The following is a 57671-nucleotide window of genomic DNA, read 5'->3' as shown; positions in this document are numbered from 1 at the left end:
CATGTAGCCAAATTGGTATTGAAACATATATACAACGTTGTCTAAAAATGATGGTTTCTCTACATCAAACCATGATTGAGCATTTTCTTTTAAGAAATTATGGTAATCTTCGTAATCCACGCGACCTTGAGCTACAGCCATTTTAAAGTCGCTTACCATTTTATTAATTTGCTGTAGTTGTCGGCTAGCTTGCTCACTAGCAATGTCTTCTGGGTAACCAGCGCTCATATAACTTCTTTGAATGTCTGAACCTAATGAAGGTTTAACTTTAAAATCAATTAAACCCGTAAACATCATGTAGTTTTCGGCATGTTCCGTACTCCACATTCTAGGCATAATAGCGGCATGCTCAGAGTTGTAATTTTGTTTGGCTTTTTCCCAATCGTTAATAATTTCGTATTTCCCAGTTTCTTCGTTTCTTTCATAATTCTTTTTATCATCTACAAAAGGCTCGTCTTCATCTTGGCCAGAGTACAATTCTGTAAACTGTGGTCCATAAAACAAATGGGTTTCAGGATATTGCTCTAAGTTGTAATATGCTAAAAGTTCGCGTGCATCCGACGGGTCATTTTCATTAATAATGACATGAGCATTTGCTCTTATTGGTAGCATCATCCAAGATGAAAATCCTATAAAAATAAAGAGCAAGCAAAGTGTTAATGTATTGGCGTGTATATATCCTTTATTACGAGTATACTTTAAACCGAAATAAAAAGCAGCAATAATCATTATGCCTGCTATAATTGTACCAGAGTGAAAAGGTAAACCTAAGCCATTAACAATATTAACTTCCATCCATCCAAAAAAGCGTAGTGCGTTTGGCAACAACAGTTTGAATATGAATAAAAGGATAGCTGCAGAAATAACATTAGCTAAAATGAAATTTTGAACAGTAACTGTTTTATAATTTTTAAAGAAATAAATGAGTCCTATTGCAGGAATCGTTAGTAATCCCATAAAATGAACTCCAAAAGAAAGTCCAATAACAAACGCTATTAAAATAAGCCAGCGATTGCCTCTTGGTGTATGCATCTCTGCTTCCCAGCGTAATGCTAGATAAAACATTATGGCCATGATTAGTGTTGCCATGGCATATACTTCAGTTTCTACCGCATTAAACCAAAAAGAATCTGTAAAAGTAAAAGCTAAACTACCAACAAGTGCGCTACCTAAAATTGCTAATCCTTTGCTTGTTGTATCTTTTTTAGCATCATATTTTACCATTTTACGTAACAAAATGGTGACAGTCCAAAACATAAATAATATGGTAAAAGCACTAGAAACAGCACTCATCATATTTAAAAGTGCTCCAATTTGAGATGGTTCTAAAGCAAACCACGAAAAAAATGCACCAAGCATTTGAAATAAGGGTGCTCCAGGAGGATGACCAACTTGTAGTTTGGATGAGGTTAAAATATATTCGCCTGCGTCCCAGTAGCTTACTGTTGGTTCTATAGTTAGGGCATATGTAACTGCGGCAATTGCAAATACAAACCATCCTATAATGGTATTCCACTTTTTAAAGTTAAAATTGGTCATAAAAATCAACACTTTTAATGCAGGCGAATTTAGTAATAATTACAACATAGCCTTCTATTTTTAAGCAAACGTTAAGTATTTTAAAATATTTTGAAAGTTTTTTTTGTTCAAATAAAAGTTTGTGTTAAATTTGCACCCTCAATTGAGAGAGTGGCCCATGGTGTAACTGGCAACACGTCTGGTTTTGGTCCAGAAGAGTCTAGGTTCGAGCCCTAGTGGGCCAACAAGATTTAAAAATCCTTATTCATTAATTGAGTAAGGATTTTTACTTTTTAAGTGGTTTTTAATTACAAAGTAGAGCTTTAGCTCTCAAATATATGTTGTTACAGAGTAGATACGTCTTGCAAAACTCAATAAATATCGTATATTTGCACCACTGAAAAAGGAATGAAGAATATGAGGGGACGAAAAGTCCCCTCTTTTTATACTAATATGTTAAAGCAAAAGGCAGAAGAATTACTACAAACAGCACTTAATGAGCGTGTAGATTTATTTTTAATAAATATGACGGTTGGTAGTGATAACGCTATAAAAGTTGTAATTGATGGCGATAATGGTGTTTTAGTAGAAGATTGCATGTTTATAAGTCGTGCTATTGAACACAACTTAGACAGAGAGGAAGAAGATTTTTCTTTAGAAGTACTCTCGGCAGGTGCAACATCACCACTTACAATGCCTCGTCAGTATAAAAAAAATATTGGGCGTACATTAGAAGTAATTACTAATGAGGGTCAAAAAACAGAAGGTAAACTGGAAGATGCAACCGAAGATTCTATTTTATTAAAATGGAAAGCTCGCGAGCCAAAGCCAGTAGGAAAAGGTAAAGTAACCGTAACCAAAGAGGCTACGATTGCTTTAGAAGATATTAAAGAAGCAAAAGTTATAATAAAATTTTAAGTCCTGTTAATATGGAAAATTTAGCGTTAATTGAATCATTTTCAGATTTTAAAGATGATAAATTAATAGATAGAGTTACGCTAATGGCGATTCTAGAAGATGTACTGCGTAGTGCATTGAAAAAGAAGTATGGCGATGATGATAACTTCGATATTATTATAAACCCTGATAAAGGAGATTTAGAAATTTGGAGAAATAGAATTGTCGTTGCCGATGGCGAAGTAGAAGATCCAAATCAAGAAATTGAATTATCTGAAGCTCAAAAAATTGAACCAGATTTTGAAGTTGGAGAAGATGTTGCAGAAGAAGTAAAACTTCATCAGCTAGGGAGACGTTCTATTTTAGCCTTAAAACAAAATTTGATTTCAAAAATTCACGAGCACGACAATACAAACATCTATAAGCAATTTAAAGAGCTTGAAGGTGAAATCTATTCTGCTGAAGTTCACCACATTCGTCATAGAGCAATAATCTTATTAGACGATGAAGGAAACGAAATTATTTTACCAAAAGACAAGCAAATACCTTCAGATTTTTTCCGTAAAGGAGAGAATGTTAGAGGTGTTATAGAAAGTGTAGAGCTTAAAGGAAGCAAACCGGCAATTATAATGTCAAGAACGTCACCTTTATTCTTAGAAAAGTTATTTGAACAAGAAATTCCTGAAGTTTTTGACGGTTTAATTACAGTTAGAAGTGTCGTTCGTATTCCAGGTGAAAAAGCAAAAGTAGCGGTAGATTCTTACGATGATAGAGTTGACCCAGTTGGTGCTTGCGTTGGTGTAAAAGGTTCAAGAATTCATGGTATTGTTCGTGAACTTGGTAATGAAAATATTGATGTAATTAATTACACTAATAATATTCAATTATTTATAACACGTGCATTAAGTCCCGCAAGAGTTACATCGTTGAAGTTAGACGAAGAAAACATGCGTGCAGAAGTATTGTTAAAACCAGAAGAAGTATCTAAGGCTATTGGTCGTGGAGGTCATAACATTAGATTAGCTGGTAAATTAACAGGCTACGAAATAGACGTATTCCGAGAAGGTGCTGAGGAAGATGTAGAATTACGAGAATTCTCAGATGAAATCGACGAATGGATCATTCAAGAGTTTAGCAAAGCAGGTTTAGATACTGCAAAAAGCATCTTGGAGCAAGATATTAATGATCTTGTAAAACGTACAGATTTAGAAGAAGAAACAATTTCAGAAGTTATTCGAATTTTAAAAGAAGAATTCGAAGACTAACCACCAATTTTTGGAAATTAATTGGTAAACTATATATTTAGGATTATATAAAAGCATTTATGGCTCAAATTAGAATTAATAAAGTACTTAGGGAATTAAATATTTCTTTAGATCGTGCTGTGGATTTCTTAGATTCCAAAGGCATTGAGATAGAGAAAAGCCCTAATACTAAAATCTCTCAAGAGGTTTATGATACGTTGGCTGATGAATTTCAGACCGATGCATCAAAACGTCAAAAATCTCAAGAAGTTAGTGAAGCTAAGTTAAAAGAGAAAGAAGCTCTGAGGGTAAAACGCGAGCAGGAGCTCGAGGAAAAAGCAAAACAAGACGCAGAAAAAGAAACTGTACTTAAAGCCAAGGCAGAGCTTTCTGGCCCAAAACAAGTTGGTAAAATCGACTTAGAAACTGGTAAGCCAAAAGTAGAAGAGCCAAAAGTAGAAGCTCCAAAAGAGGAAACTCCAAAAAAAGAAACTTCAACAAAAAAGAAGACTAAGGAGGTTACTGCTGAAAAGAAAACTGCTTCTAAGAAAAAAGCAGACGCTAAAACCGAAAAGCTAAAAGTTGAAGCGCCTAAAAAAGAAACAGCTAAAAAACCGACTGAAGAAAATAATACTGAAACTGCATCTGAGCCAGCAGAGGAAGTATTAGAAACGAAGTACAAAAAGCTAAGCGGTCCTAATATTACTGGTGAAAAAATTGATTTATCCCAGTTTAAAAAACCGAAGAAGAAAAAAGACGAAAAGTCTAAAACTAGTGATAGTTCTAATAAGCGAAAAAGACGTCGTATAAGTAAGCCAGGAGAAACACCTCGCCAAAATAACGACAATAGAAGAGGAAACTTTAAAGGGCGTGGAAACCGACCAAAAGTCGTTAAAGAAGAGCCAAGTGAAGAAGATGTTAAAAAGCAAGTAAGAGAAACTCTTGAAAAACTTCAAGGTAAATCTAGTAAAGGTAAAGGCGCAAAATACAGAAGAGATAAAAGAGATCAACGTAGAGAGCAAACAGAAATTGATGCTCAAATAGAAGAGGCAGAAAGCAAAGTACTTAAAGTAACAGAATTTGTTACAGTAAGTGAGGTTGCAACTATGATGGATGTTGGTGTAACCCAGGTTATTTCCGCATGTATGTCACTAGGAATGATGGTTACAATGAATCAGCGTTTAGACGCAGAAACATTATCTATCGTCGCAGATGAATTTGGATTCTCAGTAGAATTTGTGACTGCTGATATCGAGGAATCGATTGAAGAAGTAGAAGATAAACCAGAAGATTTAGTAGAACGCGCACCTATCGTTACAGTAATGGGTCACGTTGATCACGGTAAAACATCTCTTTTAGATTATATCCGCAAAGAAAACGTAATCGCAGGTGAGTCTGGTGGAATCACGCAACATATTGGTGCTTACGGAGTTCAGTTAGATAACGGACAAAAAATAGCATTTTTAGATACTCCGGGTCACGAAGCCTTTACGGCGATGCGTGCTCGTGGTGCTCAAGTAACAGATATTGCAATTATTGTTGCAGCTGCAGATGATGATATTATGCCACAAACTAAAGAGGCAATTTCTCACGCTCAAGCTGCTGGCGTTCCGATAGTTTTTGCTATTAATAAAATTGATAAGCCAGATGCTAATCCAGAAAAAGTAAAAGAAGGTTTAGCTCAAATGAACTTATTAGTTGAAGATTGGGGCGGAAAAATTCAGTCTCATGATATTTCAGCAAAATTTGGTACCGGAGTAAAAGAATTATTAGAAAAAGTATTGTTAGAAGCGGAGTTATTAGAACTTAAAGCAAATCCAAATAAAGCAGCTCAAGGTACCGTAGTTGAAGCATTCTTAGATAAAGGACGTGGATATGTTTCTACAATTTTAGTCCAAGCAGGTACATTAAGAGTTGGTGACTATGTCTTAGCAGGTAAGCATTCTGGAAAGGTTAAAGCTATGCAAGATGAGCGCGGAAAAGATATTGAAGCTGCTGGTCCATCAACACCAGTATCTATTTTAGGATTAGATGGCGCACCACAAGCAGGTGATAAGTTTAATGTATTTGAAGATGAACGCGAAGCAAAACAAATTGCAACTAAGCGTACGCAATTACAACGTGAGCAATCTGTAAGAACACAACGCCATATTACACTTGATGAAATTGGAAGACGTATCGCGCTCGGAGATTTCCAAGAGTTGAATATAATTCTTAAAGGTGATGTGGATGGTTCTGTAGAGGCATTAACAGATTCATTCCAAAAGCTTTCTACAGAAGAAATTCAAGTAAATATTATTCATAAAGGTGTTGGAGCAATCACAGAAAGTGATGTGTTGTTAGCAACAGCGTCTGATGCAATTATTGTAGGATTTAACGTAAGACCAGTCGGTAATGCACGAATGATTGCAGATAAAGAGGAAATCGATATCCGCACTTATTCTATTATCTATTCAGCAATTAATGATCTTAAAGACGCTATGGAAGGTATGTTATCTCCAGAAGTGAAAGAAGAAGTTGTTGGTACTGCTGAAATTAGAGAAATTTTCAAAGTTTCTAAAATTGGAAACATTGCGGGTTGTATGGTTATGAGCGGTAAAATTTTACGAAACGAAGGCATCCGAATCATTAGAGATGGTGTAGTAGTACACACAGGAAGTTTAGAAGCTTTAAGACGTTTTAAAGACGACGTTAAAGAAGTAGCTAAAGGTTATGACTGTGGTATGCAAATTAAAGGATATAATGACATTGCAATAGGTGATATTGTTGAATCATTCCAAGAAGTAGAAGTAAAAAAGAAGCTAAAATAGAGCTTCAATAAATAAATTATGAAAAGCGTTCCTTGTAAAAGGAGCGCTTTTTGTTTAAATTTAAAAAATACTAATAATAAAAAATTCAAATCTATTGATTATGAAAAAAATTACATTTTTATTTTTAACAGTACTTTTATGTTCTTTAAGTACATCTAATGCTCAAGATGCCTATTTAGGAGATATTAAGCTTACAGCTGTAAATTTTGAACAGCAAGGTTGGATGAACTGCGACGGGCGCTTACTACCAATTGCTCAGTATCAGGCATTATATGCATTGTTAGGAACTACTTATGGTGGTGATGGGCAAACAACATTTGCTTTACCTGACCTTCGTGGGAGAGTACCTGTAGGTGTAGGTACAGGCGCAGGCTTGCCTCTTGTTAACTTGGGAGAAACTGGAGGAACAAATTCAAATACACTTTCAGTAGCTCAGTTGCCAGCCCATAGTCATTCTGTAACAGCTGTGGCAGAAGATGGTACATCGTCTTCTCCTGCAAATAATTATCCGGCTCAAACAAAAACTCTTGACCCAGAATATTCTACTGGTGGTACTGCAACCACAATGAATTCGAACATGATTGGGAATACAGGTAATGGTCAGCCTATAGAAAATAGACAGCCATATCTTGGTTTAAGATACGTGATTTGCATACAAGGTATTTTTCCTTCTCCAAACTAGTAAGCTATGAAACACAGTAATTATTTTATAATAGTTTTGTCGTTGGTTATATCTAGTTCATTATGTTTTTCACAACAAATTACATTGAATGGATGTAACTCACTAATTGATAGTGGAGATTATTTATTTGAACAAGATAATTTTGCTAACGACAGGAATAGTTTTGTAACAGTTTCTGACCCTATGTTGGGTTCTCGCGACTGTAGTGGCGTAGGATTTTGTAAATTAAAAATTGAGTGGAACGCAGCAAATATGCGTTGGGAAATTTTAGCCGATGACGGAAATGATAATTTTACTAACACTTACTTGTTGTATTACAATAGTGAGGCATCGCTCCCTAATCCTCCAAGTTTATCTCTTGGTACATGGATTGAAGCATCAGCAACGACACAATCGTTATGTGGTCAAATAGTTAGTTTAGAAGGTGCTGTTCAGAATTCTGTATTGGGTATTGATGAATTTAGTCTGGATGGTAGATTATCGGTGTTTCCAAATCCTGTAAGTCAAATCTTGTATTTAGAAGGTCTTAATCTAAATACAGATTATTCCTTGACACTATACGATTTAACAGGGAAACAAATGGTTTACTTTAAAAACAAACAATCTTTGGATGTTTCAGAATTTAGACCTGGTGTATATTTTTTAAAAGTTAATACAGCTTCAACAGAAATAAGCAAGAAAATTTTAATACAATAAAAAATGCGGGATTTACAAATCCCGCATTTTTTTTACAACTTTAATTCCTTAATCTTTTTTTGGCTTAAAAATAAAAGCATTCATGTAGTTTTTTTTAATTCTTAGTAGCGCACGGTCAGCTTCCAAACGATTTCTAAAATTACCAACCCAAATTTTATAGTTCGGTGTGTTAAAAACCATCTCAATTGGCCATTCGCCGAAGGAAGACATGAATTTAGATTTTGCATTTTCAGCACCAGATGCACTATCTCCGCTGTAAATCTGAATTTTATAAGTTTCTACTGTTTTTATATCTTTTTTGTACTCTAATAACTGGTCAATCGCTTTAGGTTGCTCTATATTTACTGTGCCTTCTTGAGCGCTTAGATTAAAGCTTGCGGTTGCAAAAATTATGAGGCCAAGTGTTTTTAATTGTAATGTCTTCATTATTAAATCTATTTATATTGCAAAGTTATGTTTTCTTAACGTATCTAGGCTGTTTATTCTTATTTAGAATGTTTATAAATTATATATTAAGGGTTCTGTAACATTTCTAAAATCGACTTTATAACTTATTTTTGCAAGAGTTTTTAAAACTGTGATTTTTCATACAAAACCATGAAAAAATCATACCAAAATTAGAAGATAATTCAATTACAAATATGAAACACGTTATCTACCGTAATCTAACCTCAAGCATTCTTCGTTTAGGTTTTATATTATTACTTACGTTTTCAACTACCATTTTGGCCCAAGAGGGTGACCCAGTTAATGGAAAAAGTTTATTTAATTCTCAATGTGCGGCATGTCACAAATTAGATAAAAAAATGACTGGACCTGCGCTTCGTAATGTTGAAGCGAGACTTTATGAGGAAGAAGGTTTAGATCGCGAGTGGTTAAATAAGTGGATTAGAAATAGTTCTGCTTTAATTAAGTCTGGAGATACTTATGCCAATAAAATTTGGAATGAGTACAACCAAACGGCAATGAACGCGTTTCCGCAATTAACGGATCAAAACATTTCTGATATTTTAGCTTATACAGCTCAACCAAAACCTGAGCCTGTTGTGCCACCTATATCAGGTCCAGGAGAACAAGTAGGGCAAACAGGTGGTGGCTCAAACACATTAATTCTTGCAGCATTAGCATTATTGTTTGCATTATTAGCAGCAGCACTATTTTTAGTTAATAGAACTTTAAATCGTTTTGCTGACGAAAAAGGAATTGATAAAGAAGAGAAGCCAAAAAGCACACCAATCTGGAAAGCTTTTGTGCAAAATCAATTCTTGGTTTTAGTAACTTCAATTATTTTCTTGTTAGCTAGTGGTTATTTTGTATATGGTTACTTAATGCAAGTTGGTGTTGACCAAGGCTACGAGCCAGTACAGCCAATACACTATTCGCACAGAATACATGCTGGTACAAGCAAGATTGATTGTAAATACTGTCACTCTTCAGCAAGAGTGAGTAAGCATTCAGGTATTCCTTCTTTAAACGTTTGTATGAATTGCCATAAAAACATTGCTGAGGTTTCTGAAGCTACATATGCTGAAGGGCAAGAATACGGCGTAGATTATAATAAAGAAATTAAAAAATTATACAAAGCTGTTGGTTGGGATGAAGCTGAGCAGAAGTATACAGGAGAAACCGAACCAGTAAAATGGATTCGTATCCACAACTTGCCAGACTTTGCATACTTCAATCACTCGCAGCACGTTTCTGTTGCAGGTTTAGAGTGCCAAACTTGTCACGGTCCAGTTGAAGAAATGGAAATTATGTACCAATATTCGCCATTAACAATGGGTTGGTGTATCAATTGCCACAGAGAAACAAATGTAAAAGTTCAAGATAACGAATACTATACGAAAATTCATGAACAACTCTCAAAGAAATATGGTGTTGAGCAGTTAACTGCAGCGCAAATGGGAGGTTTAGAATGTGGTAAGTGTCATTATTAAATTAAGAATTACGATTAACGATTGATGATTATTCGCTTTGTGAAAAATTTAAAATCGTAAATCAAAAATCATAAATCAAGAATATGTCATCAAACAAGAAATACTGGAAAAGTGTTGAAGAGCTAAACGAAAATAGCTCTATTGTTGAGGCGCTGCAACAAAATGAATTTGTAGAACCAATACCTACAGATGAGTTTTTAGGAGATAAAGAAACTTTAGGTTCTTCATCTACTTCGCGTCGTGATTTCTTAAAATATGTTGGTTTTAGTACAGCAGCAGCTTCATTAGCAGCCTGTGAAGGACCAGTAATAAAATCTATACCTTATGTAGTGCAGCCAAAGGAAATTGTTCCTGGTGTTGCAAACTACTACGCAACAACGATTGCAGATGGTTATGATTTTGCTAGTGTTTTAGTGAAAACTAGAGAAGGTCGCCCAATTAAAATTGAGAACAACACTCTAGCAAAAGCCAATGGCCATGCTAATGCAAGAGTAAATGCTTCAATCTTAGGATTGTATGACAACTTGCGCGTGCAAGGACCAATGAAAGCAGGAGAAGCTATTTCTTGGGACACATTTGGAAAAGAAACTAAGGCTATTTTTGAAAATTCAGCGGGGAAAGAAATAGTGTTCTTAACACAAACTTTTGCTAGTCCATCAACCTCTAAATTAGTTGGTGAGTTTTCTGAAAAATATGGCAATGTTCGTCACGTATCTTATGATGCTGTTTCAGAATCTGCAGCATTAGACGCGTTTCAAGCTAAGTATGGTGAAAGAGCTTTAGCAAATTACGATTTCTCTAAAGCAATGACTGTCGTTTCGGTAGGTGCTGATTTTTTAGGTGATTGGCAAGGTGGAGGATTTGATAGTGGTTATTCAAAAATGCGAATTCCAAAAAATGGAAAAATGTCGCGTCACATTCAGTTTGAATCTAACATGTCATTAACTGGTGCAAATGCAGACAAGCGTGTGCCAATGAAACCAAGTGAGCAACGTTTAGCATTAGCTAAATTGTACAGTTATGTAACTGGTAACTCTGTCAGCGGAAATCTTCCAGAAGCTTTAGATAAAGCTGTTAGAGCTGCAGCTTCAGAATTGAAGAAAGCTGGTAGTAACGGTGTCGTTGTAACAGGTATTCAAGATGTAAACGCACAAACGGTTGTTTTAGAATTAAATGAGGCTTTATCAAGTAAAGCATTTGATACAAAAACAAGAGTAAAAATAAGACAAGGTAACGACAAAGCTGTTATGCAGTTAGTTGCTGATATGAAAGCTGGTAAAGTAGGTGCTTTAGTAATGGTTGGTGTTAATCCAATGTATACATTACCAAATGCTGCTGATTTTGCAGAAGGATTAAAGAAGACAAAGTCGATTTCTTTTTCGATGAAGCAAGACGAAACTTCTTCTAATTGTGATTATATCGCTGCAGTACCTCATTCTTTAGAATCTTGGGGTGACCTTGAAATTAAAACAGGTCATTTTGCATTAATGCAACCAACGATTCGCCCTTTATTTGATACAAAACAATTTCAGGAAGCTTTATTAATGTGGACTGATAATACGACATCATATAGCGATTATATAAAAACAACATGGAAAGAGAACGTTTTAAACGGCGCGTCTTATAACCAAGCACTTCATGATGGCGTATTTGTATCTTCAACTATTTCTAACACAGATGAGATTTTAGATACTGATACAGAAGAAGTAGAGACACCAAGCGGAAATGCTGCAAGAGCATTAGCAGCTTCAGCTAAGTCTGGAGCTATGGAATTATCTCTATATACAAAAACAGGTTTAGGTGACGGTAAACAAGCCAACAACCCTTGGTTACAAGAATTTCCTGATCCAATTACAAGAACATCATGGGATAACTATTTAACGATTTCTAAGGCTGATGCAGAGGCAAAAGGCTTAATTAATAAAAATGTTGCTAATGGTGGGCTTAACGGAAGCATTGTAAACGTAACGGTTAATGGTGTTACTGTAAAAAATGTTCCTGTATTAATTCAACCAGGTCAGGCAAAAGGTTCTGTTGGTTTATCATTTGGATATGGTAGAACTGCAGGATTAAAAGAGGAAATGCAAACAGGTGTTAACGCCTATCCTTTATATCAAAACTTTAATAACGTACAAGAAGTTTCTATTTCTAAAGTTGCTGGCGAGCATGAATTTGCTTGTGTACAGTTGCACAATACATTAATGGGTCGTGGTGATATTATTAAAGAAACGACTTTAGAAGTATTCAATACTAAGGATAAGAAATATTGGAATGCTATTCCTGAAGTATCATTAAATCATGTTGAAACTCCTGTAACTTCACCAGAAGTTGATTTATGGGATAGTTTTGACCGTTCAATCGGCCATCATTTCAATCTATCAATAGATTTAAATGCTTGTACGGGTTGTGGCGCGTGTGTTATTGCATGTCATGCAGAAAATAACGTACCTGTTGTTGGTAAGACTGAAATGCGTCGTAGCCGTGATATGCACTGGTTACGTATCGATAGATATTATTCTTCCGAAGATACATTTAGCGATGATTTAGAGAAAAAAGAAAATATCTCTGGACTTGGAAGTTCATTAAGTGAATTTGGTGAGATGGAAGACCCTAACGAGAACCCTCAAGTGGTATTCCAACCAATGATGTGTCAGCACTGTAATCATGCACCTTGTGAAACAGTATGTCCTGTTGCAGCTTCTGCTCACGGACGTCAAGGTCAAAACCACATGACTTATAACCGTTGTGTTGGTACACGTTACTGTGCAAATAACTGTCCATACAAAGTACGTCGTTTCAACTGGTTCTTATACAACCAAAACGATGAGTTCGATTATTTCATGAATGATGATTTAGGTCGTATGGTTCTGAATCCTGATGTAACTGTTCGTTCTCGTGGTGTTATGGAAAAATGTTCTATGTGTATTCAGAAAACACAAAAAACAATTCTTGATGCAAAACGTGATGGACGTGTTATCAAAGATGGCGAATTCCAAACAGCTTGTTCTGCAGCTTGTGGAAATAGTGCAATGGTATTTGGAGATATTAACGACAAGGACAGTAAGATTGCTGAATTAAAAGAAGATGATCGTATGTATAATGTTTTAGAGTACGTTGGTACAAAGCCAAATGTATTTTATCATACGAAAGTTAGAAATACAAAAGCGTAAATTAATTAAAGAAATCAATATATAATTATGGCGTCTCATTACGAAGCACCTATTAGAAGACCTTTAGTAACAGGAGAGAAATCCTATCACGACGTTACTGTCGAGGTTGCTAGACCTGTCGAAGGTAAAGCCAATAAATCATGGTGGATTGTTTTTTCAATTGCTTTGGTTGCTTTCCTTTGGGGAATAGGTTGTATTATTTATACGGTATCTACAGGTATCGGTGTTTGGGGTCTTAATAAGACTGTAAACTGGGCTTGGGATATTACAAACTTTGTTTGGTGGGTTGGTATCGGTCACGCAGGAACGTTAATCTCTGCGGTACTTTTATTATTCCGTCAAAAATGGCGTATGGCAATCAACCGTTCTGCGGAAGCCATGACTATTTTCTCTGTTGTGCAAGCAGGCTTGTTTCCAATCATCCACATGGGTCGTCCATGGTTGGCTTATTGGGTATTACCAATTCCTAACCAGTTTGGTTCGTTATGGGTAAACTTTAACTCGCCATTACTTTGGGATGTATTCGCAATTTCTACATATTTATCAGTATCATTAGTATTCTGGTGGACAGGTTTATTACCAGATTTTGCAATGCTTAGAGATAGAGCTATTAAGCCATTCCAAAAGAAAATTTATTCATTATTAAGTTTTGGTTGGTCTGGTCGCGCTAAAGATTGGCAACGTTTCGAAGAAGTATCTTTAGTACTAGCAGGTTTAGCAACTCCATTAGTACTTTCGGTACACACGATTGTATCTTTTGATTTCGCAACATCGGTTATTCCAGGTTGGCACACCACGATTTTTCCACCTTACTTCGTTGCAGGTGCAATTTTCTCTGGTTTTGCCATGGTAAACACACTTCTTATTATAATGCGCAAAGTATGTAGCTTAGAAGATTATATTACAGTACAACACATCGAATTAATGAACATCGTAATCATGATTACAGGTTCTATTGTTGGTGTGGCATATATAACTGAGTTATTTATCGCTTGGTATTCTGGTGTAGAATATGAGCAATATGCATTCTTAAACAGAGCAACTGGTCCTTACTGGTGGGCATATTGGGCAATGATGTCGTGTAACGTATTCTCTCCGCAGTTTATGTGGTTTAAAAAATTACGTACAAGTATTATGTTCTCATTTGCTATTTCAATTGTTGTAAATATAGGAATGTGGTTTGAGCGTTTCGTAATTATCGTTACATCATTACACAGAGATTATTTGCCATCATCTTGGTCAATGTTCTCTCCAACGTTTGTTGATATCGGAATTTTCATCGGAACCATTGGATTCTTCTTCGTGTTATTCTTATTATACTCGCGTACATTCCCTGTAATAGCACAAGCTGAAGTAAAGACGATTTTGAAATCATCTGGTGAACGTTACAAACGTATAAGAGAAAGTGGTGAGAGTTTAGTTGGTACAGGAGCTGATGAAAGAACTTCGGTTTATAAATTGCCAGAAGAAACAACAGCAATCAAGTCAACCCAAGGTGATGTTGAGAAACTAGGAAATTTACTTGAAGGCGTAGGAAGATTTGATGCAGAAACTCAAACCGCAGATGATTTACAAGTCATCAACGGTATTGGTCCAAAAATGGAAGAAACTTTAAACAATATTGGAATTTATACTTACGCTCAAGTAAGTAAAATGACAAAAAGAGAATATGACTTGTTAGACGAAATCACAGGTTCTTTCCCAGGAAGAGCAGAACGAGATGATTGGTCAGGGCAAGCTAAAAACTTATTAAACAACTAATAGATATGGAAGCAGCTTCAAAAGTAGTACATGCTATCTATAACGATGATGATGTTTTAATGTCAGCCGTAAAAAAGGTAAAGGCAGAAAAAATTCATATCGAAGAAATATATTGTCCATTCCCAGTTCATGGTCTAGACAAACTAATGGGGTTAGCACCAACACGTTTAGCAATTACTGCATTTTTGTACGGATGCGTTGGTATAACAGTGGCTACCGTTATGATGAATTATATAATGATTGAAGATTGGCCACAAGATATTGGTGGTAAACCAAGTTTCAGTTATTTAGAGAATATGCCAGCATTTGTACCTATTATGTTTGAGCTTACGGTATTTTTTGCAGCTCACTTAATGGTTATTACATTTTATTTAAGAAGTAGAATGTGGCCATTTAAAAAAGCAGAAAATCCAGACCCTAGAACAACAGACGATATGTTTTTAATGGAAATAGCCGTCCATGATAACGAATCTGATTTAACAGATTTATTAAAAGAAACAGGTGCTGTAGAAATTAATATTGTACACAAAGACGAAGACGCACATTAATATGAAATCGACTTTAAAAATAACAGTAGTGTTAATTATGCTTATAAGCATAGTGTCTTGTAATAAAAAAACAAGACGAAACTATCAATATATGCCAAATATGTATGAGTCTGTAGGTTATGAAGCTTACCAAGAGTCTGATGCATTTGCAAATGGTGTTGAAGCACAATTACCAGTAGAAGGAACACTTCCAAGAGGTTATTCTTTATACGAAATAGAAGATACAAACGAAGGTTATGAAGAAGCAAAAGCAACTCTAAAAAACCCATTAGATTCTACTCAAGTAGATTACGAAAAGGGTGGACCTTTGTATGGTATTTATTGCGCAATTTGTCACGGTAATAAAGGCGCTGGTCAAGGCCATTTAGTTAAAACCGAGAAAATTTTAGGTGTACCAAGTTATGCGGACGAAGGCAGAGCTATTACTGAAGGAAGCATCTACCACGTTATTTATTACGGTAAAAACAGTATGGGTTCTTATGCTAATTTTATGAGTGAAGAAGAACGTTGGCAAGTAGTGGCTTATGTTGAAAAACTGAAGGCCGACTTAGAAAAAAAATAAAGATTTAGATAAAGATTATATAAATGGAATATAAAATTTCAAATCGATTAAAGATAGGTTCAATCATCCTTATTGTTATTGGTGGATTACTTTGGGGTCTTGGTTACATGAATTCTCATGCTGTTACCGAAGATAACATTTCTGAATACCTAGCAGCAGAACATGGTGACCATGGAGATGCTCACGCAGCAGAAGGTCACGGAGACACGCACTTGGTTGAAACCAATCACGGAAGCAATTCTCATGGTGATGACAACGCAGAAGAAGGTCACATGACTCACGAAGAGCATGCATTGCATCAAATCCATAATAGACCTTATGCAGCATTATATGTCGCCGCATTCTTTTTCTTTATGATATCATTAGGAGTTTTAGCCTTCTACGGAATACAATATGCTGCACAAGCTGGTTGGTCTCCGGTTCTTTTTAGAGTTATGGAAGCCATAACGTATTACGTATTGCCTGGTGGCTTACTAGTTTTAGCAGTCGCAGCTTTTGGTGGGTCTCATATTTTCATATGGATGGACGCGGATGTGGTTGCTCATGATGAAATAATTCAAGCAAAAGAAAGCTGGTTAAATAGACCTTGGTTTTTTGCAAGAGGAATTATCTTTTTAGCAGGTTGGTCATTATACCGTTATTTCTCTCGTAAGTTTTCATTGGCTCAAGATTCAGCCGATATCAATGATAATAGAAACTTTAAAAAGAATTTTAGAATATCAGCAGCATTCTTAGTATTTTATATTTATACAGAATCAATGATGTCTTGGGATTGGATAATGTCTGTTGATCCACACTGGTTCTCTACATTATTTGGTTGGTATGTTTTTGCGAGCATGCTTGTAAGCGGAATTACTGTAATTGCATTAATTACTATTTATTTAAAATCGAAAGGATTATTAGAATTTGTTAACGATAGCCATTTACATGATTTAGCAAAATTCATGTTTGGTATAAGTATTTTCTGGACTTATTTATGGTTTTCTCAATTTATGCTTATCTGGTATTCTAATATACCAGAAGAAGTAGTGTATTTTGTTGCACGTATTGAGGATTATACGCTACCTTTCTTCGGAATGGTTGCAATGAATTTCTTATTCCCGTTATTACTTTTAATGAATAGCGATTATAAACGTATTCCATGGTTTATTGTAATGGCAGGGATTGTAATTCTTTGTGGACATTATTTAGATGTTTTCAATATGATAATGCCAGCTACAGTTAGCGAGAGATGGTTTATTGGAGCACCTGAAATTGGAGCTGTATGTTTCTTTGGAGGATTATTCTTATTACTTGTATTCCATGCATTAAGTAAAACTCCATTATTAGCAAAAGGAAACCCATTTATAAAAGAAAGCGAACACTTTCATTATTAATTAAAAATTTAGAACTGAAACGATAATGACGACATTATTAATACTTATAATAGTACTGTTTGTAGCCATAGCTATATGGCAAATGGTGAAGATTTTTGATTTGTCACAAGCAGGAAAATCGGAATCCGATAATCAAGTAGCAACTGATAAAGACAATAAATTTAACGGTTATATGATGATAGGTTTTCTTATCTTTATATACGTAATAACCATTTTAAGTTTTGCTTATTTAGGTGATTTACCGTTGACTTCTAACTCCGCTTCAGAGCATGGACCAGGAATTGATAATCTTATGATTATTTCAATGATTGTGATTTTCTTTGTGCAGACAGTTACACAGTTTTTATTGCACTATTTCGCTTTTAAATACAGAGGTGAAAAAGGAAGAAAAGCACTTTTCTATGCGGATAATAATAAGTTGGAAGCTATTTGGACAATAATCCCAGTTATTGTATTAGCAGGATTAATTATATACGGTTTATTCACTTGGAATGATATTATGAATATCGACGAGAGCGAAGATCCAATGGTAATAGAGCTTTATGCACAACAGTTTAACTGGAAAGCCCGTTATGGAGGTGAAGACAACGTACTTGGTAAAGCAAATGTTAGATTAATAGATTTAGATAAAGCTAACATTTTAGGAGTTGATGAAGATGACCCTAATGCTCAAGATGATGTTATTGTAACAGAATTACATTTGCCAGTAGGTCAACCAGTACTATTTAAAATGCGTTCTCAGGATGTTTTACATTCTGCATACATGCCACACTTTAGAGCACAAATGAACTGCGTACCTGGTATGGTAACTCAATTTGGTTTTACACCAACGGTTACAACTGAAGACATGAGAGCTAATCCAGATATTCAGGATAAAGTGGCAAACATTAATGCTTTACGTTTAGAACGTAAACAAGAAATTGAAGAAGCTGGTCAAGATTTAAATTATGAATTTGATTATCTTCTATTATGTAATAAAATTTGCGGTAAATCTCACTATAATATGCAAATGAAAATTATAGTAGAAACCCAAGAAGAATTTGATGCTTGGATGGCTGAACAAAAAAAGTTCAAAGAGTCATTGAATTAGTAGTTAAAAAATTGTTTTAAGAAAAAGAAAAAAGATTATGTCAGCAACAGCAGAAACACACGTTCACGACGACCACGACGTACATCACCACAAAGAAACATTTGTGACTAAATATATATTTAGTCAAGATCACAAAATGATTGCAAAGCAGTATTTAATTACTGGTGTAATTATTATGGGTATCATAGGAATAATGATGTCTATGATGATTCGTATGCAAATTGCTTGGCCAGAACAGCCAAATGTCCTTTTTGAAGCATTGCTAGGAAAATGGGCACCAGGCGGAGTTATGGATGCAGATATTTATTTAGCATTGGTAACAATTCACGGTACAATAATGGTATTCTTTGTCCTTACGGCAGGATTAAGCGGTACGTTTAGTAACTTATTAATTCCATTACAAATTGGTGCAAGAGATATGGCATCAGGATTCCTTAATATGGTGTCTTATTGGTTATTTTTCTTGTCTTGCGTAATAATGATTTTATCATTTTTTGTAGAAGCAGGACCAGCTGCTGCAGGTTGGACAATTTATCCTCCTCTTTCTGCTTTACCAATGGCACAAGGTGGTTCTGGAGCAGGTATGACCCTTTGGTTAGTATCAATGGCAATATTCATTGCTTCTTCATTACTTGGTTCACTTAATTATGTTGTTACTGTTTTAAATTTACGTACTAAAGGGATGTCAATGACGAGATTACCTTTAACGATTTGGGCATTTTTTGTAACAGCTGTAATTGGTATAATTTCGTTTCCAGTTCTTTTATCTGCAGCATTATTGCTTATAATGGATAGAAGTTTTGGTACTTCATTCTTTCTATCAGATATTTTTATCCAAGGAGAAGTTTTACACTATCAAGGAGGTTCTCCTGTTTTATTTGAACACCTATTTTGGTTCCTAGGTCACCCTGAAGTTTATATTGTATTATTACCAGCTTTAGGAATTACATCAGAAATTATTGCAACAAATTCACGTAAGCCAATTTTCGGTTATCGTGCAATGGTAGCTTCAATTCTAGCAATCGCATTTTTATCTACGATTGTTTGGGGTCACCATATGTTTATTTCTGGTATGAATCCATTTTTAGGTTCTGTATTTACATTTACGACGTTATTAATTGCAATACCATCTGCTGTAAAAGCATTTAACTATATAACCACTTTATGGAAGGGAAATCTTCAAATGAATCCAGCTATGCTTTTTTCTATAGGTTTGGTTTCAACATTTATTACAGGAGGTTTAACAGGTATAATTTTAGGTGATAGTGCGTTAGATATTAACGTACATGATACTTATTTCGTTGTAGCTCACTTTCACTTGGTAATGGGTATCTCAGCATTATATGGAGTATTTGCTGGAGTTTATCATTGGTTCCCAAAAATGTTTGGTCGTATGATGAACAAAAATCTAGGTTATTTACATTTCTGGATTACTGCAGTTTGTGCATATGGCGTATTTTTCCCAATGCATTTTATCGGTATGGCTGGTTTACCACGTCGCTACTATACAAATTCAAACTTCCCATTATTTGATGATACCACTAACACGCAATCTGTTATTACAATATTTGCTTTAATTGCAGGTGTTGCACAATTGGTTTTCTTATATAACTTTATAAGAAGTATTTTTTATGGCAAAAAAGCAGAACAAAACCCATGGAAATCTAACACATTAGAATGGACAACACCAGTTGAGCACATACATGGAAACTGGCCTGGAGCAATTCCTCATGTTTACAGATGGCCTTACGATTATAGTAAGCCAGGTCATGATGTGGATTTCGTACCTCAAAATGTACCAATGAAAGATGGCGAAGAGGAACTTCATCATTAAATATTCTATTTAAGAAATTACTATAATATCAAAAAGCCTTTCTAATTTAGAAAGGCTTTTTATTTATATTTGCTCTGAGCTGAATTAGTTTGTACTCTTATATTTTTATGAGGAGTATCTTACAAATCGAAGCCCAATTTATCATGAACGAAAACTTAGACCCTACAAACGATAATTTTTCTCCTGAAGAACTTGACGTTGAGAAAAAATTAAGACCATTATCTTTTGAAGATTTTACGGGTCAAGATCAAGTGCTTGAGAATTTAAAAATCTTTACACAAGCAGCAAAATTACGTGATGAAGCCTTAGACCATACATTGTTTCACGGTCCACCAGGTTTGGGCAAAACTACGTTAGCCCATATCTTAGCTAACGAGCTTAGTGTAGGTATAAAAGTAACTTCAGGACCAGTATTAGACAAACCCGGTGATTTAGCCGGTTTATTAACAAATTTAGACGAGCGTGATGTCCTTTTTATCGATGAAATTCACCGATTAAGTCCTATAGTGGAAGAATATTTGTACTCTGCAATGGAAGATTACAAAATCGATATTATGATTGAGTCTGGCCCAAATGCTAGAACGGTTCAAATCAATTTAGCACCTTTTACATTAGTTGGCGCAACTACTCGCTCAGGCTTATTAACTGCACCAATGCGCGCACGTTTTGGGATTAGTAGTAGATTACAATATTACAATACAGAATTACTGACGACTATTGTTCAACGAAGTGCTGCAATACTAAATATGCCAATATCTATGGAAGCAGCTATTGAAATTGCAGGTAGAAGTAGAGGGACACCACGTATCGCAAATGCATTATTGCGCCGAGTTAGAGATTTTGCTCAAATAAAAGGAAATGGAAATATAGACATTCAAATTTCAAAATTTGCATTAGAAGCTTTAAACGTTGACGCGCATGGTCTTGATGAAATGGACAATAAAATCCTTACCACAATCATTGAAAAATTTAAAGGAGGACCTGTGGGAATTACTACGCTTGCTACTGCGGTAAGCGAGAGTGCAGAAACGATTGAAGAAGTGTACGAACCATTTCTAATTCAGCAAGGTTTTATAATGCGTACGCCAAGAGGACGAGAGGTTACTGAGCAAGCTTATAAACATTTAGGAAAGATAAAAGGACCTACGCAAGGCGGATTATTTTGATTGATAACAAAGCCAAATACACAGAATTTATTAAGACCGAAGCCAAACGCCTCGGTTTTTTGTCTTGTGGAATTAGTAAGGCACAATTTCTTGAAGAAGAAGCGCCAAGACTTGAAGCCTGGTTGAATAAGAATATGCATGGCGAAATGCGTTATATGGAAAACCATTTCGATAAACGTTTAGACCCAACATTATTGGTAGAAGATTCTAAAAGTGTGGTTTCACTATTATTGAACTATTATCCTGAAGAAACCCAGACAGAAAACACTTTTAAGCTTTCCAAGTATGCTTACGGAACCGACTATCACTTTGTCATTAAAGACAAATTGAAAGAGTTGCTTAGTTCAATTCAAGAACAAATAGGTGAAGTTCACGGTCGAGCGTTCGTAGACTCAGCTCCAGTTTTGGATAAAGCTTGGGCAGCAAAATCTGGACTAGGTTGGATTGGTAAACATAGTAACCTGTTAAGTCAAAAAACGGGTTCTTTTTATTTTATAGCAGAGCTAATTATCGATTTAGAATTAGATTACGATACACCAACAACAGACCATTGCGGTACTTGTACAGCTTGTATTGACGCTTGCCCAACAGAAGCGATTACCGAACCATATATTGTAGATGGTAGTAAATGTATTTCATATTTTACAATTGAACTAAAAGATAATATTCCTTCAGAATTTAAAGGAAAATTTGACGATTGGATGTTTGGTTGTGACGTTTGTCAAGATGTTTGTCCTTGGAATCGTTTCAGTAAACCACATAGTGAACCGTTGTTTAATCCGCATCCAGAGTTGTTATCAATGACCAAGAAGGATTGGGAAGAAATAACCGAAGACACCTTTAGAAAAATATTCAAAAAATCGGCAGTAAAACGAACAAAGTTTTCAGGGTTGCAACAAAATATTAAGTTTTTAAAAGATTAATTTTTTTTGGTTGACTCTCTTTTAATTAACCCTGTTTCTAGCTCTACAGTTTTATACTCAATTGGTAAGTTTTGCTTTTTACTTTTCATTTCTTTATATAATAATTTAAAAGCCTCTTTACCCATTTGATATCCAGGTTGATCAATGGTACTTAAGGTTGGTGATATAACAGAAGACATAAACCAATTACTAAATCCTACAATAGCAATATCTTCTGGAATTCTGACACCATTTTTTTGAAACTCTGTCATTGCACCAATCGCAACTAAGTCGGTATTAATAAAAATACCATCAACATTAGTATGGTCTTTTAATAATTGATTTGCACTTTGTTTTCCTTCTTCAAAGCTCTTAACACTACAATCACAGATATATACTAAAGATGGATCGTATGTAATATTATGGTCTATTAATGCTTGCTTGTAACCTAAAAATCGATCTATCGAATTTTGTGGCAATAAAGGACCTCTAAAATGAGCAATTCGTTTACAACCAATATCAATTAAATGTTTTGTTGCCGTATATGCAGCTTTTCTATCGTTGATTATAACTTTAGAACAGTTAACAATTTTTGCAATCTTATCAAACATAACTAAAGGAACTTCTTGAGCTATCAAATCATTTAGATGCTTATAATCTCCAGTAGCATTTGCTAATGAAATTAAAACACCGTCAACTCTTTTACTTAAAAGTAATTCGATTTGTTGTTTTTCTAAATCATAAGACTCATTAGATTGTAAGATAATAACGAGATATCCTTTTTTTTCAGCTTGAGCGATAATACCTTTAATAACATTAGAAAAAAAGTGATGTACCACTTCTGGAATGATTAGTCCAATTGTTTTGGATTCTTTTGTTCTTAGCGTGACGGCAAACGAATTTGGCTTATAGTTTAGGGTTTCGGCAAGCTGTTTAACTAATTTTTTAGTCTTTTTACTTACATCTGGATAATCCTTTAAGGCCTTTGATACTGTTGTAACAGATATACCAAGTTGTTCTGCGATTTGTTTTAAAGTTACGGGCTTCATCGATAAAAATAATTACAAATATAATAAACGAAAACGTTTTCGATAAAACGAAAACGTTTTCGTTGCTAAAAATATACATTTGTATGCAGATAAATATGAATTTAGTAATTATTAAACCAATATTTTATTAATTAAATAACCAAAGAAAATGAAATCAATAAAAAGTAAATGGGCTTTATTTATGCTTTTTGCCATGGTTGTAACCATGGTTTCTGCACAAAGTAGTATCTCTGGTGTCGTAAAAGATACTGAAGGTATAACACTTTTAGGTGTCAATGTTATACTTGAAGGTACTTCAAAAGGAGCAGTGTCAGACCTTGATGGTAAGTACACTATTGATAATGTCGAAAATGGTGATTACGTCTTAGTGGGGTCATATTTAGGGTTTAAAAAATTTACAAAGGCTGTTACAATAAGTGGTAGTGATATAATTGTTGATATCATTATGTCTGAAGATTCAGAATCTTTAGATCAAGTTATTATAACTGGGGTAACAAATCCAAAATCTAGAATAGAGTCTAGTGTGTCTGTTACCACTTTAAGACCAAGTACAATTTCACAGTCTGCACCAAGAACAACTGCAGAAATATTTAGAACAATTCCAGGTATTCGTTCTGAGTCTTCTGGAGGAGAAGGAAATTCTAATATCGCTGTAAGAGGTGTGCCAGTTTCTTCTGGTGGATCAAAATACGTTCAATTACAAGAAGATGGGTTACCGGTCTTATTGTTTGGTGATATGGCATTTGCTACAGCAGATATATTTACAAGATTCGATAATAATATAAGTCGTATAGAAGCAATTAGAGGTGGTTCAGCATCTACACTATCTTCTAATTCTCCAGGTGCTATTATTAATTTAATTAGTAAAACAGGAAAGGTAGAAGGAGGTTCTTTAGGTACAACTTTTGGTATGGATTATAATTCTTTTAGAACAGATTTTGATTATGGTGCTCCAATAGGTGAAGATTTGTATTTTCATATGGGCGGTTTTTATAGAGTTGGTGAAGGAATGAGAGATGCAGGCTACACTGCAAATAATGGTGGGCAACTAAAATTAAACCTTACAAAAGAGTTTGACAACGGATACGTAAGATTATATGCAAAATATTTAAACGATAGAGCAATAGCATATTTGCCAAACCCAATCCAAGTTACAGGTACTAACTCTAATCCAAATTACGAGAACATCCCAAATTTTGATGCTAATAATCAAACATTACATACACCTTATTTGACTCAAAATGTTGGTCTAGGTGAAAGTGGACAATTAAGACGCTCTGATGTTGCTGACGGAATGAATCCTATCTCTACATCGGTTGGTGTTGAGGCTTCGTTCGATTTAGGAAATGATTTTAAAGTTATTAATAAAGGAAGATTTTCATCTAACAGAGGTGGATTTAATTCTCCTTTTCCAGCTAGTGTTTTAACAGCAAATGATTTTTTAGCGCCTAGCGGTTTTGGCGGAAGTAATGGTTATGCCTCTTTACAATATGCAAATGGCGACGGTACAGTTGATGGTAATACAATCATTACGCCAGTTGTTTTATTTGACACGCAATTAAACAATTTTAATAATTTTATGAACGATATCCGTTTGACAAAAAAATTAGATAATGTAAATCTTACTTTAGGCTACTTTAAAGGTGTTCAAAACTTATCTATGTCTTGGTTGTGGAATTCTTATTTGTTAGAAGCAGCTGGAGATAATGCAAGATTAATAGATGGTTTTGATAGTTCAGGTAGTCCACTAACTGAAAATGGTCTTGTAGGTTACGGTGCTACTTTTTTTGGTGATTGCTGCCAAAGAAGTTATGATACAAAATATAATACATCGGCACCATATTTAGCAGTAAGTTTAGAGGCTTCAGAAAAACTTAATATAGATGCAAGTATCAGATTTGATAAAGGAAGAGTAGATGGCAGTTTTGCAGGACCTACAACAACGGCTTTTGATGTAAATAATGATGGTAACATTTCGGTACCAGAGCAAACCACTCAGGCGATAGATTTAGCTAATCCAACTGCAGTTAATTACGATTACGACTATGTTTCATATTCTTTAGGTGCTAACTATCTTTTAAAAGACGGAGAAGCAGTTTTTGCTAGATACAGTAGAGGTGCAGCAGCAAAAGCAGACCGAATTCTTTTTACGGGCTTGGACTACACAAATAGCGATAGAATTAATGCTTTAGATTTTATCAATCAAGCAGAGATTGGTTATAAAAGAGGTTTTGAAAATGGGTCTTTGTATGCTACTTTCTTCTATGCAAAAACAACTGAAGAGGGTGGATTTGAAGCAACAACAAACTCTATCATAGAAAACGATTACAAATCCTTAGGTATTGAAGTTGAAGGTTCATATAGAGTAAATGACTTTAATTTTAGAGGAGGTTTTACATATACAGATGCAGAAATAGACTCTGGAGCTAATGAAGGTAACACGCCAAGAAGACAACCAGATTTCATTTATAGTTTTCTGCCGTCTTATAACTTTGGCTCGGCAAAGCAAAATAACATAGGGCTAAGTTTTATAGGGCAAACAAAAGCGTATGCTCAAGATTCTAATGAGTTAATAATGCCTGGCTTCGTTATAGTAAATGGTTTCGTTAATGTAGGTATTACCGAAAAACTAGCTGTTAATTTATCAGCAAATAATATTTTCGATACTTTAGGAATTACTGAATCAGAAGAAGGTAGTATAGTAGAAGGTCAAACTAATTATTTAAGAGTAAGACCCGTACCAGGAAGATCAATCTCACTTGGTTTAAATTATAGTTTCTAAAAACTATTTGAGCAGTTAAATAATTTTTTAAGTTGATTGATAAAAGAGTCAGTGTTAATAAAGTTTCATTGGCTCTTTTTTATAGAAGATATATTACTTTAAGACCAAAAATACAACTGAATGATTACCAAAAAAGTTAAATTAAGTTTCTGGCAAATTCTAAATATGAATGTTGGATTTTTCGGAATTCAATACAGCTTTGGTTTGCAGCAGAGCGCAGTTACTCCAATTTATGATTTTCTTGGGGCTAGTCCAGATCAAATACCTATACTTCATCTTGCAGGACCTGTAACAGGTTTATTAGTACAACCTGTCATCGGAGCAATTAGTGATAAAACATGGAGTCCTAAATTTGGAAGGCGAAAGCCATTTTTTTTGATTGGAGCAATACTTTGTAGTTTAACTTTACTGGCTTTTCCATTTAGTAGTTCTTTATGGATGGCTGCGGGTTTGTTATGGGTTTTAGATGCTGGTAATAATACAGCGATGGAGCCTTACCGTGCTCTTATTGCCGACAAGTTAGATGACGAACAACAGCCTTTAGGTTTTCAGATGCAAAGTTTTTTTACAGGCCTAGGACAAGTTTTGGCTAATTTATCATTATTTATTTTTCCGTTAATATTTATTGGAATGACTGGGTCTTTACCAACTTGGGTTTATGCGTCATTTTTTCTAGGAGCTTTTTGTTCTATTGCTTCAATTTTATGGAGTATAAGTAAAACCAAAGAAATTCCACCAACAGAGGAAGAGCTAGCCAAATTAAAAAGTGAAAAACGTAGTGTTTTAGGGCCTTTATTAGAAATTATTTCGGCTATAAAAGATATGCCAAAAGTTATGTGGCAGTTAGCACTAGTCTATTTATTTCAATGGTATGCCTTGTTTTGTTATTGGCAAAACTCTTCTAAAAGCGTTGCGCTTTCGGTATGGAATGCTACACCAGAAAACACAAAAGCGTACAGCGAAGCTGTTGGCTGGACAGGACTTGTTAACGGCTGGTATAATGTCGTAACCTTTTTAGTAGCTTTTGCTTTGGTCGGATTCGCAAAAAAATATAGTCCAAAAAAAGTACATGCATTTTGTTTAATAATTGCAGCAATAGGTTTCCTAGCCTTTCCGCAAATAGAGAATAAAAACTTGTTGTTTTTTGCAATAACAGGCTTTGGTATTGGTTGGGCAAGTATGATGGGAATACCTTATTTAATAGTAGTATCAGAAATACCTAAAGAAAGATACGGTGTTTACATGGGTATAATTAATATGATGATAGTTATACCAATGATTTTGCAAACAGTCTCATTTGGTTTTATACTTAAAAAATTTTTAAATAACGACCCTCGTTTGGCTATTACGTTTGCAGGAATATTATTGGTAATTGCCGCTGTATTAACATTATTTATTAAAAGCAAAAAAGCTCCTGAGAATGTCGTAACTATGCCAATAGGAGGTCATTAAATCTTTAATAGTATTTAGTTCATGAAAAAAATAGACATTCTTTGTGTTGGAGAAGTCCTAATAGATTTTATTGGACATCAAACAGATGTTTTAATAAACAATACAAGAGATTATCATAGGTATTTGGGAGGCTCACCAACTAATGTAGCGATGAATTCTGCAAGACTAGGTCTTAATGCAACTATGGTAGCAACAGTAGGTGACGATGGTTTTGGAGAATATATATTCGAAAGATTAAATGAGGTTGGCGTAAATAGAGAACCAATAAAAAAACTAAAGAATAAGCCAACTTCTGTCATTTTTGTCTCTCGGTCGGATAAAACACCCGAGTTTGTGGCCTACCGAGAAGCAGACTATCATATTTCTGAAAATCAAATATCTTCTAATTTACTTTCTCAGACATATATCTTTCATACCACGTGTTTTGCACTTAGTAAAAATCCCTCACGAACCACAATTTTAAAAAAGGCACACGAGGCTTTTGATTCAGGTTGTAAGCTTAGTATCGATATTAATTATGCTGATGAAATTTGGGATAATAAAGAAGATGCACTAAAGGTTATAAAAGCTTATTGTAAATTTAATCCTTTAATTAAAATAAGTGAGGATGATATGCTTAGGTTGTTTAATAAGCAACTCCCACATAATGAAATCTTCGATTTTTTTCATTCTGAAGGCGTAGAAACAATCTGCTTAACTTTGGGTAGCAAAGGTGTAAAACTTTCTCAGAAGGGTAAAGGTATTATTCAACTGCCAGCTGTAAAAGTAGATAACGTAATGGATGCTACAGGAGCAGGAGATGCATTTTGGTCTGGATTTTTGTTTGCTTACGTAAAGAAAAGACCAGTGGAAGAATGCCTAGAAGTTGCACTTCAGCTAGCGGCTTTAAAACTTCAAAATGTTGGAAGGCTTCCTGATAATATTAATATTTTATCTAATCTTTTATAGAATTTTACCTCATGAACAAAAATGAGAACGCAGCTTTACTTAGCGGTGTAATGCTAAATGCATATCCAGATAGTATTGGTAAAAATTTGAGCGATACAATACGTATGCTAAAAATGCCTGAGCTTAAAGATGCATTTTCGTTGTTTTACCTATTACCTACCTTTTTTAACAGTGATTTAGATAGAGGATTTTCAATAATAGATTACAACATCAACAAGGATTTAGTATCAAAGGAAGACTTAGAGATATTAGACCGTTTAAATATTATGTTAAAGTTTGATATTGTTTTAAATCACTTTTCTGTAGCTTCACCACAATTTAAAGACTTGCTTAAACATGGTGAAAAGTCAAAATACAAAGACTTTTTTATCAATTGGAATAGCTTTTGGGAAGGTCACGGAACAATAAATGACGAAGGTGTAATTATACCCAAAGAAGAATTTCTCAGTAAACTCTTTATGAGAAAATCAGGTTTACCTATTCTAAAAGTTCCATTCTCAAATGGAAAAATGCAACCTTATTGGAACACCTTTTATCAGAAAATTACATACAATAAAATTTCAGTCAAAGATTTACAGCATATAAAAGAATTAAAACAGAGTGATATTTCTACTATCGTAACCAAAGTGAACGATGCTATAGAAAATAATGAAGCTATAAATACTCTAGATTTTAAAATTGAGAAGACCATTAAGGATAAGGTAATTGCAGCAGTAAGTCAAAAATGCACATTCTTAGGTCAAATGGATGTTAATGCAAAATCTGAATTAGTTTGGGCATTTTATGAAGAGACTTTGGCAAAATTAAAGCGTTTTGGATGTAAAATATTACGATTAGATGCCTTTGCTTATTTGCATAAAGAAGTCGGACAAACCAATTTTTTTAATACGCCAGGAACTTGGGACTATCTTGAAAGGATTAATCAAATAGCAGTAAAAAATAATCTAATTTTATTACCTGAAATTCATGCAGAATACGGTCTTAATCTTCATGATGAAGTCGCGAGCAAAGGTTATACCATTTACGATTTCTTTCTGCCAGGACTGATGATTCATACCTTAGAAAAAAAGACAAATAATGCCTTGTATAAGTGGTTGACTGATATTCAGCAAAAAGGGTATAAAACTGTTAATATGTTGGGTTGTCATGATGGCATACCAGTTTTAGATTTAAAAGGAAAACAGATTAATGGAACTTACAATAATGGCTTGTTGCCAGATGAGGATATAGAGCATATTATGGAAACTATTATAGCTCGTGGTGGCCGAGTCAAGAATCTTTATGATGCTGACGGAAACAAAATCTCCTACTATCAAGTCAATGCTACATTTTATAGTGCGCTTGGTGAGGACGATGCAAAAATGTTACTCGCAAGAGCTATCCAAATGTTTATGCCAGGAATACCCCAAGTTTGGTATTTAGATTTGTTTGTAGGCACAAACGATTATGAGGCAGTCGAAAAAGCAGGTGAAGGTGGTCATAAAGAAATTAATAGAACTACACTTTCTCTAAAGGAAATAGAAGAACGACTTAAGCTAGATGTTGTAAAGAAACAATTAGAGATTATTAGATTAAGAAATACATCAAAAGCATTTTTAGGTGATTTTAAAATTGATGCAACAACTAACGACCTAATACATTTGTCGTGGAGTAATAATAGTCATTTTGTTAAGTTAGAAGCCAATCTTAACGACTATAAATTCAAAATTTATAGCTCAGATAGTGATAGTACTAATATCCTTCATTTTTAAGCGTATTTAGTACAAATCAATTTTTTGACAGGTTTTCATTGCCTATCTTTGTCGCTTAATTTAGTCAATAAATTATATGAGTAAGCAAAGTAAAAGAAGAGAAGCCTTAGTGTATCACGCTAAACCAACACCTGGCAAAATTAAAGTTGTACCTACTAAAAAATATGCATCTCAACGAGATTTGTCGTTAGCATATTCACCTGGTGTAGCAGAGCCTTGTTTAGAAATTGCAAAAGATGTAGACAACGTTTATAAATACACTGCAAAAGGAAATTTAGTAGCTGTAATTTCAAATGGAACAGCTGTTTTGGGCTTAGGAAATATTGGTCCAGAAGCCTCAAAGCCTGTTATGGAAGGTAAAGGTTTACTCTTCAAAATTTTTGCAGATATAGATGTTTTTGATATTGAAGTAGATACAGAAAATGTAGAAGAATTTATTCAAACTGTAAAAAACATTGCGCCAACATTTGGAGGCATCAATCTCGAAGATATCAAAGCACCTGAAGCTTTTGAAATCGAAAGACGTCTTAAAGAAGAGCTTGATATTCCTGTAATGCATGACGACCAGCATGGTACGGCAATTATTTCTTCTGCAGCTTTACTTAATGCTTTAGAACTCGCTGAAAAAGATATCAAAACAGCTAAAATTATAGTGAGTGGCGCTGGTTCGGCAGCGATGGCTTGTGTTAATTTATATGTTTTGTTAGGTGCAAACCCTAATAATATTACATTATTTGATAAAGATGGTGTGCTACATAAAGACCGTACAGACTTATTACCAAGTCAGATAAAATATGCCACAGATAAAAAATATAGTAATCTTGCAGAAGCTTTAGTAGATGCAGATGTATTTTTAGGCTTATCTGTAGGAAACATAGTAACGCCTGAGATGCTTTTATCAATGGCTAAAGACCCTATTGTATTCGCTATGGCGAATCCAAATCCCGAGATTGAATACGATGTTGCAATCGCGACACGAAAAGATATAATTATGGCAACTGGTCGTAGTGACCATCCAAATCAGGTAAACAACGTACTTGGGTTTCCATTTATTTTTAGAGGTGCTTTAGATGTAAGAGCTACTGGAATCAACGAAGAAATGAAATTGGCCGCAGTAAAAGCTTTATGTCGTTTAGCAAAAGAACCTGTGCCAGAGCAAGTAAATATTGCATATAACGAAACATATTTAACTTTTGGGCGAGATTATATTATTCCAAAACCTTTTGATCCACGATTAATTGCAGAGATTCCTCCAGCTGTTGCAAAAGCAGCTATGGAAAGCGGTATTGCCAGACAACCTATAGACGATTGGGAAAAATATAAAGACAGTCTGCTTGAGCGTTTAGGCTCTGATAACAAACATGTGCGTTTATTACTTAACCGTGCTCGTACAAATCCAAAACGTGTTGTTTTTGCTGAAGCAGATCAACTAGACGTGCTTAAGGCTGCTCAAATTTGTTACGAAGAAGGTGTAGCTATTCCTATTCTTTTAGGAAGAAAAGACACTATTTTAGAACTCATGACAGAAATTGAGTTCGAAGCAGATTGCGAGATTATAGATCCAAAATCTGATGAAGAATTTGAAAGAAAAGAAAAGTATGCAGATGCCTACTGGAAACGCCATGAGCGTAAAGGCATGACGCGCTACTCTGCAGGAAAAAAACTTAGAGAGCGTAACTATTTTGCAGCCATGATGGTTAACGAAGGTGATGCAGATGCTCTAATCTCTGGGCATTCGCGCAGTTACCCTTCAGTAGTAAAACCAATGTTAGAAGTTATAGGCATGAGCAAAGGTGTCTCTCGTATCGCAGCTACAAATGTTATGATGACGCAACGCGGGCCTATTTTTTTAAGCGACACCGCTATTAATATTAATCCTTCTGCAGAAGATTTGGCAAATATTACTCAGATGACTGTTGCTGCTGCTAAGTTATTTGGAATTAAACCTGTTGTAGCCATGACTTCTTATTCAAATTTTGGCTCTGCGGATAATCCAAGTACCAGAAAAGTTAGAGAAGCGGTTGCTTATCTTCACGAGCATGTGCCAGATATGATTGTTGATGGCGAAGTACAAGCGGATTTTGCTTTAAATGCAGAGATGTTACAAGATATTTTTCCGTTTTCAAAATTAGCAGGCCATCGTGTAAATACGCTAATTTTTCCGAATTTAGAATCGGCTAACATTACCTACAAATTGTTGAAGGAATTGAACAAAGCTGAATCAATCGGCCCAATTATGATGGGTTTACGAAGACCAGCACATATTATTCAATTAGATGCAAGTGTAGACGAGATTGTTAATATGACAGCAATTGCAGTAATTGATGCTCAAGAACGCGAAAAGCGTAAACAGAAAAAAGGATAGGTTTTCATTGGTTTTTTAGGCTTTAATGTCTCAATAATTTTATTACATTTGAGGCATTAACTTTATTTTAACTACATGATTACACATATAGAAGGAAAGCTTGTTGAAAAGAATCCAACAGATGTAGTTATAGACTGTAATGGTATGGGTTATTTTGTAAATATCTCGTTTCATACCTTCGGTCAAATTCCAGATAAAGAACACATCAAATTATATACCTATCTTCAGGTAAAAGAAGATTCCCATACATTATACGGTTTTACATCAAAAACAGAGCGCGAAATTTTTAAACTTCTTATTTCTGTAAGTGGTGTAGGTGCAATGACTGCTCGTACAATGTTATCTTCTATAAGTCCAGACCAAGTTAAGGATGCTATAGCTTCTGGCGATGTATCTACAATTCAATCTGTAAAAGGTATAGGTGCAAAAACAGCACAACGCGTCATCTTAGACTTAAAGGATAAAGTGTTAAAGGTTTACGGAATTGATGAAGTTTCCATAACCCAAAACAATACTAATAAAAGTGAAGCGTTATCTGCTTTAGAGGTTTTAGGATTTAACAAAAAACAGTCCGAAAAAGTGATTGAAAAATTACTTAATCAACAACCAGATGCCACTGTAGAAACTTTAATTAAAGACGCCTTAAAAAACTTATAATTCTTTTGAATACAACTAACGCTATTAATTCAATCGCTATAAATAAATTAAAGTACAGCCTGGTTTTTCTAGGTTTTTTGTGTTTTAGCTTAGGATTTTCACAAACCAATCCAACAGAGCAAGATTCTACCAAAACAACATTTACTTTTGGCGATTTAAAATTACCTCCAATCGGTGGTATTGAGTCAAAATACACTTACGACCCAATTTTAGACAGATATATTTATAACGAAAAATTTGGAAGTTTTAACGTTAATTATCCATTAATCTTAACTCCAAAGCAGTTTCAGGCTTTGGTGCAGCGCGAACGATTGAACGCCTATTATAAAGAAAAAATTGATGCTACTTCTGGTCAAAAAGAAGGAACTGAAGAAGCGCAAAAGAATTTACTACCCGATTTTTATGTCAATTCTGATTTTTTTGAAACTATTTTTGGCGGAAATACAATTTCTGTTATTCCTCAAGGTTCGGTAGATGTAGATTTGGGTATTTTATTTTCGCAGCAAGACAATCCAACATTTACACCCAGAAACCGTAGTAATTTTACTTTTGATTTTGACCAAAGAATTAGTATGAGTTTGTCGGGTACCGTCGGTACGAGACTTCAAGTAAATGCACAATACGATACAGAACGAACGTTCGATTTTCAAAATTTGGTAAAATTAGAATACACTCCGACGGAAGATGATATTATTCAAAAAATTGAAGTAGGTAACGTAAATATGCCATTAAATAGTTCTTTAATTTCTGGAGCGCAGAGTTTATTTGGTGTAAAAACGCAATTGCAGTTTGGTAAAACCACAGTAACAGCTGTGTTTTCAGAGCAGCAGTCGGAGTCGCGCTCGGTACAAGCCCAAGGTGGCGGGACTTTAGAAGAGTTCGAGTTTTTTGCAAGAGATTATGACGAAAATCGCCATTACTTTTTAGCGCAATATTTCGAAGCGGATTATAACCGAGCCATGCTTACGTATCCGTACATTAATAATAATATTCAAATTACGAGGATTGAGGTTTGGGTAACTAACAGAAATAATCAGACACAAAATGTTCGTAACGTTGTGGCGCTTCAAGATTTAGGAGAGTCTGACCGAATAGGTTTAACACCACAGCCGGCAGGTTTTGTAAATGTACCACAAGGTAGTTTTCCAGATAATGGAAATAACGATTTTGACCCAACAAATATCGGTGGTGCTGGTTCTTTATTAAATGATGCTGTAAGAAATATTTCAAACGTCGAAGCAGGTATTAATGTTCCTGTTAATGAAGGGTTCGACTATGGTACTTTAGAAAGTGCACGCCAATTACAACAAGGTCAGGATTATCAGCTTAACACACAATTAGGTTACATTTCATTGAACCAACGTTTGTTAAATGACGAGGTTTTGGCAGTAGCATTTCAGTACACAGTTGGCGGACAAGTTTATCAAGTTGGTGAATTTGCTAATGATGGCGTTAATGCCACAGATGTTACGGTAAATCCAGGAAACGGAAATCAAATTGTGAACAATCAAGCATTAGTACTTAAAATGCTTAAAAGTGCCATTACAGCCGTAGACCAACCTGTTTGGGATTTAATGATGAAAAACATTTATGATACTGGTGCTTTTCAATTATCTCAAGAAGATTTTAGGTTGAATATTTTTTATACAGAAGCCTCGCCATTAAATTATATTACACCAGCAGTAGTTAATGGTGTTGAAGTACCATTTGCACAGCAATATGATAATAATACGTCAGGAAACCCTAATGATGATAGTGATATTCAAGATACGCCATTAATACGGCTATTTCATTTAGACCGACTTAACTTTAATGGCGACCCGCAAGAAGGTGGTGATGGCTTCTTCGATTTTATTAATGGGCAAACTGTTTTGGTTCAAAACGGAAAAATAATCTTTACCAAAACACAACCTTTTGGAGAGTATCTCTTTAATGTTTTAGATGACCCAACAACAACGGCAGAAGATTATGATGTACCAACATCATACAACCCAAACCAAGAAAAGTACGTTTACGATTTATTATATAAGAGCACTAAAACTCAGGCTTTAAACGACGCTGATAAAAATAAGTTTCAAATCAAAGGGCGTTTTAAAAGCAGTAGCGGAAGTGGCGGAATTCCAATACCGTTCAATGCCGCAAGAGGTTCAGTAAGAGTTACTGCTAATGGTAGAATTTTAGTTGAAGGTGTTGATTACGTTGTTAACTACGCCGCAGGTCGTGTTGAAATTTTAGACGAATCTTTAAAAGCATCTAATACGCCCATTAATGTAGATGTAGAAAATAATGCGCTATTTGGACAGCAAACCAGACGTTTTACAGGTATTAATGTAGAACATCAGTTCAATGAAAATTTTCTTTTGGGAGGAACACTTTTAAATTTAAACGAGCGACCGATTACCCAAAAGGCAAACTTTGATTCAGAGCCAATTAACAATACCATTTTTGGAATTAATGGAAACTTTGCAACCGAAGTTCCGTTCTTTACACGCTTAGTAAATAAACTACCTAATATTGATACAGATGCACCTTCTAATTTTTCCATTCGAGGAGAGTTTGCGTATTTAGCACCAGGTGCACCAAAGGGTACAGATTTTAATGGAGAAGCAACTGCTTATATTGATGATTTTGAAGGTACGCAAGGCAATATAGATTTGTTATCGCCATTTGCATGGAACTTATCAAGTCGTCCATTAAACCTTGGGCGCACATATTCGCAAGGAAATGAAGATGATTTAGGAATTCAAAATGGATTTGACAGAGCTTTGTTAAACTGGTACACGATTGATCCAATATTTTACGGTACACAACGACCTTCTGGTATTACAGATGAAGATATTTCAAATCTTTACACGCGTCGTGTTTTTATCAATGAAATTTTTCCAGAAGTCGATTTAGTACAAGGTCAACAAGCCATTATAAACACATTAGATTTAACTTACTATCCTACAAATCGTGGTCCTTATAATTTTGATCCAGATGCAGCTAACGGACAAGCGCTTGACCCAGACGATAGTTGGGCAGGAATAACACGCCAAATCACATCAACAGATTTTGAACAAGCTAACGTAGAGTATATTGAGTTTTGGGTACAAGACCCATTTTTAGATAACCCAACAAGTCAGGGAGGAACGTTAACCATTAACCTAGGTAACATTTCTGAAGACGTCCTTAAAGATGGGAAAAAACAATTCGAAAATGGTTTGCCAGAAGATGGAAATATAGATTTTCTTCAAAATATCAATCTACAAACGCCTTATGCTGTTCCGCAAACACAATCTTTAATTTATACCTTCGGAACAACAGGTGAACAACGAACAAATCAAGATGTAGGATATGATGGTTATGACGATGTAGAAGAGCAAGATGTTGTACAGTTTTTAAGAGACCAAACTGGTAATCAATCTCTAGATTACGGACCTGACCCGTCTTTAGATAATTACCTTTATTTTTTAAATACCGACGGTAATATTTTTGAGCGCTATAGACAGTATAATGGATTTGAAGGTAACACACCTGATGAATTTTCTCAAACCAATCGTGGTAATACAACACAGCCAGATGTAGAAGATATAAATCGTGATAACACCATGAACACGATTAACAGTTATTTTGAATATGAAGTTGAGGTTACACCAGCAAGTTTAAATCCTAATAACGAGCAGATAAACGATATAAAGCGAGTGCCAGTAACGCTTCCAAATGGCACAACAAGAGATGTGACTTGGTATCAATTTAGATTACCAATTGCAGAACCAACAAGAGCTGTTGGCGGAATATCTGATATTCGTTCTGTACGTTTTGCACGACTATACTTAACAGATTTCGAAGAAACGACGACGATGCGCTTTGCCACTTTAGATTTAGTACGAAGTGATTGGAGACGTTTCACTCAAGATTTAGATAATAATACGGCAAATAACAGTCCGGATGCTGAGTTTAATGTCGCAATTATTGGTATTCAAGAAAATGATGGCAATTACGTAATTCCACCAGGCGTTCGTCGTGAAGAATTAAACAATAACAATAACGTTGTAAGACAAAACGAACAATCTTTAGTTTTAGAAGCTTGTAATTTAGTAGATACAGATTCTCGAGGCGTATTTAAAAATATTAGCCTTGATATGCGTCAGTATAATAAATTGCGTATGTTTTTGCATGCTGAAGCACAAGAAAATCAGGGCTTAGAAGATGGAGAGTTGGTTGCGTTTATAAGATTAGGAAATGATTTTACTGATAACTTTTATCAGGTTGAAATCCCGTTAATTAATTCCGATTTAATTGCAGAAGGTGCAACATCACTAGAGCGTAGAATTTGGCCAGAAGAAAATGAGATTAATATTGAATTGTCCGTATTTCAAGAGATAAAATCTAGAGGTATTTCTGCACAAACTTTAGCAAACGAAAATCCAACATATTATGATGTTGTTGATGGTGTTTTATCAGATAATCCAGCTCAAGAATTTCCTACTGGCGGAATTCAAAATCAACGTGTAGCCATAAAAGGTAATCCAAATTTTGGAAACATAAGAGTATTGATGGTTGGTGTAAAACATTCTGGACTAAATCGTACGCCAGCTTGTGGTGAAGTTTGGTTTAATGAGTTGCGTATGTCTGACCTTGATAACGAAGGCGGTTGGGCAGCAGTAATGTCTATGGACACTAACTTTGCAGATTTTGCATCAGTAAGTGCATCAGCCAACAGAAGTACTATAGGTTTTGGTGGTTTAGAGCAAAGTCCTAACGAAAGAAGCAGAGAAGATGTTATTGGTTTTGATGTAACTACTAATGTAAGATTGGGTCAGTTGTTACCTAAAAAATGGGGTATTAACCTACCACTTAATTATATTCATAGTGAAGAATTGATTACACCTCAATTTGACCAATTTTATAATGATTTAACTTTAGAATCTCGAGTAGAAGCTGCACAAACGGCAGAAGAAGCCGAAGAAATTGAACGCCAGTCCGAAACATATACCAAACGACGAAGTATTAATCTTATAGGCGTAAAAAAGAACAGAACTGGTGATAAGAAAAAAAGAGTTTACGATGTTGAAAACTTCACGTTTAATTATTCAAATAACAAAGTAGAGAGTCGAGATTTTGAAATAGAACGCTCGCTTCAACAAAATATTCGTGCTGGTGTTAATTACACCTATGCTTTTGAGCCAAAAAAGATAGAACCATTTAAGAAAAATGATTCTTTATTTACTGGAAGGTATTGGAAAATACTTAAAGATTTCAATTTTAATTTGTTACCAACAAATTTCTCTGTAAACGCAGATATCATCAGAGATTTTAACAGTCAAAAATTTAGAGAAGTAGCACTGGCTGGGAATAATATAGGTATTGAGGAAGTGTTTAGACGTAATTATTCTTTTAATTTCCAGTATGCTGTAAACTATAATTTAACTGATAATCTGAGTCTAAATTTTACAGCGAGTAACAACAATATTGTCCGAAACTATTTTATAGACGATAGGCTAAATGGAAGACAAGACCCAGAATTAGATGTTTGGGATGATTTCTTTAATGTTGGTGACCCTAATGTACAGAATCAGCAACTTTTGGTTAACTATGAGTTACCATTTAATAAAATTCCAATTTTAAGTTTCCTTCAATCAACTTATACCTATAATTCAGATTTTCAATGGCAAAAAGGCTCTGATTTTAATTTAAATTTTGAAGCCACTGACCAACAAGGAAATGTAACAGGTGTTTTTAATTTGGGTAATGCTATTCAAAACAGAAATACGCACACCTTAAATACTACTCTTAATATAGAGTCTTTGTATAAGGAGTTAGGTATTAAAAAACCAAATAGTTCTAGACGAAACACAAGTAGGAGAACATCAGGTAATCGAAATAATAGTACTGCACAGACACCACCAAAAAAGAAAAGTGTCGGTAAAAAAATCGGTAATGCATTATTAGATGTTGTAACCATGGTAAAACGTGTAGGAATAAATTACGAGCAAAATGGTGGAACTTACTTGCCAGGTTACACAAATACACCTGGTTTTATAGGCACATTAAGACCAACTTTAGGGTTTACATTTGGTAGCCAAGCAGATATTAGACAACGTGTAGCACAAAATGGTTGGCTAACTTTGTTCCCTGAATTTAATCAGCAATTTACACGTACTGAAGAAAAGCGATTAGATTTTACAGCTGCTTTAGAACCATTAAACGATTTAAAAATTGATTTAATTGGTTCGCGTTTGTATCAAGAAAATTTTGCTGAGAACTTTAGAGTAGAAAACTCTAGATATGTGAGTTTAACTCCAAACACTTTTGGCAACTATAATATTTCTACTTCTTTAATTGGTACTGCATTTAGTAAGAGCGATGCTGACCAATCCGAAGCCTTTGATGCTTTTAGAGATAACAGAATTATTGTAGCACGACGATTGGCAACTAACGCAGGTATTGATGTAAATAACCCTGCAAATTTAGATGCAGACGGATTCCCTATTGGTTATGGTAGAAACAGTCAAAAAGTACTACTACCTTCATTTTTATCCGCGTATCATGGCTCAGACCCAGACAAAGTAAGTCTTGGCGCTTTTAGAGATATTCCAATACCAAATTGGCAATTAAAATATACAGGCTTAATGAAGTTACCTTGGTTTAAAAAGACGTTTAAACGTTTCTCTTTACAACACGGTTACCGTTCTACATACAGTATTAATCAGTTTAGAACCAATTTAGATTTCGACCCTAATTTCCCAAATGAAGTTGATCAAGGTGGAAATATTAAAAGCGAAACTTTATTTAGTAGTATAAATTTAGAGGAATCTTTTAGTCCTTTAATTCGTATTGAAGCTACAATGAAAAATTCCTTACAAGTCACTGCAGAGGTTCGTACAAGTAGGTTATTATTGCTAAGTTTTGATAATAATTTAATGACCGAAGAGCAAAGCAAAGAGTATACACTTGGCTTAGGTTACCGAATTAAAAATGTGAGGTTGTTTAAAAAATTAGGCGGCAACACTGGCGGAAGAAATGCAGCTAGCGACCTCAATTTGTCTCTAGATGCTAACGTAAGAGATAACTTAACGATTATTAGATATCTAGATTTAGAAAACAATCAAATTACAGCGGGTCAGACAATTTTTGGAGCAAAGTTAAATGCAGAATATGCCGTTAATAGAAACCTAACAGGGATTTTCTTCTTTGATTATTCATTTTCAGATTTTGCAATTTCAACATCCTTTCCACAAACATCGATTCGTTCTGGGTTTACTTTACGATATAATTTCGGAAATTAATTTTGAAAATCAGTTATTAAAAAATTACATTTGTTAAGCAAATAACTAATTAATGCACTTATGAATATTCCTGCAGAATTAAAATATACAAAAGACCATGAATGGGTAAAGATTGAAGGAGATACTGCAACTGTCGGTATTACTGATTTTGCTCAAGGAGAACTTGGAGATATCGTTTACGTTGAGATCGAGACTGTAGACGAAACATTAGATATCGAAGAGGTTTTTGGTACAGTTGAAGCCGTAAAAACAGTTTCTGACTTGTTTTTACCATTAAGTGGCGAAATTGTAGAATTCAATGAGGCATTAGAAGACGAGCCAGAAACTGTAAATAGTGATCCTTATGGCGCTGGTTGGATGATAAAAGTTAAGTTCTCTGACGCAAGTCAAATCGATGACTTAATGTCTGCTGATGATTACAAAGCCTTAATTGGTGCTTAAAAACAAGAAACTTCTTTTTTTTACGGCATTAATTTATACCTGTATACTATTGTATTTTAGTTTAGCCAATGCGAGTGGTATAATGCCAGAAACAGGTATAAAATTCCAGGATAAGTTTTTCCATTTTGGAGCATACGCAGGCCTATCAGCTTTATGGGGTTTATTTTCTGTTTTACAGAAAAAAACAAAGGCGTTATCTTATAGTTTTTTAGCAACACTTATTTTGGGTATTGTGTTGGAGTTAATTCAAGAGAAAGTCAATCCCTTACGTACTTACGACATCTTAGATTTACTGTCTAACTGTTTAGGAGTCATAATTGGTACAATAATTGTGCTAATATATTTCAATAATCGAACGTTAAAAAATTAATATCCTTTGTTTTTTTTAGGATTATTTAATTAAATTAGCGTCTTACAACAATAATTATTATGGAACAAAAGAAGAATCCAAAATCAGACGTAGGTCGTAACAGCTCTCTTTTCTTTGCTGTTGGTCTTGTTTTAATGTTATTAGTTACCAATTTAGCTATTAACTATAAGAGTTATGACAAAAGTGATATTGCTTTAGATGGTCTTAACTTAGACGATGAATTAGAGGAAGAAGTTCCAATTACTGAGCAAATAGTAACGCCACCGCCACCACCGCCACCGCCACCAGTTGCACCGGTAGAAATTGAGGTTGTGGAAGATGAAGAAGAAGTTGAAGAAACTGTAATCGAATCTACAGAAGTTGAGCAAGACACTAAAATTGTTGAGGTTGAAGAAGTAGAGGTAGAGGAAGTTGAAGAAGATATTGAAGTTCCTTTTGCAGTTATTGAAAATGTACCAGTATTTCCAGGTTGTGAAAACGAAAAAGGAAATAATGCTAAGAAAAAGTGTATGTCAGAAAAGGTTGCAAAATTTGTAAATAAAAAGTTTAATACTGACTTAGCAAGTGATTTAGGTTTATCAGGTAGACAACGTATCAGTGTATTCTTTAAAATTGATAAATCTGGTAGAATTGTAAATGTAGGTGCAAGAGCACCACATCCAGGACTTGAAAAAGAAGCTAAGCGTGTTATTGGTTTGTTGCCGCAAATGAAACCAGGTAAACAAAGAGGTAAAGCTGTAACAGTTCCTTACTCGTTGCCAATATTATTTCAGGTACAAGACTAAAAACTCCTCATTTTATAATATTTAAAATCCCGTTCAATTAATTGAACGGGATTTTTTTATAAGAACCAATCTAAGTTTTTTCACACAAAGTGAAAATTATAAACCTATAATTTAGTTCTTGGTATGCTTATTGTGACTTTATCATAATATTAACATTTTAATTATCATATATTATGAAAAAACAAAATCACAACAACAATAACGCTGGTCAGAGCGCTATTGAAGTAAGAAAATCTCAAAAGCACGAGGTTAATTTACAAAAAAACTCAACACTGTATTTTCAAGTTGGATTAATCCTTTGTTTGCTAGGAACTTTTTTTCTTTTTGAAATGCAATTTGTTGAAACAAAATTAGAAGTAGCTTATGTTCCACCGTCTAAAGATATAATTGAAGTGGCAATTAATGATGTAGTAGTAGAAAAAAAGGTTATTGAAGAGATAAAACCCAAAGCACCTGTTGTAGAATTGAAAGATGTCTATAAAGTTGATGATACTACTAATGATCCAGACCCAAAAACTTTGATTACGGAACCTAAAACTGTTTACACAGATAAGCCAGTAAAAAAAGTTGAGGATATACCAGAGATTGAAAAAATTCCAGAAACTATTCATATTACTAATGTGCAATTTGCGCCAATTTTTCCAGGTTGTGAAAAGTATGAGTTGAATTCAGAACGCAGTAAATGCCTTAACGAAAAATTAGGCAAGCTTGTGCAGCGAAAGTTTGACACAGACATTGCTGGTGAATATGGTTTATCTGGTATTCAACGTATCAATGTAGAATTTAAAGTTGATACCGAAGGAAACATAACTGATATCAAAACTCGGTCACCACATCCACAATTAGACAAAGAAGCTTTACGGATTGCAAACAAAATTCCTAAAATGCAACCCGGTAAAATGGGTACCAAACCTGTAAATGTCATTTATAATTTACCAATTACCTTTAAAGTGCAAGATTAATTTTGTATAAATATTTTTATCAATCAATAAACCAACAGTAAAAACCGTTATTACATAATAGCGGTTTTTTTGTTTTTTGAAGGCCGTAAAAAAACAGTATCTTTCGCTAGTAAATCTTGCTTTTAATCTATGCGACATCTTATTGCAACAGTATTGCTACTAATTACTTTTCAGTCTATTTCGCAAACCGAAATTAATTACCAAAAACCTCCAGTTTTTTCTGAATGTGAAAGCAAGTCATTTAATGAAATTCAAGACTGTTTTAGTTATCAATTGCACAGTTTTATATATAAGAATTTTGAAATTCCTCAAATAGTTAATACCGAAAACTATAAAGGAGATATTAAGTTGTTGTTTGAAGTGGATAAGGAAGGCAAATTTAAAATCATATTTGTCGATGCTGCTTTTGAAGAACTAAAGCTTGAAGCCGCGCGTGTATTTTCAAAATTACCGAAAATTACGCCTGCAAAGTACGATGGCAAACCAACCTACATTCAATACTCAACTAAAATAAATATCCCTTTATTGAGTCCTTCAGAAATAAAACCTACTGAAGATTTATCAGTTTCAAAACAAATCAAGAAAAAAGAAAAAGATTCAAATCTTAATGCCGTTTTGTCTAATGAATTAGATAGCATTGATGCCTCTTTAAAACCTTACGATAAAAGCGAATATAGTAGCCAACTTAATATTCCGTTTACGCATACCTATTATGCACGTTTTGATGCCAATATGAATGCCATTGGTACAAATGCACATACAGCAGCAAAGCCTTTTATTTATAATGATGTTGCAAAATATTATGATTTTAAAGCTGAAAAGGATGAACTTGCTAAAGATGCGCAAACTTGGGTTGGTCGAAAATTATGGAACGAGCATTTGGTACAAGTGCAAAGTAAAAATTACTGGTTTACCATTGACCCAATTTTAGATTTGCAAGTAGGTAATGATGCTGAAGGTGGTTCAACTTTTAATAACACTCGAGGTGTTTTTATACAAGCAGGTTTAGGTAAACGTTTAAATTTTACAACATCTTTTTACGAAAGCCAAGGTCGTTTTGCACAATACTTTAATGAGTATGCTGAAAGTTTAAAGGCTTTTGGTCCAGACCCAGCAATAATTCCAGGTCGTGGTATTGGAAAACGTTTTAAGGACGATGCTTACGATTATCCTGTGGCTGAAGCCTATTTGTCATACACACCAGCAGATTTTCTTAATATTCAGTTTGGACATGGTAAAAATTTTATTGGTGATGGTTACCGGTCGTTATTTCAAAGTGATGTAGCCAGTCCAGCACCGTTTTTAAAAACCAATCTTAATTTTTGGAAAATTAAATATACAAGCACTTGGATGGCGCTAAAAGACGTAAGACCAGAAGTTGTTGAAGATGGCGCATTTTTAACCAAATATATGGCAAATCATTATCTAAGTTGGAATGTATCAAAACGTCTAAATCTTGGTTTTTTTGAATCTGTGATTTGGACAAATTCTAATAACCGTGGTTTTGACATCAATTATCTCAATCCATTAATCTTTTTAAGAGCCATTGAATTTAGCACAGGACAAGATGCAGGTAATGCTTTAATTGGTCTATCTGGAAAATACAAATGGAACAATAAAGTGAATTTATATGGGCAATTTATTATTGATGAATTCTCATTATCGGACGTAAGAGAAGGGAACAAAAGTTGGAAAAATAAGTTTGGCTTTCAGCTTGGCGCAAAATATTATAATGCTTTTAATGTTGATGGTTTACTATTACAAGCCGAATACAATCAAGTGCGGCCATACACCTATTCGCACAATACAATCGTCCTCAATTACGCGCACAACAACCAATCAATGGCGCATTTATGGGGAAATAATTTCCGAGAATTGGTACTCATTGGGCGTTACAATTACAAGCGTTGGTTTGCAGATGCAAAACTAACGATCGGCGAACGTGGTTTCGATTTTAGAGATGGTACAGATAATTTTTACTATGGCGGCGATATTTTTGGAAACGAAAATGACAGACCAGCAGACACAGGAATAGAGATTGGTCAAGGAAACAACACCTCTGTTTTTCAAGGCGAATTGATGGCTGGTTACATCATCAATCCAGTGAGTAATTTAAAAGTGTTTGCAAACATTAACTATCGCAACTTTGACCCAACAGTACAAACCGCAATTACAAGCAGAACAAACACCACTTGGTTTAATTTTGGCGTCCGCACGGATTTATTTAATTGGTATAATGATTTTTAAATCAATAATCTAAATAGAACTGACGAGTCATTTCGAAAATAGGAAAAATCACCCTAGAGGTAAATGCTGTTTCTGGAAAGATGATGCGATATACCACCTCGTCTCGACATGACTAAAATTTCAAATAAATAGACTTATTCGCCCTTCAAACTCTTATAAAAAGTAGTTCTAATACGTTCGCTATTAATAAATCCGCTACCGTAACCTAAATCATCATACTGTTTTGTTAAAGATGAATCTGCTTTTACTTCATCTTCCGTTTTACCTTCAGCAATAGCTTTAGAAATATTGGTTTTTATGGTTTCTAGCATTTTTAAAAACGATTGGTATTCTTCTTTATTAGAAACGGTGCCGTGACCAGGAATAATTTTTGTGTTTTCGTCAATAACCATGAGCCCGCGTTTTGCAGCTTCAATATAACCGTTAACACTTCCACCAGAATTTAAATCGATGTATGGATAACGACCTTTAAAGTATGTGTCTCCCGTGTGTAGTACATTACTTTCTGTAAAATAAAGTAGTGCATCACCATCAGTATGTGCATTGGCAACGTGAAAAACAGCAATCGGTTCGCCATTAATAGTGATATTTAGTTTGTCATTAAACGTGATAACTGGTAAGGCTTCTTTTGGATTGTTGCTGCCGTCGCGTCGTGGATTCTGTAAACGCACTTTTACATTGTCGTGTGCAATAATTGTTGCGCCTGCTTTTGCCATATTTTCGTTTCCGCCAGTATGGTCACCATGCCAATGTGTGTTTACTAAAAATTGAAGTGGTTTGTCGCTAAGTTTTTTTATTTCAGCTAAAATTTTGTTAGAAAGTGGCGCAAATTGGTCATCAATTACAAAAACGCCATCATCACCAACTGAAATGCCAATATTTCCACCAGCTCCAAAAAGGACGTAAACGTTGTCTGAAAGCTTTTCAGATTTAATTTCAACGTTATCAAATCTTGATTGTGTAAATCCGAGCGATATTGATAAAAGCAAGAGGCAATTCAGTAAATTTTTCATGATAGTTTTATGTTTTAAACGGTATATGTCGTTCAAATTTAGGCATTCTTACGTAAAACGATTTCAAATAAAGAATAACTGTGGTTTTACGTTGTTCAAAACCTTTTTTCAAGTTATCTTTGCAGTCGCAAATAATCTAGTATTGAGCACTATAAAATCAACAGTTTCTATCGCTTCTATTTGGACCGATTTTAAGGAGATTACCAAAATGGGTTTATCCGTTGTTGTGGTGTTTTCTGCAATTGCTGGTTATTTTTTAGGTGCAGAAACCTTCAGTTTTACAACTTTTTTATTGCTTTGTTTTGGTGGTTATTTTATGGTAGGTGCTTCAAACGCTTACAATCAAATTATAGAAAAAGATTTGGATGCTTTAATGGAGCGTACCAAAAACAGGCCAATCCCTGCAGGTCGTATGTCTGTTAATACGGCTTTTGTGATTGCAGTTTTATTTACATTGGCAGGTGTTGCTACGCTTTATATTATTAATCCCAAAACGGCAATGTATGGTGCTATTTCGATATTTTTATATGCTTGTGTGTACACACCTTTAAAAACAAAAACCCCGATTGCAGTTTTTGTTGGAGCCATTCCTGGTGCTATACCTTTTATGTTGGGTTGGGTTGCTGCTCGTGGCGCTTTTGGTATTGAAGCAGGAACCTTATTTGCTATACAATTTTTATGGCAGTTTCCACATTTCTGGGCCATTGGTTGGTTTTTGCATCAAGATTATCAAAAAGGTGGATTTTTTATGTTGCCAACAGGCAAGCCAGATAAAGCCACAGCGGTACAAATAATATTATATTCGGTTTGGACCGTAATTGCTTCAGTGATTCCTGCTTTTGGAATTACGGGCGATTTGAAATTAACCATAATCGGAGCTATTGTCATTTTTTTACTCGGATTGGTTATGGTGTATTATGCGCTACGACTTTTTAAATTAAGAACAAATAAAGCGGCAAAACAATTGATGTTATATAGTGTAACTTACATTACGTTATTACAGATTGTTTATGTTGCTGATAAATTTTTAAGCTAATATGGATTTAACAGAAGGTACTTTTGAAGAGAAAAGAGCACGCTCCAAAAAAATGATGCTTTGGTTTGGTATTGGCTCTTTAATCATGACGTTTGCTGGTTTAACCAGCGCATTTATTGTAAGTAGAACAAGAGAAGATTGGTTAGTCGATTTTGAATTGCCACAGGCATTTTTCATCTCATTGATTGTAATTATTATGAGTAGTTTTACTATGATAATGGCAAAGCGAAGCTTAAAGCAAAATAACATTTCTCAAACTACGGTTTGGTTGGTAATAACGTTTGTGTTGGGAATCTATTTTGTATTTAACCAATTTCAAGGTTTTGGACAATTTATAGCGCAAGGCTATAATTTTACAGGAGCGACCAGTAACATTACTGTTTCTTTTATTTACGTGATTGCAGTAGTGCACATTTTGCACGTGATTGCAGGCTTAATAAGTCTTTTAGTTGTAATTATAAACAATCTAAATAAAAAATACACTTCTAAAAATATGTTAGGGCTAGAATTGGCAGCACATTTCTGGCATTTTATAGATATTTTATGGGTGTTTCTCTTTTTGTTTTTATATTTTTTTAAAGACATAATTTGATTATTTTTGTCAAATCTTAAATATTAAATAAATTTTATGGATACTACAGTTGCAAATAGTGGTTCAGATGAGAAAGTTTGGGGCGGCGGAAACAAGCCTTTAGGCGCGAGCTACGGAAAATTGATGATGTGGTTTTTTATCGTTTCTGATGCATTAACATTCTCTGGATTTTTAGCAGCATACGGATTTTCGAGATTTAAATTTATAAACGAGTGGCCAATTGCCGATGAGGTATTTACACACGTTCCGTTTTTACACGGTCAAGAATTGCCAATGATTTACGTGGCATTCATGACGTTTATTTTAATTATGTCTTCTGTAACTATGGTATTAGCAGTAGATGCTGGTCATCACATGAATAAAGCTAAGGTTACCATATATATGTTTTTAACCATTATTGGTGGTGCAATATTCGTAGGTTCTCAAGCTTGGGAATGGGCAACTTTTATACAAGGTGATTACGGTGCAGTACAAACAAAAGGTGGTAATATATTACAATTTGGAGAGTATGTCACTGAAGATGGTGAGCAAAAATTTAAAAGAATTTCTATTGATGAATTTGTTGTTCCTGTAGCTGATGTTAGAGTTGAGCACGAGCGCAAAAACGGACTTTGGTTTGTGGATGAAGCACCATTGCCAGATTACACTGTTAATGAAATTTATAATGGTTTAGCAGCTAACCCTAATATATTAGTCAGAAACCAAATGATAAATGAAGAAGGTGAAAAAACAGTTCTTTCAAGAGAAGAATCTTTAAAACAAATAAAAGAAAATGGCCAGCTCGTTGTTAAAGGAGCAAACCTTGTTGTTAATGAGTATGGCACGTCACTTTTCGCAGATTTCTTTTTCTTTATTACTGGCTTTCACGGTTTTCACGTATTTTCTGGAGTTGTCATCAACATCATCATTTTCTTTAATGTTGTTTTAGGTACATACGAAAGAAGAGGAAGTTACGAAATGGTCGAAAAAGTTGGTTTATACTGGCACTTTGTAGATTTAGTTTGGGTATTTGTATTTACATTCTTTTACCTCGTTTAATTTAGATAATACGCTTAGAAATGGCACACGCACATAAATTAGAAATATTTAGAGGACTTTGGAAATTTAAGTCTAACACACAAAAAATCTGGGGAGTTTTATTATTCCTTACTATTGTTACAGCAATAGAAGTTGTATTAGGTATTTACAAACCAGAAGTATTAAATCACACATGGTTAGACCCAATGGAAGGTGGCTTTTTTGCAACATTATATAATATAGTAATGTCGCCTTTTATTTACATGAAGCCTTTAAATTTAATCTTCATTGTATTAACTATTGTTAAAGCTTACTACATCACATGGGATTTTATGCACATGCGCGACGAAAAATCAAGTTTACGCCGTATGGTAGTTTGGACAGGTGTTTTCTTAATCTGTTACCTAATATTTATCCTTCTACAAGAAGGTGGCTACGTATTTGAAGTTTACAACACAGACGACGCTCTAATCAAGAGAGATTTTTAATCTTATAATTTAGAGTTAAATGATATCAAAAGGTGGTTTTTTAAAACCACCTTTTTTATTTTTGTATTATGAAAAAAAGTAGCACCAAACGTAACGTTATATTAAGCATATTATTCTTTTTACCAGTTGCTTTTCTTATAGTTATGATGCTTACCAAGGACAATTACAATCCATTAGATATTGTCAATAAAAATGTAAGAGAATTACCAGCAAACAAAGATTCAATTACATTTAAAAACCATATAACAGTTTTAGCGTTTTTTGGAAAAAAACCAATGGAAAATTCCGTAGCTGCTCTAAACTTAAAGGAGCTCGTTTACGAGCGTACAAAAGGATTTAAGAAATTTCAAGTAGTTGTATTATTACCAAGAGAAGCGCAAGACGAAGCCGAACAATTACTTAAAAAAATTAAAACCTACGAAGATTTACGATTCTGGCATTTTGTCTATGCCGATGACTCGGATATTAAAAAGGTATTTAATAGCTTAAAATCTAATGTAGAATTAAATACCAACTTAGCAACCACATCTGTTTTTATAGTGGATAAAGATAAATTTCAGCGTGGACGACTGGATGATAGAACCAAAAAAGAAAAAGAAGCAAAAGAGCCTGTTTATTCACTTTACGGGTATGATTGCATTGATATCAATCAGCTAAAAAACAAACTCGCCACAGAAGACATGCGCGTGTTGTTTAAAGAATATAGAGACAAAAGAACAGGAAAATTTGAAGGCTCTACAACTCGAAGAGCAGACGATATAAAAAATTAATTATGGCAAAAAAGACCAATTATTCTTACATCGGTATTGCATTTATCATTTTGGTTTTTGGAATTATTTTTATTCCGAAAATTGTTGACAGATTATCAAATAAAGATGTTACTAGAGAAGATAATAGAAGTAAGGACATCACCACACAAGACTTTAATAATAATCAACAAGCAAAATCAGATTTGGTATACATTCCAACAGCCGATGGTGGTAAACGAAAAGTACCTGCTTTTAGTTTTACAAATCAAAATGGAGAAACTATTACTAATGAAGATTATTTGGGCAAGGTGTATTTAGTCGAATTTTTCTTTACCACATGCCCAACTATTTGTCCTAGGATGAGTGCAAATTTGGTGCAAATTCAGAACGAATTTAAAGATTACAACGATGAATTTGGTGTAGCTTCATTTACCATAATGCCAGAGGTTGATACGCCAAAAGTTTTAAAAGCTTATGCCCAAAAATATGGAGTATCAAATCCTAATTGGCATTTAATGACAGGTGATGAAGACGAAATTTATAAACTAGCCAACGAAGGTTTTTATCTTTATACATCAAAAGGTGAAGATGCAGCTGGTTTTGAGCATTCAGGTAATTTTGCATTAATAGATAAAGAAGGTTATATCCGTTCACGATTGACATCAAAAGACAATCCTTTGATTTATTATAACGGGATAGTGTCTGAAGAAGAAGGTGTTGATGATGAAGGGATACCACAAGAAATAACTATTTTAAAAGAAGATATTGCTAAACTTTTAAACGAGTAATAATGAGTATAGATAACATTCAAAAGGAAAAGAAATATAACAAATGGATTGTTGTTCTATCCATAATTATCCCTGTTGCAGTTGCAGCACTGTTTGGTATTAATCTCAGGGAATTAGGTTTTGATGTTGAGCCATTAACCTTTTTACCACCAATTTACGCATCTGTAAATGCGTTAACGGCCCTTGTTTTAGTATTTGCTGTAGTATCGATAAAAAAAGGAAACCGAAAACTTCACGAAAATTTAATGAAGTTTGCCATCACATTGTCTGTCGCTTTTTTAGTAATGTATGTGGCGTATCATATGACTAGCGATAGTACAAAATATGGTGGCGAAGGCATAATACGCTACGTTTATTATTTTATTTTGGTAACACATATTTTACTATCAATTATAATAATTCCTTTTGTATTGATAACTTATGTAAGAGCAATATCAAATAATTTCGAGCGTCATAAAAAAATTGCAAAAATTACATTTCCGTTGTGGTTGTATGTTGCTGTTACTGGAGTCATTGTGTATTTAATGATTTCGCCGTACTATGCTTAATGCAAATTTTTAATATTTTAAAATGAAACGAAAACTAATTTTTCTTCTATTCTCTTTAATCTTTTTTTTAAAGAGTAACGCGCAATGCGCCATGTGCAGAGCAGTTTTGGAGAGTGAAGAAGGACAAGGTGCTGCTGAAGGCATTAATGATGGTATCGTTTATTTAATGGCAATTCCCTATATTTTAGTATTTGGTATTGGCTACATTGTGTATATCAAATTTTTTAAGACAAAAGCTTCAACCTAAGCTCTTTTTCTTCATCATTCTATGGTATTTGAATCTCTTATAAATACCAATTAAAAGTAAATTCTTAACAAATACTTAGCACTATGCAGTTCCTGTTTTGTGTAATATTGCAGGGATTAACCAGCTATACTATGATTCAAATCAAAGATTTACATAAATCTTACCACATGGGTAACAATTCTCTCCATGTATTAAAAGGCATAAATTTCGATGTAAAAGAAGGTGAGTTGGTATCTATTATGGGTTCATCTGGCTCAGGAAAATCAACGTTATTAAATATTTTAGGAATGTTAGATGAAGCTGATACTGGGAGTTATGTGCTAGATGGTGTTCCTATAAAAAATCTTAACGAAAAGATTGCAGCCAGATATCGTAACGAATTTTTAGGCTTTATTTTTCAGTCTTTCAATCTTATTAACTATAAATCTGCTGTAGACAATGTGGCACTGCCAATGTTTTATAAAGGTGTGCCTCGAAAAGAACGTGTTGAAAAAGCACACCATTATTTAGAAAAAGTAGGTTTGGCTCAATGGTCTCACCACTTACCTAGCGAATTATCTGGTGGACAAAAACAGCGTGTTGCAATAGCGAGAGCATTAGCAAGTGAGCCAAAAGTATTATTAGCAGATGAACCTACAGGAGCTTTAGATACCAAAACTTCTTATGAGGTTATGGATTTAATCCAAGGAATTAATGATGAAGGAAAAACTATTTTAGTGGTTACTCACGAAGAAGATATTGCGCACATGACAAAGCGCATTGTAAATTTAAAAGACGGCATCATCATAGATGATAGTCCAGTTAAACAAGTAAGAGCACAACAATATGTTTAACGTAGAACGCTGGCAAGAAATATTTGAAACGCTTCGAAAAAATAAACTCCGTACTTTTTTAACGGGTTTATCTGTGGCTTCGGGTATTTTTATTTTAGTGATTTTACTAGGTTTTAGTTCTGGTATTGAAAATGGCGTAACTTCAGAATTTCAGCAAGATGCAACCAACGAAATTTCTATTAGAACACGCCGAACTACAAAAGGTTATAAAGGTCTTAATCCTGGAAGGCGCATCCAAATGAAGGATGAAGACTTTGCAATGATAAATAATACATACGACGAATATTTAGAATACAGAAGCGCCAATTACAGTATTTGGGGCGGGCAAGTTGCTTATAAAAACGAAACTGGAAATTACCGTGTACAGGGCGTAATGCCAGACAATCAATTTATTGAAAATGCAGACATTTCAAAAGGCCGTTTCGTCAATCAATCAGACATTGACGCTGGTAGAAAGGTAGCAGTTATTGGTAACAAAGTAAGTACAGATTTGTTTAAAGGTAATGACCCATTAGATGAGTATATTTCAATTTTTGGGATTTCATTTAAAGTGGTTGGTGTGTATCGCGATCCAGGTGGTGAGCGTGAGGAAAGTCAAGTGTTTTTACCTCTTACTTCTTCTAGAAACGCGTTTAACGGTAGTGATAACATTAGGAACATGTCCTTTACAGTAAAAATGTCCGAAAATTTTGACGAAGCTGTGGCTTTATCTCAAAATATAACAGAATCGATTGAGCGTGATCTAAAAGAAAAACACATCATTTCCCCAGAAGATGATGCGGCAATCAGCGTAAACAATACATTAGAAGAAGCACAAAAAATATACTCGCTCATTGACATGATTAAACTAGTGTTTTGGGTGATTGGCATTTTTACCATCATAGCAGGTGTAGTAGGTGTTGGTAACATCATGATTATTATTGTAAAAGAGCGCACAAAGGAAATAGGTATTCGGAAAGCACTTGGTGCAGAACCAGCATCAATAATCGGTATGATTCTGCAAGAAGCTATTTTCGTTACCATGTTTTCTGGTTTATTTGGGCTTATACTTGGATTAGCTTTATTAGAAATTGTTGGTCCACAAATAGATAGTCCGTTTATAAAGTTTCCACAAGTCGATTTTACAACCGCCATAACAACTGTTTTTATATTAGTAATTGCGGGCGCATTTGCTGGTTTTTTGCCAGCATATCGAGCAGCAAAAATTAAACCAATAGTAGCACTTAGAGACGAATAATATGTTTAGTAAAGACCGTTGGGACGAAATTTTAGAAGCGTTAAATGCTAACCGAATGCGAACAGCATTAACGGCTTTTGGCGTGTTTTGGGGTATTACTGTTTTGGTGCTTTTATTGGCATTAACAAATGGTTTACGAAACGGAGTTACTGCTGACTTTGGAAACTTTGCTACCAACTCCATGTTTATGTGGGGACAACGTACGTCTATATCTTACAAAGGTGTCCCAAAAGGAAAACGATTAGAATATAAATTATCAGATGTTGAAGCAATCAGAGCTGATATTCCTGAGCTAAAATACATTTCGCCACGAAACTCACTTGGCGGTTATAATGGAGCAAATAATGTAACGCGAGGAACAAAAACTGGAGCATTTCAGATATATGGCGATTATCCGGAATTTATAAAACAAAAACCAATGGATATTTTAGAAGGTCGTTTTCTAAGCTATTCAGATATTAATATTAAGCGAAAAGTTTGTGTTATTGGTCCAGACGTTGTAAAAGGTTTATATGATAGAGGTGAAGACCCAATGGAAAGTTACATTAAAATTAACGGTGTAAACTTTAAGGTCGTCGGAACTTTTAAAATTACCAATTCTCAAGGTGATTCTGAAGAAGAAGCCAATACTATATTTATTCCTTTCACTACATTTAATCAAGCTTTTAACTATGGCGACCGAGTTGGTTGGATGGCTATAACAGCTCAAGACCAATATAGTATTACAAATGTAAAAGAACGTGTTTTTGATATTATAAAATCAAGAAAAAACGTACACCCAAATGACGAGCGCGCTATTGGTCATCGAGATTTAGCAGAACAATTTGGTCGTGTGAATGGCTTGTTCAATATTTTGGCAATTGTCGGTTATTTTGTCGGCGCATTAATTTTATTATCTGGTATTATCGGTATTAATAATATCATGCTCATTGTGGTTAAAGAGCGAACCAAAGAAATTGGTGTTCGCCGTGCTTTAGGAGCTACACCATGGACTATAAAAAGCCAAATTTTACAAGAAAGTTTAATACTTACTATTTTGTCGGGTATGCTTGGTGTTGCCTTTGCAGCATTTTGTATTTGGGGAATGAATTCAATTTTGGATGCAAACGGACCAATCGAGAATTTTGCCAATCCAAGTGTAAACATGCAAGTAGTAGTAGTTGCTTTAACCATACTTGTAATTGCTGGTTTGTTAGCAGGATTAATTCCTGCAAATAGAGCCACAAAAATGAAACCTGTTGACGCATTAAGAATAGAATAAACTAAAACAAACTCATGAAATCGTCTAAGATTTCATGCAACCATTTAAAGACAATAAAAACGAACACATGAAAAGAACTACAACCGTAATCGTGTTACTTGCCATCGTACTTTTATTTGCGGTAGCACTATATTATTTATGGGGTAAAAATCAAGAAAACCCAGTTACATTTACAACACAATCTCCCACTACGCAAACCATTGTAGTTAACACAGTAGCAACAGGAAGTATAGTACCAGAAGAAGAAGTACTTATTAAACCAAACATTTCGGGAGTTGTAGAAGAAGTTTATGTTGAAGCTGGAGAATTTGTAAAAGAAGGCGACCTAATTGCCAAAATTCGTGTAATTCCTAATGTGTCTTCTCTAACAAGTTCAAAAAACAATATAGCTTCTAATCGTACAGCTTTAGAAACAGCAGAAATCAATTTTAAAACTCAAAAAGCGCTTTATGATAGGCAAAAGCAATTGTTTGACAAAGGCGTAATCTCTGCTAACGATTTTGACCAAGCAAATAATACATACCTACAAGCCAAGCAGCGTGTAGAGCAGGCCAGGATAGATTTAAGACAATCGCGTCAAAACTATGATATTATCAAAACAGGTACAACGTCTGGCGTCGGTAACAGTGCACAAACACAAGTGAGAGCAACAGTTTCGGGTATGGTATTAGATGTGCCTGTTAAAGCAGGAAACCAAGTTATTGAAGCTAACAATTTTAACGAAGGTACATCAATTGCATCATTGGCGGATATTTCTAAAATGATTTTTGAAGGTAAAGTAGATGAAAGTGAAGTTGGAAAAATTAAAGAAGGTTTACCATTAGAAATCACGGTCGGTGCAATTGAAAATCAAAAATTTGATGCTGTATTAGATTATATAGCACCAAAGGGTATTGCCGAAAATGGTGCCATTCAGTTTGAAATTGAAGGATCTTTGAAAAAATTAGATTCTACCCAAACATTCATCCGCGCTGGTTTAAGTGCAAATGCGTCAATTATTTTAGAAAAAGCAGAAAACGTATTAGCCATAAAAGAAGCTTTGGTACAATACGACCCAAAAACAAAGAAACCTTTTGTTGAGGTAGAAACTGGTGACCAAGAATTTAAGCGTGTAGATGTAGAACTAGGTATCAGTAACGGTATTTTTGTTGAAGTAAAAAATGGTGTTACAAAAGACGATAAAATTAAAGTGTGGAACCAACTTCAAGGACCACCAAAATATGCGGGCAGAAATTAATTTCTTTTTTTCTGTAACACATTATATAATTTATAGACATATAGTATTAATTATGAAAAAATCAATCATCATTATAGCGGTTTTACTTTTTGGTATTTCTGCAAATGCTCAAAAAAAATGGACACTAAAAGAATGTGTCCAATATGCATTAGAGAATAATATTTCTATTAAGCAAAGCGAGCTCGATTTAAAAGCCACAGATATCGAGGCTCTAACAGCTTTAGGGAATTTTTTGCCATCATTTAGTGCATCTGCAAGCGTCAGTGAAAGTATAGGTTTAGGATTTAACCCAGCTACAAACCAACCAGAAACAGTAAAATTCTTATCTGCAAGTGGTGGATTAAATGCGGGCTACACCGTTTTTGATGGATTAAGAAATATAAGACAGAAACAGCGCGCTGAAATTTCAAATTTAGCAAGTCAGTACAGGTTGTCTCAGATGAAAGATGATATTTCGCTTACTGTAGCCAATAGTTATTTAAACGTGCTTTTAAATAAAGCGAATCTAGAGGTTCTTAAATCTCAAAATGAAGTTACAAAAAAACAAATCGCTCAAACTGAAGAATTAGTTGAGGTAGGAACACTTCCAGAAGGCGATTTACTAGAAATAAAAGCTACTGATGCAAGTGAGCAACAGTCAATAGTTAATGCTGAAAATCAAATAAAATTATCTTTAATTAATCTTGCTCAAATTTTACTTATCAAAGATTACGAAACTTTTGATATCGAAGATGAAGGTTATGGCATTGTAGATTCTGTTTCAGATAAACCTGTTTCAGAAATTATTGCTAACGCAAAAGCAAATCGTTCAGAAATTAGAATAGCAGAGCAAAATGTGGCACTAGCGCAAAAAGATGTTCAAATTGCTAAAGGTGGATTGTTACCATCGCTAAATGCGTTTTTAAGTTATGACACGCGTTTTACAAATCGTGACCCAAGAGATTTTATTGACCAATTATATATTAATGATGGTATTAGATATGGACTTAGCCTAAATGTACCAATATTTAACGGATGGAATATCAGAGCAAATGTTAAACGTAACGAAATAAATTTAGAACGAAGCAAGTTTCAACTTGAGCAAGCCGAACTAGATTTAGAATCTAATGTTTACCAAGCATATATTGATGCTAAGGGAACTTTAAAAGCATATGAAGCCGCGCAATCTGCATTAGAAAGTCAAGAACTGGCTTATCAATACGCTACTGCAAGATATGATGAAGGATTAACAAACGCATTTGATTTTAGCCAAGCTAAGCTGCGTTATGATAATGCAAAAATAAATGTAAATAGAGCCAAATACGATTATATATTTAGATTAAAAGTATTAGAATTGTTTTTTGGAGTACCAG

General features: G+C 34.5%; 44 protein-coding genes and 1 tRNA gene (2 of these 45 only partly in view). 41 read left to right on the top strand and 4 right to left on the bottom strand.

From position 1 onward, the window contains the following. A protein-coding gene (locus tag ACFQ1Q_RS03760; RefSeq protein ID WP_386128128.1) for a protein O-mannosyl-transferase family crosses the window boundary here: on the bottom strand, positions 1-1539 show its beginning. Its footprint begins 1896 nt before the window's first position; the window shows 1539 of its 3435 coding nt (coding positions 1-1539); it begins with the start codon at positions 1537-1539; its stop codon lies off the left edge, out of view. A gap of 151 nt (positions 1540-1690) precedes the next feature. Here ACFQ1Q_RS03760 and ACFQ1Q_RS03755 point away from each other — a divergent pair. The 6 genes from ACFQ1Q_RS03755 (at position 1691) to ACFQ1Q_RS03730 (ending at position 7847) form a co-directional block, all read left to right on the top strand. Further along, positions 1691-1763: transfer RNA gene (locus ACFQ1Q_RS03755), tRNA-Gln, on the top strand. A gap of 208 nt (positions 1764-1971) precedes the next feature. Continuing rightward, positions 1972-2436: a ribosome assembly cofactor RimP gene (gene rimP, locus ACFQ1Q_RS03750; protein WP_386128126.1), complete on the top strand. Its 465-nt coding sequence runs from the start codon at positions 1972-1974 to the stop codon at positions 2434-2436. A gap of 11 nt (positions 2437-2447) precedes the next feature. Beyond that, complete coding sequence (nusA, locus tag ACFQ1Q_RS03745) at positions 2448-3680, top strand: transcription termination factor NusA (RefSeq protein WP_386128124.1); 1233 nt, start codon at positions 2448-2450, stop codon at positions 3678-3680. Between the two features lie 59 nt (positions 3681-3739). Next, a complete protein-coding gene (gene infB / locus ACFQ1Q_RS03740; protein WP_386128122.1) occupies positions 3740-6469 on the top strand; it encodes a translation initiation factor IF-2 in 2730 nt (909 codons plus the stop codon). A gap of 100 nt (positions 6470-6569) precedes the next feature. After that, positions 6570-7151 (top strand): phage tail protein, encoded by a 582-nt coding sequence (locus ACFQ1Q_RS03735; protein ID WP_386128120.1) that lies wholly within the window; start codon positions 6570-6572, stop codon positions 7149-7151. A 6-nt stretch (positions 7152-7157) separates the two neighbouring features. Further along, positions 7158-7847: a T9SS type A sorting domain-containing protein gene (locus ACFQ1Q_RS03730; protein ID WP_386128118.1), complete on the top strand. Its 690-nt coding sequence runs from the start codon at positions 7158-7160 to the stop codon at positions 7845-7847. A 48-nt stretch (positions 7848-7895) separates the two neighbouring features. Here ACFQ1Q_RS03730 and ACFQ1Q_RS03725 read toward each other — a convergent pair whose 3' ends face one another. Further along, positions 7896-8273: an SPOR domain-containing protein gene (locus ACFQ1Q_RS03725; protein ID WP_386128116.1), complete on the bottom strand. Its 378-nt coding sequence runs from the start codon at positions 8271-8273 to the stop codon at positions 7896-7898. Between the two features lie 215 nt (positions 8274-8488). On the opposite strand from ACFQ1Q_RS03725, the gene ACFQ1Q_RS03720 reads away from it, so the two are divergent. From ACFQ1Q_RS03720 to queG, 10 genes are all read left to right on the top strand, one after another. Continuing rightward, positions 8489-9784, top strand: a complete 1296-nt coding sequence (locus ACFQ1Q_RS03720; RefSeq protein WP_386128114.1) for a cytochrome c3 family protein — start codon at positions 8489-8491, stop codon at positions 9782-9784. An 83-nt stretch (positions 9785-9867) separates the two neighbouring features. Further along, positions 9868-12954, top strand: coding sequence for a TAT-variant-translocated molybdopterin oxidoreductase (locus ACFQ1Q_RS03715; protein WP_386128112.1), 3087 nt, complete (start codon positions 9868-9870; stop codon positions 12952-12954). 27 nt (positions 12955-12981) lie between these two features. Then, complete coding sequence (nrfD, locus tag ACFQ1Q_RS03710) at positions 12982-14715, top strand: NrfD/PsrC family molybdoenzyme membrane anchor subunit (protein ID WP_386128110.1); 1734 nt, start codon at positions 12982-12984, stop codon at positions 14713-14715. 5 nt (positions 14716-14720) lie between these two features. Beyond that, positions 14721-15263, top strand: coding sequence for a DUF3341 domain-containing protein (locus ACFQ1Q_RS03705; protein WP_386128108.1), 543 nt, complete (start codon positions 14721-14723; stop codon positions 15261-15263). A gap of 37 nt (positions 15264-15300) precedes the next feature. Next, positions 15301-15825: a c-type cytochrome gene (locus tag ACFQ1Q_RS03700; RefSeq protein ID WP_386128106.1), complete on the top strand. Its 525-nt coding sequence runs from the start codon at positions 15301-15303 to the stop codon at positions 15823-15825. A 23-nt stretch (positions 15826-15848) separates the two neighbouring features. After that, on the top strand, positions 15849-17201 hold the full coding sequence (locus ACFQ1Q_RS03695) for a quinol:cytochrome C oxidoreductase (protein ID WP_386128104.1): 1353 nt from the start codon (positions 15849-15851) through the stop codon (positions 17199-17201). A 25-nt stretch (positions 17202-17226) separates the two neighbouring features. Next, positions 17227-18291, top strand: a complete 1065-nt coding sequence (locus ACFQ1Q_RS03690; RefSeq protein ID WP_386128102.1) for a cytochrome c oxidase subunit II — start codon at positions 17227-17229, stop codon at positions 18289-18291. A gap of 37 nt (positions 18292-18328) precedes the next feature. Then, on the top strand, positions 18329-20125 hold the full coding sequence (locus ACFQ1Q_RS03685) for a cytochrome c oxidase subunit I (RefSeq protein WP_386128100.1): 1797 nt from the start codon (positions 18329-18331) through the stop codon (positions 20123-20125). Between the two features lie 143 nt (positions 20126-20268). Beyond that, positions 20269-21291: a Holliday junction branch migration DNA helicase RuvB gene (gene ruvB / locus ACFQ1Q_RS03680; RefSeq protein WP_386128098.1), complete on the top strand. Its 1023-nt coding sequence runs from the start codon at positions 20269-20271 to the stop codon at positions 21289-21291. Further along, a complete protein-coding gene (queG, locus tag ACFQ1Q_RS03675; RefSeq protein WP_386128096.1) occupies positions 21288-22214 on the top strand; it encodes a tRNA epoxyqueuosine(34) reductase QueG in 927 nt (308 codons plus the stop codon). The genes ruvB and queG overlap by 4 nt, the downstream gene beginning before the upstream one ends. On the opposite strand, the gene ACFQ1Q_RS03670 is transcribed toward queG, so the two are convergent. Then, entirely contained in the window at positions 22211-23242 is a 1032-nt protein-coding gene (locus ACFQ1Q_RS03670; RefSeq protein ID WP_386128094.1) for a LacI family DNA-binding transcriptional regulator, read from the bottom strand. The genes queG and ACFQ1Q_RS03670 overlap by 4 nt on opposite strands. A 148-nt stretch (positions 23243-23390) precedes the next feature. Here ACFQ1Q_RS03670 and ACFQ1Q_RS03665 point away from each other — a divergent pair, with 148 nt between their 5' ends. From ACFQ1Q_RS03665 to ACFQ1Q_RS03610, 12 genes are all read left to right on the top strand, one after another. Beyond that, the gene (locus ACFQ1Q_RS03665) at positions 23391-26024 is read left to right on the top strand and encodes a TonB-dependent receptor domain-containing protein (protein WP_386128092.1); all 2634 of its coding nucleotides are present in this window, start codon (positions 23391-23393) and stop codon (positions 26022-26024) included. Positions 26025-26144: 120 nt separating this feature from the next. Beyond that, positions 26145-27476, top strand: a complete 1332-nt coding sequence (locus ACFQ1Q_RS03660) for an MFS transporter (RefSeq protein WP_386128090.1) — start codon at positions 26145-26147, stop codon at positions 27474-27476. Positions 27477-27497: 21 nt separating this feature from the next. Next, complete coding sequence (locus ACFQ1Q_RS03655; protein WP_386128088.1) at positions 27498-28424, top strand: carbohydrate kinase family protein; 927 nt, start codon at positions 27498-27500, stop codon at positions 28422-28424. Positions 28425-28435: 11 nt separating this feature from the next. After that, positions 28436-30175, top strand: a complete 1740-nt coding sequence (locus ACFQ1Q_RS03650; RefSeq protein WP_386128086.1) for a glycosidase — start codon at positions 28436-28438, stop codon at positions 30173-30175. 76 nt (positions 30176-30251) lie between these two features. Then, positions 30252-32540 carry an NADP-dependent malic enzyme gene (locus tag ACFQ1Q_RS03645; RefSeq protein WP_386128084.1) on the top strand — a complete coding sequence of 763 codons (2289 nt, stop codon included), beginning with the start codon at positions 30252-30254 and terminating at the stop codon, positions 32538-32540. Between the two features lie 75 nt (positions 32541-32615). Next, positions 32616-33197, top strand: coding sequence for a Holliday junction branch migration protein RuvA (ruvA, locus tag ACFQ1Q_RS03640; RefSeq protein ID WP_386128082.1), 582 nt, complete (start codon positions 32616-32618; stop codon positions 33195-33197). Positions 33198-33202: 5 nt separating this feature from the next. Further along, on the top strand, positions 33203-40468 hold the full coding sequence (sov, locus tag ACFQ1Q_RS03635; protein WP_386128080.1) for a T9SS outer membrane translocon Sov/SprA: 7266 nt from the start codon (positions 33203-33205) through the stop codon (positions 40466-40468). Between the two features lie 60 nt (positions 40469-40528). After that, on the top strand, positions 40529-40909 hold the full coding sequence (gene gcvH / locus ACFQ1Q_RS03630; RefSeq protein ID WP_386128078.1) for a glycine cleavage system protein GcvH: 381 nt from the start codon (positions 40529-40531) through the stop codon (positions 40907-40909). Next, on the top strand, positions 40902-41279 hold the full coding sequence (locus ACFQ1Q_RS03625; RefSeq protein ID WP_386128076.1) for a VanZ family protein: 378 nt from the start codon (positions 40902-40904) through the stop codon (positions 41277-41279). Before gcvH ends, ACFQ1Q_RS03625 begins: the two co-directional genes overlap by 8 nt. A 59-nt stretch (positions 41280-41338) precedes the next feature. Further along, the gene (locus ACFQ1Q_RS03620; protein ID WP_386128074.1) at positions 41339-42064 is read left to right on the top strand and encodes an energy transducer TonB; all 726 of its coding nucleotides are present in this window, start codon (positions 41339-41341) and stop codon (positions 42062-42064) included. Between the two features lie 173 nt (positions 42065-42237). Beyond that, on the top strand, positions 42238-43026 hold the full coding sequence (locus tag ACFQ1Q_RS03615) for an energy transducer TonB (protein ID WP_386128072.1): 789 nt from the start codon (positions 42238-42240) through the stop codon (positions 43024-43026). Positions 43027-43155: 129 nt separating this feature from the next. Continuing rightward, entirely contained in the window at positions 43156-45273 is a 2118-nt protein-coding gene (locus ACFQ1Q_RS03610; protein WP_386128070.1) for a gliding motility protein RemB, read from the top strand. Between the two features lie 134 nt (positions 45274-45407). On the opposite strand, the gene ACFQ1Q_RS03605 is transcribed toward ACFQ1Q_RS03610, so the two are convergent. After that, the gene (locus ACFQ1Q_RS03605) at positions 45408-46286 is read right to left on the bottom strand and encodes an MBL fold metallo-hydrolase (protein ID WP_386128068.1); all 879 of its coding nucleotides are present in this window, start codon (positions 46284-46286) and stop codon (positions 45408-45410) included. A 142-nt stretch (positions 46287-46428) separates the two neighbouring features. On the opposite strand from ACFQ1Q_RS03605, the gene cyoE reads away from it, so the two are divergent. The 13 genes from cyoE to ACFQ1Q_RS03540 all read left to right on the top strand — a co-directional run. Next, positions 46429-47322: a heme o synthase gene (gene cyoE, locus ACFQ1Q_RS03600; RefSeq protein ID WP_386128066.1), complete on the top strand. Its 894-nt coding sequence runs from the start codon at positions 46429-46431 to the stop codon at positions 47320-47322. 1 nt (position 47323) lies between these two features. After that, positions 47324-47914 (top strand): cytochrome c oxidase subunit 3, encoded by a 591-nt coding sequence (locus ACFQ1Q_RS03595; RefSeq protein WP_386128064.1) that lies wholly within the window; start codon positions 47324-47326, stop codon positions 47912-47914. Positions 47915-47950: 36 nt separating this feature from the next. Next, the gene (locus tag ACFQ1Q_RS03590; protein WP_386128062.1) at positions 47951-48952 is read left to right on the top strand and encodes a cytochrome c oxidase subunit 3; all 1002 of its coding nucleotides are present in this window, start codon (positions 47951-47953) and stop codon (positions 48950-48952) included. Positions 48953-48972: 20 nt separating this feature from the next. Then, entirely contained in the window at positions 48973-49419 is a 447-nt protein-coding gene (locus ACFQ1Q_RS03585; RefSeq protein WP_386128060.1) for a cytochrome C oxidase subunit IV family protein, read from the top strand. 68 nt (positions 49420-49487) lie between these two features. Beyond that, positions 49488-50189, top strand: coding sequence for a hypothetical protein (locus tag ACFQ1Q_RS03580; protein ID WP_386128058.1), 702 nt, complete (start codon positions 49488-49490; stop codon positions 50187-50189). A gap of 2 nt (positions 50190-50191) precedes the next feature. Further along, the gene (locus tag ACFQ1Q_RS03575; protein ID WP_386128056.1) at positions 50192-50956 is read left to right on the top strand and encodes an SCO family protein; all 765 of its coding nucleotides are present in this window, start codon (positions 50192-50194) and stop codon (positions 50954-50956) included. Positions 50957-50958: 2 nt separating this feature from the next. Further along, positions 50959-51504 carry a DUF420 domain-containing protein gene (locus tag ACFQ1Q_RS03570; RefSeq protein WP_386128054.1) on the top strand — a complete coding sequence of 182 codons (546 nt, stop codon included), beginning with the start codon at positions 50959-50961 and terminating at the stop codon, positions 51502-51504. Positions 51505-51526: 22 nt separating this feature from the next. Next, positions 51527-51751: a hypothetical protein gene (locus tag ACFQ1Q_RS03565; RefSeq protein ID WP_386128052.1), complete on the top strand. Its 225-nt coding sequence runs from the start codon at positions 51527-51529 to the stop codon at positions 51749-51751. A gap of 131 nt (positions 51752-51882) precedes the next feature. Then, positions 51883-52584: an ABC transporter ATP-binding protein gene (locus ACFQ1Q_RS03560; RefSeq protein WP_386128050.1), complete on the top strand. Its 702-nt coding sequence runs from the start codon at positions 51883-51885 to the stop codon at positions 52582-52584. Continuing rightward, positions 52577-53821: an ABC transporter permease gene (locus ACFQ1Q_RS03555; RefSeq protein WP_386128048.1), complete on the top strand. Its 1245-nt coding sequence runs from the start codon at positions 52577-52579 to the stop codon at positions 53819-53821. Before ACFQ1Q_RS03560 ends, ACFQ1Q_RS03555 begins: the two co-directional genes overlap by 8 nt. Position 53822: 1 nt before the next feature. Further along, the gene (locus ACFQ1Q_RS03550) at positions 53823-55082 is read left to right on the top strand and encodes an ABC transporter permease (RefSeq protein WP_386128046.1); all 1260 of its coding nucleotides are present in this window, start codon (positions 53823-53825) and stop codon (positions 55080-55082) included. 67 nt (positions 55083-55149) lie between these two features. After that, positions 55150-56319, top strand: a complete 1170-nt coding sequence (locus ACFQ1Q_RS03545; protein WP_386128044.1) for an efflux RND transporter periplasmic adaptor subunit — start codon at positions 55150-55152, stop codon at positions 56317-56319. Positions 56320-56371: 52 nt separating this feature from the next. After that, positions 56372-57671, top strand: partial view of a TolC family protein gene (locus ACFQ1Q_RS03540; RefSeq protein WP_386128042.1) — the 5' portion only. Its footprint extends 20 nt past the window's final position; only the first 1300 of its 1320 coding nucleotides appear in the window; it begins with the start codon at positions 56372-56374; its stop codon lies off the right edge, out of view.

The sequence above is a fragment of the Winogradskyella litorisediminis genome (genome assembly GCF_042675765.1).
GTDB classification, from domain to species: Bacteria; Bacteroidota; Bacteroidia; order Flavobacteriales; family Flavobacteriaceae; genus Winogradskyella; species Winogradskyella litorisediminis.
The sequence above is the reverse complement of the archived record's forward strand: the minus strand, read 5'-3'. Positions and strand labels throughout refer to the sequence as shown.

Excerpts from the sequence above, each read along its gene's own strand:
- ACFQ1Q_RS03705 (WP_386128108.1), top strand. The coding sequence starts at position 14,721 with ATGGAAGCAGCTTCAAAAGTAGTACATGCTATCTATAACGATGATGAT.
- ACFQ1Q_RS03700 (WP_386128106.1), top strand. The coding sequence starts at position 15,301 with ATGCTTATAAGCATAGTGTCTTGTAATAAAAAAACAAGACGAAACTAT.
- ACFQ1Q_RS03715 (WP_386128112.1), top strand. The coding sequence starts at position 9,868 with ATGTCATCAAACAAGAAATACTGGAAAAGTGTTGAAGAGCTAAACGAA.
- ACFQ1Q_RS03550 (WP_386128046.1), top strand. The coding sequence starts at position 53,823 with ATGTTTAGTAAAGACCGTTGGGACGAAATTTTAGAAGCGTTAAATGCT.
- ACFQ1Q_RS03695 (WP_386128104.1), top strand. The coding sequence starts at position 15,849 with ATGGAATATAAAATTTCAAATCGATTAAAGATAGGTTCAATCATCCTT.
- ACFQ1Q_RS03565 (WP_386128052.1), top strand. The coding sequence starts at position 51,527 with ATGAAACGAAAACTAATTTTTCTTCTATTCTCTTTAATCTTTTTTTTA.
- ACFQ1Q_RS03605 (WP_386128068.1), bottom strand. The coding sequence starts at position 46,286 with ATGAAAAATTTACTGAATTGCCTCTTGCTTTTATCAATATCGCTCGGA.
- ACFQ1Q_RS03670 (WP_386128094.1), bottom strand. The coding sequence starts at position 23,242 with ATGAAGCCCGTAACTTTAAAACAAATCGCAGAACAACTTGGTATATCT.
- ACFQ1Q_RS03560 (WP_386128050.1), top strand. The coding sequence starts at position 51,883 with ATGATTCAAATCAAAGATTTACATAAATCTTACCACATGGGTAACAAT.
- ACFQ1Q_RS03615 (WP_386128072.1), top strand. The coding sequence starts at position 42,238 with ATGAAAAAACAAAATCACAACAACAATAACGCTGGTCAGAGCGCTATT.
- ACFQ1Q_RS03685 (WP_386128100.1), top strand. The coding sequence starts at position 18,329 with ATGTCAGCAACAGCAGAAACACACGTTCACGACGACCACGACGTACAT.
- ACFQ1Q_RS03545 (WP_386128044.1), top strand. The coding sequence starts at position 55,150 with ATGAAAAGAACTACAACCGTAATCGTGTTACTTGCCATCGTACTTTTA.
- ACFQ1Q_RS03655 (WP_386128088.1), top strand. The coding sequence starts at position 27,498 with ATGAAAAAAATAGACATTCTTTGTGTTGGAGAAGTCCTAATAGATTTT.
- infB (WP_386128122.1), top strand. The coding sequence starts at position 3,740 with ATGGCTCAAATTAGAATTAATAAAGTACTTAGGGAATTAAATATTTCT.
- gcvH (WP_386128078.1), top strand. The coding sequence starts at position 40,529 with ATGAATATTCCTGCAGAATTAAAATATACAAAAGACCATGAATGGGTA.
- ACFQ1Q_RS03660 (WP_386128090.1), top strand. The coding sequence starts at position 26,145 with ATGATTACCAAAAAAGTTAAATTAAGTTTCTGGCAAATTCTAAATATG.
- ACFQ1Q_RS03585 (WP_386128060.1), top strand. The coding sequence starts at position 48,973 with ATGGCACACGCACATAAATTAGAAATATTTAGAGGACTTTGGAAATTT.
- ACFQ1Q_RS03650 (WP_386128086.1), top strand. The coding sequence starts at position 28,436 with ATGAACAAAAATGAGAACGCAGCTTTACTTAGCGGTGTAATGCTAAAT.
- nrfD (WP_386128110.1), top strand. The coding sequence starts at position 12,982 with ATGGCGTCTCATTACGAAGCACCTATTAGAAGACCTTTAGTAACAGGA.
- ACFQ1Q_RS03555 (WP_386128048.1), top strand. The coding sequence starts at position 52,577 with ATGTTTAACGTAGAACGCTGGCAAGAAATATTTGAAACGCTTCGAAAA.
- ACFQ1Q_RS03665 (WP_386128092.1), top strand. The coding sequence starts at position 23,391 with ATGAAATCAATAAAAAGTAAATGGGCTTTATTTATGCTTTTTGCCATG.
- ACFQ1Q_RS03580 (WP_386128058.1), top strand. The coding sequence starts at position 49,488 with ATGAAAAAAAGTAGCACCAAACGTAACGTTATATTAAGCATATTATTC.
- ACFQ1Q_RS03690 (WP_386128102.1), top strand. The coding sequence starts at position 17,227 with ATGACGACATTATTAATACTTATAATAGTACTGTTTGTAGCCATAGCT.
- rimP (WP_386128126.1), top strand. The coding sequence starts at position 1,972 with ATGTTAAAGCAAAAGGCAGAAGAATTACTACAAACAGCACTTAATGAG.
- ACFQ1Q_RS03725 (WP_386128116.1), bottom strand. The coding sequence starts at position 8,273 with ATGAAGACATTACAATTAAAAACACTTGGCCTCATAATTTTTGCAACC.
- nusA (WP_386128124.1), top strand. The coding sequence starts at position 2,448 with ATGGAAAATTTAGCGTTAATTGAATCATTTTCAGATTTTAAAGATGAT.
- ACFQ1Q_RS03575 (WP_386128056.1), top strand. The coding sequence starts at position 50,192 with ATGGCAAAAAAGACCAATTATTCTTACATCGGTATTGCATTTATCATT.
- ruvB (WP_386128098.1), top strand. The coding sequence starts at position 20,269 with ATGAACGAAAACTTAGACCCTACAAACGATAATTTTTCTCCTGAAGAA.
- ACFQ1Q_RS03620 (WP_386128074.1), top strand. The coding sequence starts at position 41,339 with ATGGAACAAAAGAAGAATCCAAAATCAGACGTAGGTCGTAACAGCTCT.
- ACFQ1Q_RS03570 (WP_386128054.1), top strand. The coding sequence starts at position 50,959 with ATGAGTATAGATAACATTCAAAAGGAAAAGAAATATAACAAATGGATT.
- ACFQ1Q_RS03720 (WP_386128114.1), top strand. The coding sequence starts at position 8,489 with ATGAAACACGTTATCTACCGTAATCTAACCTCAAGCATTCTTCGTTTA.
- ACFQ1Q_RS03730 (WP_386128118.1), top strand. The coding sequence starts at position 7,158 with ATGAAACACAGTAATTATTTTATAATAGTTTTGTCGTTGGTTATATCT.
- ACFQ1Q_RS03645 (WP_386128084.1), top strand. The coding sequence starts at position 30,252 with ATGAGTAAGCAAAGTAAAAGAAGAGAAGCCTTAGTGTATCACGCTAAA.
- ruvA (WP_386128082.1), top strand. The coding sequence starts at position 32,616 with ATGATTACACATATAGAAGGAAAGCTTGTTGAAAAGAATCCAACAGAT.
- ACFQ1Q_RS03610 (WP_386128070.1), top strand. The coding sequence starts at position 43,156 with ATGCGACATCTTATTGCAACAGTATTGCTACTAATTACTTTTCAGTCT.
- ACFQ1Q_RS03735 (WP_386128120.1), top strand. The coding sequence starts at position 6,570 with ATGAAAAAAATTACATTTTTATTTTTAACAGTACTTTTATGTTCTTTA.
- ACFQ1Q_RS03590 (WP_386128062.1), top strand. The coding sequence starts at position 47,951 with ATGGATACTACAGTTGCAAATAGTGGTTCAGATGAGAAAGTTTGGGGC.
- ACFQ1Q_RS03595 (WP_386128064.1), top strand. The coding sequence starts at position 47,324 with ATGGATTTAACAGAAGGTACTTTTGAAGAGAAAAGAGCACGCTCCAAA.